Origin of the sequence: Raoultibacter massiliensis (assembly GCF_900199545.1) — a bacterium.
GTDB lineage: Bacteria > Actinomycetota > Coriobacteriia > Coriobacteriales > Eggerthellaceae > Raoultibacter > Raoultibacter massiliensis.
Genome location: NZ_LT962671.1, coordinates 623,352 through 681,022, shown reverse-complemented (window position 1 = coordinate 681,022; position 57,671 = coordinate 623,352). Strand labels below are relative to the sequence as shown.

Below are 57,671 nucleotides of genomic sequence, written 5' to 3'. Positions count from 1 at the left end.
GCCGAGCGGCACGCCCGTGAGGAACGAAGACCAACCGTCGGATATCTGCTCTTCGCTTACCACGGTGCCTTCGACTCCCTCGGGAATCTCAAGCGCTCCGCCAACCTGAGCATCGTCCCACGATGCAGCGATTTCCTCGCCGGTGATGGGCGTTACAACCTCTTCGGTAGCCGCCCCGGCCTCGAATACGGTAATGTCGAAATCACCCCACGGGATGAAGCCGATGATCATGATGACGAAGGTCAGTGCGAAAACGACGAGGGCGCCCTTCTGGCGACCGGTCAGAAGCTTCTCATTGGGGTTCGCTTCGGCATCGACAGCCTCCTGCTGAGCCTCGCCGAACTCCTCTTTCATGGTTTCCTGCTCCTGCAGGGACATGATGGTAGAACCCTTGTTCGCCTTCACCTTTTTAGCGTAACGCATGACGAACACGATCGAGATGGCAAGCGTGACGAGCCAGAGAACGATACCGAGAAGGATAATCGTGCCCTGGTTGATCGCGATTCCCGTGCCGGAGAGCGAGTCGACCGCAGCGCCGACAGCGAACGGGTTGACCGTTGAACCGAGCACGCCGCAGCCGGCACCGAGCAAAACGGTAGCCGCACCAACGACGCTATCGAAGCCCGCCGCAACCATAGTGGCGGCCAGCAGCAGGTAGAACGGCACCGTTTCTTCGCACATGCCGTAGGTCGTACCGCCGATGGAGAAGATGAACATAAGGATGGGAATCAGAATGAGTTCGTTGCCCTTGAGCTTTTTCACCAATGCGGCGATGCCGGCATCGAGAGCTCCGGTTTCGGTGACGATTCCCAAAAAGCCACCGAGGATCAAAACGAACAGACAAACGGGTAGAGCGTCGGTAAAGCCCTTGACGGGAGCAGTCGCGACATTCGCAATCGTCGCGCCTTCGACGCCTTCGACGCCTGCGAGCGACATGACTACCGTGATGATCGCAAGAACGATCAGAATGATAAGAAGAATGGAAAATGAGCTTATCGCTCGCTTTTTCCTACTCTTATCCTTTACTTTCTCGGCCATAGCCCCTCCTTTTTAGTAGGGATCGATGTTTACGGTGAACGAGAAATCGCAGGCGGACCGAGCCTATGGCTCTTACGATCCAGGCTCCGTCCGCCTGATAAAGCACCCCTTGTTGCTAAAAAACACTTACCTGGTAATAACGGTGCCCGTCTCGCCTTTGAGGCCCTTGGCGGCGCACTCGAGGGACGTGATGAGCGCGCGGCCCTCGGGATGGGCCCGGACGAACTCTATGCAGGCCTCGACCTTCGGCAGCATCGAGCCGGGCGCGAACTGGCCCTCCCCGATGTACTTCTCGGCCTCGGCGACCGTCATCGAGTCGATCTCTTTCTGCTCGGGCGTGTTGAAGTTGATCGCGACCTTCTCCACCGCCGTGAGGATGACGAGCATGTCGGCCCTGAAGTCGGCGGCGAGCTTGGCGCTGGAGCGGTCCTTGTCGATGACCGCGGGGACCCCCTCGTAGGAGTCGTTGCGCTCGATCACCGGCACGCCGCCGCCGCCCGTCGACACGACGATGTAGCCGTCGTCCATGAGGTCCCTGATGGCGTCGAACTCGACGATGCGCTGGGGCTTCGGGGAGGCGACGACCATGCGCCAGCCGCGCCCGGCGTCCTCCTTGTAGACCATGCCGGTCTCCGCGGCGCGGCGCCTCGCCTCCTCCTCGGTGAGGAAGGCGCCGACGGGCTTGGTGGGGTTGTCGAACGCCGGGTCGTCGGGGTAGACGACGGTCTGGGTCACGACGCAGGCCGTCGAGCGCATGATGCCGCGGCGCTTCATCTCGTTGAGGATGGCCTGGGAGAGCTGGTAGCCGATGTAGCCCTGGCTCATGGCGCCGCACTCGGGGAAGGGCATCTCGGGGGTCTTGCCGTCGTGGGCGCTCGCGTAGTCGAACGCGTTGTTGATCATGCCGACCTGGGGGCCGTTGCCGTGGGACACGACGACGTTGATGCCCTCGGCCACCATGTCCACGATGTGCTCGGCGGTGTTCTTGACGAGCTCGAGCTGCTCCTGCGGGGTGTCGCCGAGGGCGTTGCCGCCGAGCGCGATGACCACGCTCTTGCCCTCGCCTTTCTGATAAGCCATAACAGATCTCCTTTCGCTTTAGGAAAGGGTCGCGTACATGATGGCCTTGATGGAGTGCATGCGGTTCTCAGCCTCGTCGAAGACCTTGGACTGATGCGACTCGAACACGGCGTCCTCGACTTCCATCTCCTTCACGCCGAACTTCTCGGCAATGTCGGCACCGATGGTGGTCTTGGTGTCATGGAACGAAGGCAGGCAATGCATGAAGATCGCATCGGGAGCAGCGATGGACATGAGTTCGGTGGTTACGCGATACGGCTCGAGGAGCTTGATGCGCTTGGCCCACAGCTCGTCGGGTTCTCCCATGGATACCCAGATGTCGGTGTAGATGACATGGGCGTCTTTGCATGCTTCTTGCGCATCTTCGGTAAGCGTGACCGACCCGCCGGTTTCCTTGCAGATGTCCTTGCAGGTCTCGACAAGATCCTCATGCGGCATCTGCTCCTTCGGACCGCAGGCCACGAAGTGCAAACCGAGCTTGGAGCAAACGACCATGAGCGAGTTCGCAACGTTGTTCTGGGCATCGCCCATGAACACGAACTTGAGGCCCTTGATGCCCGTGGGGAAGTTCTCTTCCACCGTGAGCATGTCGGCGATCATCTGCGTGGGGTGGAAATCGGTGGTAAGGCCGTTCCACACCGGGACGCCCGCATTAGCCGCGAGGTCTTCGACGATCGACTGATCGTAACCGCGATACTCGATGCCATCGTACATGCGGCCGAGAACGCGCGCAGTATCCTCGATGGATTCCTTCTTGCCCATTTGCGAGCTGCCGGGATCGAGGTAGGTCACGCCCATGCCGAGGTCCATGCCGCCGACCTCGAATGCGCAGCGGGTGCGGGTAGATGTTTTCTCGAAGAGGAGAACGATGTTCTTGCCTTCGAGATAGCGATGGGGGGTGCCCGTCAATTTCAGGTTCTTGAACTCTTTGGACAGCTTGATAAGGTAGCGGATCTCGTCGGGCGTGAAATCCAGCAGCTTCAAGAAGTTACGTCCACTCAAACTAGTAGGCATTGCTCATTCCTTTCGATAGCGCATATACGGTTGCTGTGAAACAGGCGGTGCCAAGTTAAATCCGCCTCGCCTCGATCGGCCCCCGCCGCGAGGCTGGGGGCCGACTGGGTCGATCAATCAAGCAAGGATTAATCCTCGCGCCAGATGGGCATGCTCATGCAACGCGGGCCGCCACGGCCACGAGAAAGCTCGGCGGAGGGCATCTCCAAAACGTTGAGGCCTTTCTCCTTGAGCACGGCATTGGTAACGTCGTTGCGCTCGTAGACCACGATGGTGCCGGGAGCGATGCAGAGCGTGTTGGAGCCGTCGTTCCACTGCTCGCGCTCTGCCGCGATGCGATCGCCGCCGCCGCAGGGAATGAGCTCGACGGGGTTGCCGATGTACGCTTCGAGAATATCCTCGAGGGTATCGTGCATCTCTTTGACCTTGATGCCGCCGTTGTCGTCGGGCGTGATCTCGAACACGGTCAGCGGTCCGAGAATTCCGGGATGAACGGTGAACTTGTCGTAGTCGATCTGCGTGAATACCGTATCGAGGTGCATGAATGCACGGGAGTTCGGGATGTTGAACGCAAGAATGGTCTTGATCGGGGAATCCGATTCGAAGATGTTCTTGGCGATGGCATCGATCGCATCGGGCTCGGTACGCTGAGAAATGCCGATTGCGAGAACCTTATCGTTGATGTTGAGAATGTCGCCGCCTTCGATGTGGAAGGTGTTGTAACGGCTGTAGTACTCGGGCGTACCCTCGAAATCGGGATGATACTTGAAGATGTATTCGCCGTAGATGGTCTCGCGGTTGCGCGTGACCGAGTACATCCGGTTGATGGAGACGCCGTTGCCGATCATGGCGAACGGGTCGCGGGTGAAATAGAGGTTCGGCATGGGAGCGACGACCATCTTGGACGCTTCGCTCACCAGATCGACCAAAGAGTTGCTCTTATCGGTATGAAGCTCGGTAAGGTTGATGCCCTCCATGGTCTTCATGACGAGATCTTTGTTGTCCTTGTAGTTATCGTTGAGATAATCGAAGATTATCTTCTGATAGCGATCGGTGCGGATGCCAGCCTCTTCGATGAACTGCTTCAGGAACTGTTCACGCAATTCGGGCTTCTGATCGAGCACTTCCGCCATAAGGTCTTCGAGATAAACGACTTCAACGCCGTTGTCGCGAAGAATCTTGGCGAACGCGTCGTGCTCTTCCTGGGCGACCTTCAAAAACGGAATGTCGTCGAACAGAAGCTCTTCGAGCGTGTTTGGTGTCAGGTTGAGCAACTCTTTACCCGGTCGGTGGAGCAAGACTTTTTTCAAAGGCTTGATCTCACTTTTGACGTTTACACCAGCCATGGCAACCCTCCTTTTCTTTTATGCATTCTTTACGTTTACGACTTTCGGTTTTGCTTCATATTTCGAGCACAACCGCATGACACGGCCAAAATCTCATGGGTGAAAAGAAAAAGCAACAGGTAGTACCGAACTGAAATAAAGGATTGGCGAGCGGTCGTTTTTGAGCGGTGAACGGTTATTGACAAAACGGTTTCTTTTCAAAAAGCTTCGGTTTTTTACTCCACCGCAGTAAAGCGAAATAGTGACTGGAAAACACCTGGATCGGCGCTTTCCGTGTGAACGGCGCCTCTGGATTGCAGGGCTTTATGAATCTGAATGCATAAAGGGTGGCAAAGATGCAGAATGGCTGAAACGCCCTCGGTTTTCCAACGCGATCCCACCCGTTCGGCGCAGCCTTCGATCGTGCGCCGCCGCGTGTTGGGCTCCCCTTCGCCGTGTAAGCGCTCATGCCGAAAACAAGCGCTTCTCAGCCGGGACCACAAAGGGTGAAACCTGACATTTTCCCTTTTCAGGTATTGCATTGCGGCTATATCGACCTCGAAGAAGGCGGGAGTTTCGCACCTTGCAAAGAAAAAGCGGACCGACGGGAAAGCCGGTCCGCTGATGCTGACTGGTGCGCCCGGCAGGATTCGAACCTGCGACCTTCGGATTAGAAGTCCACTGCTCTATCCAGCTGAGCTACGAGCGCGTCGCGGCACTTGCGTGCGTAGGTATTATACCGCAACTCTTCTCATCCTGTTTGACGAAGAGAAAGGATGAGAAAGAGATTCTTTCTCACTTCCCCGCGCCCTCGTTTTCTCGTTATACAACATCACTGGTAAAAAAAATTTAAATGATATCATATGTTTGAACTTTATACCATCCTTTGAGGATATATCGTAAGCTGCAGCCAAATGGCGGAAGCCACCTCTAAACGCACATTTTCCCATCGCCCGCGCAGAGACGTTGCATACAGAGTTGCTTATATGCCTTTCCTCGCATATCGACCTTGCTGCATTCCCCGAAGCTCGAACAATCCATGCTCGGTACAGCATGCGTACCACACGCCACGGGGCATACGGGGAAAGCGCGCCTGGGCACCCTGCTCGGGATACATCCGAACCAGCATGATGCGCTCATCGGTTGCACAGGCCACAAACGCTATATGATGGCTCTTGGTCATGGGATGGTCCATGACTACGTAGTACTCGTCCTCGACTTCTTCGATTGCAAGGCCGTGCTCCCCTTCGGCCGCGCGAGCCTCAAGCGGCTTGAGGGATCGGCCGCAGCACGACGGTTCCGCCTCGGATGTGCTCGTAAGAACGTTTCCGCACGTAGGGCATCGGTAGAACCTCATTCGCTTCATGTTTCCTCCATCGGTGTCGTTCGGGTTCAGCTCCCCCGCCAAAATGCTCTGCACATCGACGTCGAGAACGGCTGCCAGGCCCCTCAGAAGCGATACGTCGGGAGACCCGCAGCCTCTCTCCCACTTCGATACCGCACGATCGCTCACATGAAGGCGATCGGCTACCTGCTTTTGCGTCATGCCGCGCTCTTGACGCAGCCTCTTGATAAGGATTCCTGTTTTCTCGTTATTCATCGCATGTACCTCCGAAGGGCATGGTATCCGCACCGTCCAGCCTGCACAACAAACGCTCCGTTGAGTTTCGAACCTTCGTCAAGACGGATCCGCTGCACGTTGCGCGCCGGACGCCATCGCGCTTCCACCGTCCGCCTCGATTCGACAGGCGCGGCGCCGTGCGACCCGAAACGGCCCGCACGGTCCGATAAAACCCGAGCGGGCGACGCTCTTTCCGTCCTTTCCCAGTATCGATGGAGGTCTCACGTAAGGAAAGCAACCGCTCGGCAACAAGAAAACCCTTGATGGCCCCGTTTGCTCACTCCTTTAGTATGATAAAGTGCACTGTTGCGTTTCCGCGGATGAATCCGGGGATTGTACGAAGGGAGCAGCCGTGTCATATCTCAAGGACCACACGCTATACTACAAAAAGACCTGCCCATTTTGCCAGAAAGTCCTGCGCTTCATGGATGAAAAAGGCATCACGCTCGATATGCGCGACACCACACAGCCCGGCATCCAAAACGACCTTGTATGCATCGGCGGCAAGAAGCAGGTCCCCTGCCTCGTGATAAACGGCAAGGCGATGTACGAATCCGACGACATTATCAAATACCTGGCAACCCAGGCGGATTGAACGCAAGCCCGCGCACAGCCGCACCTATGCATCGAACTTTAAAAGGCCCGCGCAAGCGGGTTTTTTCATGCACGCTCGAAGCCGACGCGGTAAAGCGGGCATTCGTGTTTTTCTGGGGTTCTCTGCACACCGCCAGCGAAAAAGCCCGTTGCATCGATATACTGCATAGGCGTCAAAACCATCCACATGACCCATTTCCATGATTCATGTAGCGCAAGATTCTTCCCACGCAAATAAGGTTCATCTCTTTGTTTGACGGGTGGATGGTGCTTTGCCGCGCCGGAAACCAGCAGCGAAACGAATGCTTGCGCATCCTCGCCGCCCTTCCGCCGCACATAATCGAACGTCGAATGAGGAGATATGCAGAAAACCCAGACCAACCCCGCGGCATTCAGCGAAATGCCGCTTTCGCCGTACATCATCAGGGCGATTGACGAAATAGGCTATGCCAAGCCCACGAACATACAGGCAAGCGCCATTCCCTTGCTGCTCGAAAGACGCGATCTTATCGGACGCAGCTGCACCGGGTCGGGCAAGACGGGAGCCTTCTCGATTCCCGCCATCGAGGGCGTCGACGGCACCTCGCACCATGCACAGGTGCTCGTCTTATCCCCCACCCGCGAACTCGCCCTGCAGATTCACTGCGAGATGAAGAAGTTCGCAAAGTACAAGGAAGGCGTATCGCTTGCCGTCGTGTACGGCGGCGCATCGATGCCCGACCAGATCAAGCAGCTGCGCCATGCGAACATCGTGATCGGCACCCCCGGGCGCCTCATGGATCATATGCGCCGCAAAACCCTCAAGCTCGATCATATCCAAACCGTCATCTTGGATGAGGCCGACGAGATGCTCAACATGGGCTTCATCGAAGATATCGAAACCATTTTGAACGCCACGCCCGCAGAGCGCCAGACCGTGCTGTTCTCGGCAACCATGTCCACATCGCTCCGCAAGATCTCCAACACCTTCCTCACCGATCCGCTGACCGTCGAGACGCTTTCCGGCAAGGAAAACCAAGCCGATATCGAGCAGACCTACTTCCGCGTTGCGCAGGGCAAGAAAAAGGACGTGCTCAGTCTTCTGATGCATGCCAACGGGCAGCGCTCCGTTGTATTCTGCAATACGAAATCGATGGTGGACGAACTGGCCGAGATGCTTCGCAAACAGGGCTTCAAAGCATCGGGGATACACGGCGACATGACGCAGGCGGCCCGTATGCAGGTCATGCAAGGATTCCGCAATGGCAGCGTACACGCCCTGATAGCCACCGACGTCGCCGCGCGCGGCATCGACGTTGACGACATCGACGTCGTCATCAACTACGATCTGCCGCAAAGCTTCGAATATTACGTCCACCGCATCGGACGCACGGGACGCGCCGGCAAGCGAGGCGTCTCGCAAACGCTGATCTGCAACGGCAAGCAGCAGGCGACGCTTCGCGGGCTTATGAAGTACACGGGCACTGCCATCGAAGAGCGCAAGCTGCCCACCGACAGCGAAATCATGGACAAGGCCGTAGCCCGCACCGTCCTCGAGATCGAATCGCACGCGAAGAACCGTCCGGGGAAAGCCGCCCGAAAGCTCGTGGAGGACCTTCTCGAAAACCCGCTGTTCGAAGGCTCGGAGAAGCAGGTCGCCGTCGCTTTGGCCGAAATGCTCATAGGCGGAGACGAGCAGTTCGACCGTTTGAAGGATATCGGGGCGTATGCGCAGAAGCCGAAACGCAAAGAGCCCGCTCGCACAAACCAGAGCGGCGCAGGGCGCAAACGCACGGGAGTCGCCCCCGACCGCGGCGGTTCGAAGGCCCGCGGCAAGCGAAAGCCCCCGAACCGCAACGGTCGCAACGACAAAGGCGGGCGCGGAAGCCGCAGCGACCAGGACGGCCGCAGCAGTCGCAGCGACCAATGCCGCCACGGTGGCCAGGAAGCCCCGAAACCAAAAAAGAAGAAGCAACGCAGCAGAGCGTACAAAGTAGCTTAAGAACCTCAGGGGCCGCAACGGCCCCTTTTTTGTCGGACGGCTTCGAGCCCATGGGCTCGAAGCAATGCGCCAGACGCCCGCTACGGCCTGCAGCCCTGCCGCTACGCCTCTCGGCCCCCAAATAAGAAAAGGCCAGGGTTTCGAAACCCTGGCCTGCGCTATTCATGGAGCGGGTGACGGGAATCGAACCCGCGTTGTCAGCTTGGAAGGCTGGAGTTCTACCATTGAACCACACCCGCATTGCATATGGCACCGTATCGCTGCCAAGCAACCTTTGGTATGATACACGAAATGCGACGTGTTGAAAAGAAGAATTACCGCAATTTCGTCTTTGGATTCTGCAGCAATTCATCCAGCTAACCGATCGCCCGCCGACAGACGATCGAAGCATCGCTTTAGCGTGCACCCTCGGCGCATGGCACGGCGCCCACCAGATCAGCGGTCTTTTCTCGAAACCAGAAGCAGGATGCCGCCGACCAGGTTGACGAATATCAGCGTGCATACGCCGAAGCCCGTCGTGTTGGCCTTCGTGCCCTTGTAAAGCCCCCAGCAGTGGACGGTCATGGGAATCATCCAGGCGAGCGGAATGATGGTCCACCCCACCGATACGGTGGAGACGAGGCAGAGGATGAACGCCACGAGCCTCAACGTTTGATCGGTGCTTCCCTCATACGAATAGGGCTGCTGATAAGGGGGCTGCCCATACGCGGGCGCTGTATACGCTGCACCTTGGCAGGCCTGCGATTGCGAAGGCTGAACCGGAGCGAAATCGTTGGTCCACTGCACCCCGTTCCAATACCTAAGCTTCGAAACGTCTCCCGATGGATCAGGGTACCAACCTGCTTGCTGTTCTGTCATGTCACTCCCATTGTTTGCGTGTCTTACTAGAGCATGCAATCTTATATAGCACAATCGATCGAGCACGGTCGGCCTCCCTGGCCGATTGACACGCTTCCGATACCAAAAATTCCGAAACTTCCGTATTCGGCGTTCGGATCATTCCTGCGTCGCGGCGATAACGACAGCAGCATCCTGGCCGAGAGCCATACAGGTAGGCACGAGCGTTGCCGCAAGAACCAGTGCGAACCCCGCAAACGAAACGACGAGCCCCTCCCCGAAGGTAAGACCGGCGAAAAAGGGCCATCCGTAAGCGTAGTTGACGATAGCGCCAGCTGCGATCGTCGCAACAGCACCCGTCAAAGTAGCGGTGACGGTATGGATGAACGCCTCGCAGACGGCAGCCGCCACAAGCGTTTCAGGCCGCGCTCCAACTGCGGAGAGGAGGGCGACATCGCGCGAGCGGGAACGCGACGACATGACCACGCTGACCGCCGCCCCGACTGCGCACAGCAAAACGGGGCCGCCGAGCATGAGCAAAGCCGCCGATGCATCGAGGCCGCTGGCGTCGGTTACGCCCTGGTCTTTCAGAAAAGCGACCCCGCCCGCAACGACGGAGAAAACGCCCGACACCAACCCGAACCCCACCATAACGGGTGTTTCAACCGAAGAACTTGCCGCAAGACCGAAGCGAGCGGCGCGGCGTGCCAGATACCACGCGATCCATCGCTTTTGGGGAACCAGCGACGTCCATGCACGCAACAGCGCCGAAAGCACGAGGGGCGCGACAGGCACCAGCGTCGCCACCACCAGCGGAGGCATGAATATCGACCAGGTAAAGGCCTCATCGACGCCCGATCCGATGAGAATGGAACCCATCCAGCACGTGCAGACGACCAAGCACGCGAATGCCGCCGCGCGCAGCCACGTCATCCCCATGCGCTTCGGCTCCGGTTCGCGCAGCACGGCCAAAGGAGGCGTTCTCCCCGCAGCGCGCGCACCCCTCAACCCGCCGCACAGAAACACACCCGCAACCACAAGCCACACCCGAGGCAGAAAAGACAGCTCGGCATAAGGCGTCAGCTGGGCGATTTCGTCTCGCGAACCGAACACGAGCGGGAACAAGGGCTCGAAGCTCAACGCAGCGAGCAGCGTACCGCACACGGCGCCTGCAATCGCCACCACGGCAAGCTGGACGAGCACCACCGCGCTCACCATACGGGGCTTCACGTTCGCCAGCTGCCACAAAGCGTAGGAGCGCCGCTGCGCCGAAACCGTCAGATTCGCCGCCGAAGCGAGCACCGCCACGGCCGCGACCAGCGAGAAAACGAGCATCATCGAGCCGGCATTCTGCAGGGCGGTGCGCGTTGGATCGGCGTACAACCCGGCCGTTGACTGCAGGAAGGCGATCCAGCCGCCTATGCAGCCGCACGCTATCGCCACGAAGAATGCGCCGACCCAAGTGGCGGCGTGATCGCGCAGATCGGAGAGCGCGAGCCGGATCATCTCGGCACCCCCATGGCTTCGAGAATCTCACGCGCACTCGAACGCCCCATTTCGCGCACAATCCGGCCGTCCCTCAGCACGAGGATGCGATCGGCCAACGAAGCGGCTTCGAGATCGTGGGTAACCATCACAACCGATCGGCTGGAATCGTCGCCGATCGTGCGCAGCATGCCGAGGACCTCGCGCCCGCTCTTCGAATCGAGCGCCCCGGTCGGCTCATCGGCAAACACCACATCCGATGACCCGACAAGCGCACGGGCGATGGCCACGCGCTGCTGTTCGCCGCCCGACATGTCCCCCGGGCGGTCCTTCTCTCGCCCGCCGAGGCCGACGCTTTCGAGCACCGCCCCTGTCTGCTCGCTCGTGACGGGGCGGCCCGCCAGCCGCGCGGGCAACGACACGTTCTCTTCCACGTTCAGCGAGGGGATGAGGTTGTACGATTGGAAGACGAACCCCACGTGATCCCTGCGGATCTTAGACAGTGCGCTGCGGTTCGCCTTGACGACCTGCCTGCCCATCAGCTCGATAGAGCCCTCATCCGCCGCTTCGAGCCCGGAAAGGCAGTACAGGAGCGTCGATTTTCCCGAACCGCTCGGCCCTACGATGCTCACCATCTCACCGAGTTCGATGCGCAGGCTGACGTCTCTCAGCACCTCTATCGACCGCCGAGCGCGGCCCTTCCCCGCACAAAACGATTTCCTCACGTTGCTGGCAATAATCGCGGAACCCATACGAACTCCCATCGTTGCGGCATCGGGCAGCAATGCCTTAGGCAAAGAGACCTCTGCTCTGCTTTCAGATTGTTTGTCTACGTCTATGATTTTTTCGAATACGATGCTGCAGCGATCGGGAAGAAAAACTCGATCGCGCTTACGGACGTGCGCCTATCCGTCTTCCCTCATCGAGGGAAACGCCCGCATCGCCACGCACAGCACGCCGCCGACCGGCCAAGCCAGCCAGAACCATCGCTGAGCATCGAACACGGGCACGAAGAGAAGCACCAAAGCGACGGCCGTCGCCACGCACATGACGACGACAACGATGCCGCGATCGCGCTTGGCTCGACGGGCGCGCGTCCGCAGTCCCGCATCATCCAAGGCGTCGATCTGCACATCATCTAACTCGGAAAGCGATCTTCGGTTGTATCTATCCAAGTTGCAACGTGATTTCAGCAAACATCCGCGCATGATGAAGAACACGCCCGCCGCAATGAACAAAAAGGGAATGGACCCCGCAAGCCATTGCGCCTCGTACAGCACCATAGTGAATGCGAGGCCGACCATGACCAGCCCGATGCCCGCGACGATCCCCGCCGTCCGAGCGGAACGCGCCTTGTTTTTCTGGTCGGCAGTGTAGAAGTCCTCCACGAAAGGATGCGCTTTGCGAAACCCGTTGCGCGCAGACCATGCGGGAAGAATGAGCGCAAACCCTACGGCGATGCCCGCAAGCATCAGCACGGTCGCATAACTCTGAGATGGATCGCCTGACGAGAATTCGGGACCCGACAAGAGCACTGCGAGCGAAAACCCTATGATGATCGCAACCACGCCAAGCGGAAACTTCCATGCAAAGGAGCGCATCGCCTGATCGTATCCCGTCACATCCTGGGAGACCGCGTGCACCGGCATGCGAGAGACCGCATCGGTCGGACGATCGGTCAAATCGCCCAAAACCAATTCGTCGAGCGTGCAACCGAACAGATCGCACAGCTTGAGCAGTTTGTCCATCTCGGGGTACGCACGCTCCGCCTCCCATTTCGATACCGATTGGCGGCTCACGCCAAGCAGCATGGCAAGCTGTTCTTGCGTCATGTTGCGCGTCGCACGCAGATGTTGCAGGTTATCGCGAAAGCTCATGGAACCATCCTTTTGTTTTCGTGTCGTCGGATTGGCCGACATCCCCATAGTGCCAGCGCGAAAGCCATTGCTCAACCAACTTTCGGCTTCTTTTTCGAGAATCTCATGACAACTTGCGGTATCCAAGGGCAGATCAGAGGCATGGGTTCTGAAAATACGACAAACGCGTTCGCGCAACCGGAAAAACCGCTGCGACCCCAAGCGCTAGCCCGAAAAACGGCGCCCCGCCGATCCGCACGCCGCAAAGGCTATCTGGCCGACAGGCGAATCGCCCCGGAAAAGATTTCGGGTCTGCCCATTATTGAAGATGGACAGACCCGAAATGGTCGGGACGACAGGATTCGAACCTGCGACATCCTGCTCCCAAAGCAGGCGCGCTACCAAACTGCGCCACGTCCCGACGCTAGAACAGCTTTTGCATTATATCAGAAGTTCAGAGCCGTGAAGCTATTTTTGCCTTAAGCTCACGAAGCGCGTTCCCGCGATGCGAGACCGCGTTCTTTTCATCCTGGCTCACCTCGGCAAGCGTAAGCGCTCCCTTGAATACGTCGGGGTAGAACAGCGGGTCGTAACCGAAGCCGCCATCGCCTTGAAGCCCGTATCCGATATGCCCCTCAACGGTGCCGCGCGCGACGGTTTCCGTGCCGTCCTCATCCACGAATACAAGTGCGCTGACGAAACGTCCCGTGCGTTTTTCAGGCGGCACATCGCCGAGCTCGCGCAAAAGCTTTTCGTTGTTCGCCGCATCATCGCCGTGTCCGCCGGCATACCGAGCCGAATGAACTCCGGGCGCTCCGCCAAGCGCGTCGACCTCGATCCCCGAATCATCCGCAAGCGCGGCACAGCCAGCCGCCTCGTAAGCCGCTCGGGCCTTGATGCGCGCGTTTCCTTCGAAGGTTTCGGCATCTTCTTCCGGATCCGATTCAACTCCCAACTCGGACAGCGTATAGAACTCCCACCCCTCGAAATCGAGAGCGGTTCTGATCTCTTCCACCTTGTGGGCGTTATTGCTTGCGATGACTACTTTTTTCATATCTGCTCCTAGCGCATGATGGTCGGCTGCAAAAGGCGCTGCCGACCGATTCAGACCTTCCGAAGATCATCGGCTCCCACGTGCAGCACCGAACCGAGCGGCATCCTCAACACGCGACCGCCGAATCGTTCGAATTCGCCTACGTCGGTGCCCGTCGTAAAGAATTCGAACGTCGCCTTATGGCCGGGCTCGGCGCGCTTCGCCCTTCGCGTGAGTATCTCGGCGACATCCTTTGCCGCCTCCTTCGCCGACGAAATGAGCAAGACCTCGCGGCCGACCACCCCGCCGATAAGGGCTTTCAGCAGCGGAAAGTGGGTGCATCCGAGCACCAGCGTATCGATCTCGCACCGCCTGAGCGGTTCGAGGTATTCTTTCGCTATCTCTTGAAATGCAGGTCTGATGTACACCTTCGATGCAAGCGAAGTGAAATCCTCGATCGGGCCTTCGGCCATGCGTATGCCCTGCTCCGCAATCTCGACGAACCGGGGAGTCGGAACGGAAAACACCGTAATGCCCGCATCGAGGTTGCGTATGGCACTCGCGTACGCCCCCGACTCGATCGTGCCTTTCGTGGCGATAACGCCCACATGCCTGTTCTTCGTCGCATGAACCGCCGCGCGCGCACCCGGCTCGACCACGCCGACTACGGGAACGTCGAATGACCTTTGGGCATGGGAGAGCCCCGCTGCGGTAGCCGTGTTGCATGCGATGACGACGATCTTGACCCCCCGCTCGATAAGCCACGCCCCGATCTGCTGCACGAAACCGTCAACCTCTTCAAGCGAACGCGGTCCGTACGGGCAGCGGGCGGTGTCGCCGAAATACACGATGCTCTCGTCGGGAAGCGCCTTGATGATTTCACGCGCAACGGTCAAGCCGCCGTATCCGGAATCGAAAACGCCGATGGGAGCATTGTCGAATCCATCGCCGGGACGACGATATCCGTCGCCCGATGCGGTAAACGAGGAGGTGGAAAAGGCGCATCCGCCCAAGGCGGCCGCTTGTGGGTTTTGATCGCTCATGATTGCTCAGTATAGCGCAGACATGATGACGCGATGCAAAACCGTTGCAGCGGCCATAGTATCTGCTAATCTGGAATCGACACGCTGTACGCGAGCTGATCCGCCTTGACCGTCAAGCGACGATCGAGTCGGGTATCCGCACGAGAAAGACGAGGAAAGCACATGAAGGTTCTGCTCATCAACGGCAGCCCCAACGAAAGACGCTGCACCTACACCGCCTTGGCCGAAGCGGCCCAGGCACTTGAAGCCGAGGGAATCGAAACCGAGATCGCATGGATCGGAAGGGATCCCCTGCGCGGCTGCATCGGATGCGGGGGATGCGGCAAGCGGGGCGATAGCCGCTGCATATTCGATGACGACGTGGTCAACCGCCTTCTCGAGAAGGCGGAGCGAGCCGACGGATACATTGTGGGATCGCCTGTTTTCTACGCAGGAGCCAACGGCGCCCTTCTCGCCGTCCTCGACCGCATGTTTTACGCCGGCAGCTCCCTCATGCAGTTCAAACCCGCCGCCGGAATCGCCTCGGCTCGCCGCGCGGGCACGACGCCGGCCATCGATCAGATCAACAAGTACTTCCAAATCAACAAGATGCCCGTCGTCTCGAGCACGTACTGGCCCATGGTACACGGGCAAAGCGTCGAGCAGGTGCGCCAAGACGAAGAGGGTCTGCAGACCATGCGGATGCTCGGCAAGAACATGGCCTGGATGTTGCGCTGCATCGAAGCTGATCGCGAAGCGGGCGGCGAACATCCCCGGATGGAGAAGAAAATCGCGACGAACTTCATTCGTCCGAACGCCTAAACGAACCGATCGATCAAACCCATGGCGAAGCCGCACGACCAAAAAACAAACGCGATGCGCGTACTCGATGCAGCCGGCATCGAGTACGTCTCACGCATGTTCGAGTGCCCCGAAGCGCTCAGCGGCATCGAAGTCGCCCGCCTACTCGACCTCGAACCCGAGCGCGTCTTCAAAACGCTTGTCACTGAAGGACGATCGGGAGAGCACTACGTATTCATGATCCCCGTTGCCGAAGAGCTCGACCTGAAGAAAGCGGCTACCGCCGTTAAAGAGAAATCAATCGCGATGATCAAATCCAAAGAGCTTCTTCCCCTCACAGGATACGTCCATGGCGGCTGCTCCCCCATTGGCATGAAGAAGGCTTTCACGACCGTCGCGGACGAAACCGCCATCCTGTTCGATAGAATCGTGTTTTCAGGCGGCCGAATCGGCACGCAAATCGAAGCGTCGATCGACGACCTTTCCCGCGTGCTGGCCGTTTCGACCGCCGACCTGACCGTCTAGGCAAGCCGTATCGCAACAGAGCGCGCGGCGCCAAGCAGCGAAGCCTTGCCAAGCCCTACCAGTGAACGATGACGGTCTCCCCCACAGGCAGAATGCCGTACAGTTCCTGCGCCTTGGCGCTCGGCAGATTGACGCACCCATGGCTTCCGTAGCCATCGCGGTACATAGTGCCGCCAAAACCGGGCTGCCACCACGCATCATGCAAACCGATAACGTTGCCGACAAAAGGCATCCAGTACTGAACGACCGTCTTCTTCGGTTCCTTTCTGCCGCTCTCGTACGTATTGAGCGTCGTCGGACCCGTCTTCGTCGTAACGTAGTACACGCCTGTCGGCGTAGCCATTTCAGCGTTGGGCTTGCCGGTGATAATGGCAGTCTCCCAGATCACATTGCCCGCATCGTCGTAGTAGCGCGCATACTGCTCTGAAAGATCAACGTCAACGTAGCCCGCCCAATCGCGCTCGCCTGCGCCTGCATACAGATCGGCGCTCTGCAAAACGGGGATCTCAACCGTCCCCGTCTGCCCGCTTTCAAGACCTTCCTTGACAATGGTCAAAAGCGTATCGCGGTCAGCCGACCAACCGTAGGTTCCACCGGCAACCGTCACCTCTTTTCCATCGGCGCGCGTGAACGTGCGCTCCGTGCCGATCGTGTTGAATCCCGCAGCGAGCTCGTCAACCCAGGCGACCATGAGGTTCTCATCGAACGACGGGTTGAGATCTTCGTCGAACACGATCCAGCTCGATATCCTGTCAGGGCCGACGATGGCAGCTTCCGCCGAACCGGCCGCAAGCGTGAAATCGGCAACGAGCAGCTCGTTCGCCGCATCGCACGAAGCGGCGAGCATCGGGTCGTCCGAAAGCACGGGCGGTTTGAGCAGCTCTCCGCTCGCCACCGTTGCCTTGCGCTCCATCGTCGAGGCCGCCTTCCCCGCAACCTCAGCCACAGCTTCAGGATCGAGAGCGGTGCCGGGAACCTCGGGGGCTACCTGGAATTTCCGAGAGGCCTCGTCGTATGCGACGGTCGCATCGCCGGGCTGCGTTGCGGTTTCGTTGAATGAATCGACTTGCTCCTTCACGGATTCAAGCAAAGTCGCCTTGTCGTAACTTGCGGCGAGAACGCTGTCCAGATCATGATGTTCCTGCATCTCAAGGGGCCACATCCACATGCGGGGCCCTTCGAGCGCCTGGGCTACAATGGCCTCGCTGTCAAGGGTTAACCCGATTTCTTCGGAATCGAGCTTGAATGAAAGCCCCTGCCCCTCGACGGATAGCCCATAATCCTCCAACGCCGCCTGAAGAACCTCTTCCGCTTCCGCCGAGGTCTTCAGCGATACGTCGTATTCTCCGATCACGGTATCGGGGAAGAACCGATCGGAAAAATAGAAGCACCCGGCAGCGTATGCGAGCACCGCCAACCCCAGAAGGGATCCGAGAACGATCCCGAAAACCTTGAGAGCCTTCCGCCCGCGCTTTTTTCGGGGAGCGGCGCTTGGAAAATCGGAAGGCTGGGCGGACTGACCATCGACTTGGACGGTATCTTGGACCTGCGTATCTGCGGCATGCCTTCCCTGTGAAACCTTGGCATCCGCCTTCGTGTCATTTTTCATAAGACCTTACTCGTTCGACGTAAAGCAACCGAAGAGTATTGTAGCAGCACGAACACCATATGGGACGCAGTGCTGCAATGTTGCAATATTTTGTTGGTAAACGCTAAATGCACATGTGCGCCCGCTTTGCGCGTTACTCGCCTGCCGCCTTCGATTTGCTCGAAGCGAGCCATACCACAACGAGATCGATCACGCCCTTGGCAACGAGAAGCAACCCGAGCACTAAAACGAACGTTACGGTCGTATCGAACGGGTTCACGATAATCACCACGCCACCGAGCGCGATGGCGATGCTGACGATGAGCGTCCCGAGCCACGAGCCACCGCCAAAGGGCCGCAGTTCGACGGATCTCACCGCGTTCAATACGCCGCTCATAACAAGCACGATGCCCAAAATGAGCGAGAAGAAGCCGGCGACCGCTTCGGGAAAGACAAATACGACAAGCGCCAAGACCACCATCAAGATCCCCGTTGCCAGAGCGCCCCGGTACCCATCGCGCTCAGAGCGATGCCGCGCGTAGGAAATCAGGGATACAATGCCTGTGATGGCGAGATAGGCGGCGAACAGATACACGACCGTCACGGTGGTCGCCTGCGGCCACATCGTCAAAAAAAGCCCGAGAAGAACCGACAAGACGGCCTGCATGACAATGCTCGAAGATACCGCCTTTACGAAACGCCTCATACCGCTTCCTTCCGATGGATTCCCGTCAGTGCAGCGGGACGCCCACATGCCCAGCCGCCGTGATGAAAGCATACCATGTGCAAGTCAGGGGGGTTGATTTGTTGGAATCCCGTAAGGGCTACGTTGTCGTATCGGAACGCTTGCCCCGTACATCAAAACCAAGCGCGAACGAACAGATGCGGTTTTCAGGATGCGATTCGAAATACCGATACAATGCGCGTACAAGAAGATAAGCGACGCCCGCTCCCGCCGCCCCCGCAAGAACGCCCGCAATCACATCGGATGGATAATGAACCATCAGATAACTGCGGGAAAGACCCATGAGGGCAACCGGGATGAAGCACAGCCATCGCGCTTTGCTTCGCAAGCACAGGAACAATCCCGTCATAGCCGCCATCGTAGCCGTCGTATGGCCCGATGGGAACGAGAAACTCGTCTCGATCGGAGAGCCGACGAACGTCCACCACCCATAGATGGCGCCCGCCTCATCGGCGAAGGGACGCGGCCGCGCAATGAGATCCTTAAGCACAAGGTTCGTAATGACCGCTCCGCACAGAACAGCCAGAAACATGCACAACCCGGCCTTTCGCGTATTCTTGAACAGCATGAGTACAGCCGAAACCAGAAACAGGCCGATCCCCTTTTCGGCGAACAGGCTCACCAGCATGAAAAAGGGCGTGAAGAACCATCCGGCAGCTTCCGCCAAACCGTGAAGACCCGCGAAAATCGCAAGATCGAACCCGGCCAGCGTCGCATTCAACCATCCTGCCACCATCGTCAACTCCATGAAAACCACCCTTCGTAGCATCTGAACATCCATACGGACCGATTACCGCTCCCGCCGCTTCAGCGCACGCATCGCGATCGCCGTCTTCGCAACCAGCAATGCGAAGAGGATCGCCGTCGCATAAGGCTGGCGCGCCGCTGCAAACAGCAGCACGGCGAACACGTGCACGCCGAAGGAAATCGTTCGGACCGCTTTCGCCGTGCGCGGCGAAGCGCCGAAAGCACGCGTAACGGCTTCCGCCGTGCCCGCGAGAGGCAGAAGCACAAGCGGTACGAAATACGTCAGAACCACCGGCTCGCCCAATGCCGCATAGTATTCCGGCAGCGGCGCCGCCCTGATAAAACCCGGTTCCGGAATTCCATAGAGCGGCAGAAAGACAAGTGCCAGCACCGCAATGTCAAGCGCAGCGAACGCCGCAGCGATCCGGCTGTCCGAAGCCGTGCGGTTCTCCTGTTCAGCTGCGCCCAATACCTCGCTTCCCGAAAGAAGCTCGTCGATCGAAACATCGAAGAGCACCGCGATGTCTTTAAGCGAATCAAGATTCGGATAGCCGCCCCCCGTCTCCCACTTCGATACGGCGGTCCTTGACACGTGCAACCGCTCGGCAAGCTGTTGCTGCGTCATGCCACGATCCGATCTCAATTGGGCGAGCGTCTCGTTGAATTCTTTGCGTTTTTCCATTCGCCCATTATGCATGGGCGCACGATTCTGGCAAGACACGATTCGTGTCGCCGAACCAACCTGCGCTTCGACGCGCATTTTGGCCAAAACCTTCAAGCACCGCCAAAAGATCGTGCCACACCTCTTCAGACCGCGAAAAGCGAACGCGGCTGTTCCGATGATCGATCCGGCATTGGCAAAGAGGTGCTCGATAAACGGTATGCAAGAGAAAGAAAAGCCTCCCGATCTGAGATTCTGCCAGATCGGGAGGCCTGCATTGTTGGTGGAGCCGAGGGGGAAGCAGTCGAACTCGACGCCTCCCCCTTTAACAAAAGGGGATTCGTCGGTCCAATACTCATCCAGCGAGAACCAGTCCCGCCACGTGATTTCCTGCTTGTCGTCCTCGGAGAACCACATGCTCACGACGAGCTTGTCGTCGTACAGGTAGACCTTGTCCACGAAATACTCGAAGACTTGGTCTCGAATCTCCGGGTCGTTCACGTCAGCATGCAGGAACTTGTCGAAGTACGCCTGGATGCTGTGCCTGTCCTCGCACAGCGACACGCGGACGTTTTCCGTCCCTATGGCATCGTCCAGGGCGCTCTTCTGCTCTTCGAGCTGCGCGAGACGTTCCGTCACCGTATCGCTGAGAACGCCCTTCTCGATGACCTTCACGAGGTTCGCGAGGCTTTTCTCCACTTCCCTGCGCTTCGCCTCCAGCGCCTCGAGATACGCGGTGTCGTTGTGGCTCTTCTCGTAATACTCCGCCGCGTCCAGGGCGAGCGCCGTCACGTTCTCCTCGTCGTCGACGATGTTGTGCAGGGCGAACAGCACCATGTCCTCTAGGTCTTGCTTGCGGGCCTTGTGCAGGTGGCACTCCTTCCTGCGCTGGGCGGAGCAATAGTAGTAGTAATACGTCCGTCCCGTCGCGCTCGTACCTGACACGCCCTGCATGGTGCTCCCGCACTCACCGCAATAGAGCTTGCCCGTGAGCCAATAGCGCGGAGCCTCGGCGTCGTCCATGCCGTGCGCCCGCTGGGAACCCTTGCGCTTGTTCTCGGCGAACCGCCTTTGCGCGTGCTCGAAAGTCGCCTCGTCGACGAGGACGGGCATTCCGCCGGCGACCACGATGTCGCCGTGGTGGTACTCGCCGATGTAGGCGCGGTTCTTGAGCATCTTGTTCAGCATGTTCACGCTGAACTTCGCGTTCCTCGGCGTGCGCAGGCCCTGCGCGTTCATCTCCTCGGCAATGGTCTTCAGCGGCTTGCCCGACGCGTATTCCTTAAACGCCCACTGCACGAACGGCGCCGTGTTCGGGTCGGGGATGTACTTCTTCGTGGACCTGTCCACGTCATAGCCGAACAGCTTGTGGCCGTTGTACAGGGCGTGCTGTGCGTTGTAGTCCATGCCGCGCTGGATGTTCTGCGACAGCTGGCGGCTGTAATACTCCGCCATGGCCTCCATCAGCCCCTCGATGAGGACGCCTTCGGGTCCCTCCGTCGGGATATGCTCGGCGAGCAGGTGAATCTCGCATCCCGCGTCGCGGATTTTCTTCTTCGCCATCGCCAGAACGTACTTGTCGCGCCCCAGACGGTCGGTCTTCCACATGATGAGGGTATGGGGACGGATTTTTGCGACTTCCGACAGCATCTGCTGGAACCCCGGTCGTGCGTCCGTGGTGCCGGATATTGCCGCGTCCTCATACTCCTGCACGATTTTGAAGCCGTGCGCATCCGCCCATTCGTGGGCAAGGTCGCGCTGCTGGTCGATGCTCGCCTCGTTTTGCGAGTGCGACGAGAAGCGATAGTACGCTATCGCAAGGTTGTTGTCGTTCGGCGCGAATTTCTTCTTACGTGCCATAGGTTTACCACCCCCTGTCTTTTCTGCTTATAGGCTTTCACCTTAGTTCCTCCTATATGATGAATTACGTAAATGCGCATTTAATTATAAAGCCCGCCGCCCAAAAGAGCGACGGGCTTCGCATGCTTGCTATTATTGCGGACCAATCAATCTGTTCGTGCCGGTCAGCGCTCCGACCTCGTCCTTATCTTCAATCGAGAGAACCGCGTCATTCCAAACACGCAATACGTTCTGGTCGAAAATATATTGAATTGAACGCATAACGCGAGACGGTTCATACATCGACTTATCTAAAACAACTTGTGGAACCGTGGCAAGGTCCCACTTCTTGTTCGCATTGCGGGAAAGAATCGGAAGTCTTTCTTCTTTAGCCAAAGACGAATAACGCGTAAGCATAGAGACACCACCTGTCAGCTGCGGTGGAAACGGGGATGTTTCGAGCAACGACTCCATATTATTGAAAACCAGCTTGCCAGTCATATCCATGGCAAAGTATGGGGTTACCTTTCCGTCAAATGGATTCAGGTATACGTGATTGAACCAATCTATATCCACGATGCAACCATGAACTGTACCCGTTCCGCCGATTGCGCTTACCTCGTCAGAAATCATAGAAAGGGCTTTCCGATACGGGGCAAACGCACAGCGTACTTTTCGGACGTACTCGGGAAGATTATCGAAGTAGTAGTCGATATCGTAGTCGAGCTTATGCCGCCTGCCACCCTCCAGAAGGCACAACCCGCTTGCACTTTCCAGCACGAACATATAGACCCCACCATGCTTCAGAGCATATAAAGCACCGGGATATTTCATGCTCTGTATCATGATGCCTTGACAGCGATTAAACTCAACATACTGCTCACGTGTAATCAGGTGAATGCCGTCAGGAAAATCCTTAAACGGGTCGTATTTATGAACATCAATCGTAAAGCTGTTAAGACGCCAAGGCTTAGGTCGGTAACCGACCTGATTGTCGGAAAAAACAGCAGTACCATCACGTTGCAGCAAGAACCTGTTCTGATGGGTGTGACCGCTTACATAAATCCACTTAGGGTTGTATTGGGCATCAGACCAGTCTGCCATCTGCGTATGGGTTAGCACGATTACCCGAAGGTTTTCCGCACTCGCCAGAACCTTCTCATACACCGCTCGAAAACGCTTTGACCTCGCGATGTCTTCTTCTGTCGAAACTGCTGCACGATATAATCCCATCTCAGCGTTAAAGACCGGATTTAATCCAGAAAATCCTATTCCGCCAAGTACGAGGAACGTTGAGTTGGCGCATACTTCGGCAAGCTCCTCATCGCTTGCGTTAAGAATCGTCTCCTCATCCAATATCTCGCTACGAAGCCCCTTGTAAACAATGAGCAGTTCATTTTCCAGCAGCGTTGCTTGAGACATCGCTTGTCGATAATTGGCAACGATTTCATCAATCGGTCGCGCAGGTTTAAGCCCTATCGGGTCGCCATCCCATAACTCGTGGTTTCCCAGAACAGAAATAATCTTTCCTTGCCAGCCATCGAACGAACCGAGCTGCTTGTAAAAAAGCGCTTCTAACTCAACGCTATCCGCCACATCGCCGCCAATAAGCAAGATGCCATGAGTGCTCGGCACAGACGCTAAGAGTTCCGCAATCTTTTCATTAATGCGACGCTGTATTTCAGGCAAAGACAGCTTTAGGATATCGAAAGGCCGTTTTACGAGCTGATGCTCAAGATGGATGTCGGTTATATAGTAAATAACATCGACAGAGCCATCAGCGACAGATAAATCATAGGCATGCGCTTCCTCTGTGCCCGAAACTATCTGCGTGTCTTTATCAGTAGAAACAGGCGTTTCAAGAGCAATTGGCTCATACTTTATGAAGGTGTCTGACCGAAACTCCTTTTCCAGTTTCTTGCGAATGTCTTCAGGAAACCTTTCGATGGGAATAGAAGGGTCCATCCGCAAAGCATCACGACAAAGTTTTGTCGTCAACAAAGATGCGGGGATAGCCAAAATCGCCCGCGGATTAGACTTGAGTGCATAATTCACCAGTTTTTTATCGAGTTGGGGTACGTATCGCAAATTCATGGGGTCCCGCTCAACCATTTCAAAGCAAAGGTCGCGAGAAACAAATTCAGCAGGCGCGTACTGCAAGCTCTCAGGGTAAAGCCGAGCGGATAAGGCGACAAGCTCTTCCGACATACACTTTTTGGGAACAAACGACAATACCGAGCAATAGCTACGGTAGGCACTCCGAGTCGAACGCGAACCATCCGGCCAAAGAAGCTCTCTGACCGGAAAAGGAGCCTCAATAGCCACCTTGGCAAGCTCTTTTGTTATCAAGCGTTTCGGAACAAATTCAAGTGCATACCCATTCGCCTTCACAGCCGCCTCGCAAAGAGCCTTTCCCTCTTTTCCGCGCAAGTAGCATTTAGGCACAAACGAAAGAGCCAGTCCTCCATTGCGTACAGCTGCCAGACATATCTCATAGCCCTTATCTCCGAGCAATATCCGCTCAGGAACCTCTCTCAAAGCACTGCCGTTGCTTTGCACAGCTGCCAGGCATATAGCTATATCCCGATATTGTTCGGGCACATACTCCAAATTCAAGCCGTTCTTGCTCACCGCAATCTCACACACTTCGCGCGTAAGATACTTTTTCGCAATAACTTTGAGAATCGTATATGCGGGATTGTTGACGCTGAAGCCGTTAACGGCTTCATCAACCATCTCCTTCGTCTGTGCTCGCTTTCCAAGCTCTTTCAAATGGAGATACCAGTAAAACGGGTTGTCCTTACCCATTACCTCTGATTTTCTCTCCAAGCGCTCTATCAATCCCGATGAACGAACAGCAAGGCCATCTTCCATGTCTTGTCACCCCCTCTCTTAATCTTTTCGAACGTGCTCCTGCACCCACTCGTGGATGATTGCGGCAATCGTTGTCTCGCGCTCCGCAGCCATCATCTTGAGCGCCTTCTTATCGCTCACGGTGAGCGACAGCGAGAGCGTCGTGCGCTTCTCGTCCGCCGTCGTATCGGCGACAACGGCCTTCTCTATCTTCTTCTGCTCGGCCTCGCGGTCGGCAGCGTATTTCTCGAACATGTTCGCCATGGCGGCTCGACCTCCTTTAATCATTTACATATTTGTACAATTATACATCATCGAGACGCATTTGTCCAGATGGACAACACCTCTGACCTGCGGTTATTCCTTCGGGAACCCCGCAGCCTCGCGCACCGTGTCCACCAGAGCAAGAAAAAAGCGACGGGCTTTGTCGGCTTACTCCTGCGCGCCCTTCTTCAGGTTGCAATCGCGACAGAGCATCTGGCAGTTATCCGGCGTTGTGTGCCCGCCGCGGCTCCACGGCTTGATATGGTCGCCGTGCATCTGCTCGAACTCGAACTCCTCGCCGCAGATGGCGCACTTGTGACCCTGACGCTCGTATGCCGCACGCTTCGTACGCTGCTCGAACGCGCGGATGGACAGCGCCTTCTCGTTGCCCGTCAGCAGGTACTCATAGACGCCGGACTTCTTCTGTACGTCCTCGTCCGCCATCAGCGCGCTCACGCGCTCCTCAAGCGCCTTCGGGTCGAGGTCGCGGCGCTCGTGATGCTCGTTATAGAACAAGCCCCACGGGAGACCCTTCATCTCCTTGCGGTACTTCGGGAACACGGCCTTCACCCAGTCGATGACCGAGCAGAAGTAGTTCCAAAGCATCACTGCGCTCGGGTCGTGCTGATGCTCCGCCATATAGCCCTCGATGGACTTTCCCTCGGCTGAAGCGGCCCAAGAGATGGCCGTCTCCAAGAACTCCTGACGGATGGCCGTGCCTTTCAAGTAGTCATTGGCTCCGATATCCTTCGTCGGACCCTTCGTCTTCGAGAAAAAGCGCTTGGCGTCGGACACCCACGAACCCGCATACACCGCGTTGCGCAGCTCTTGGTCGGTAAGCTGCTCGCCCGCGATGTTGATGATGCGGAACCACTCCAGCTTCTCGGAATCCGTTCCCTCGCAGACGTACACGAACAGCTCGTAGTCGAGAATCTGCGCCTGCTGGTCACCCGGCAGGTTATAAAAATACCTGTCATCCACGGAGAACAACCCGTCAACGTACTCGCACAGCGAAATCGTGCGCTGCTGGCCGTCCAGAACCTCGTACCTCGGCTCGTTCGGGTCGTCCTCGTACTGCTCGCCTCGGTCAACCCAGTACATGACGTTCAGGGGCAGGCCCTTCATCACGGTACGGATGACCTCATCGCGCTGCTTGTCCTTGTAGACGAACTCGCGCTGGTACTTCGGACGGATGTCCAGCTGCTCGTCGTAGCCGACAACGCCCTCCTCGGCGTCGTTGAAATATCCTTCGGTGACCTCGCGAACGGTCACCTTGCGCTCTTCGATATGCATTACTGCTGTACCTCCTTCGGCTGTTCAGGATGCTTGTTACGAATAGCAATACGGTCATATAAACGACGTAACTGATGCTCAGATGTACGTATATAAAAAGCATTACCGCCTTGCTGATAAACATCATTCGATTTAGCTACTGATTTAATCGGCGTAGCGATTTCCAGACTACAACCAATAATCTCGAACTGGTCAGGACTGTACTTATCCAAGAACGTAATCGGCACACCCATAACGCCGTCGTAATCAAACGGAATATCCGCAACCTTCGACACCTCGATAGCGTCGTAATTGTCATACGTCGGGTACTCATCCTCATGTCCCGCATACTTCTTGACCAGAATCAGCTCTTCGTGGCGCTTCTTGATGTCGAGGTTCGTGAACCAACGCGTCAAACCGTTGACTTTCTTCGTCATACCCTCTGGAGTAAAGAATTCACAAGGCGACTCACAGCCAAGCCACACTACGTCATCCTTCAGAAGCGGAAAAATCTCCTTATACGTAATTGCGTTCTTATTACCAACAATCACAAACTTCTTCTCATGCTCCATCAGGACGGCCACATACTCTCGAAACAGCGAGAACGGCGGATTCGTGACCACGATGTCCGCCTCATCGAGCAGCGCCAAACACTCCTCGGAGCGAAAGTCGCCGTCGCCTTCCAGCTCGACAAGCTCGTTCTCGCCAAGCTCAAACAGGTTACGGACGTCTTCCATATCCACGCCGCCGTCCCCGGTCGTGTCGTGCACCGTTGTGACGACCGCCTTATAGGGCTTCGCCTTGCCGTCACGGTACTCGGCAACGGCCGACCCCTCATAACACGTCGCAATCAGCTTCTTCAATCCGAGACGGGTGAAGTTCAACACGAAAAACTTGAAGAAGTTGCTTTCGAACGGGTCGTCGCAGTTGCAGAGCACTGTCGTATCCTTAAAATGCTTACGATAATGACGGAGTTCCTTCTCGATGTCCGTCAACTGGGTGTAGAACTCATCGTTCTTCGCACGCTTTGCAGCGCCTAAATTACTGTTATTACCTGCCATTTCATGTCTCCTCTCGTCAGTTGACGGAGGAGCCACGAAAAAAAGCGGCAACCGAAGACACCTATCCCATGGATAGTCGCCTTCGTTCACCGCTCGTCACATGTGTGCGATTTCAGACGCTGTGCCCGTCCCAGACCGACCCGTCACAGTCGGTAGGTTCCTAAGGTCTTATAGGCTTGCCGCTCATGCCTTAACAGGGCTTATACTCGTGAACTCCGTCATTCAATTTTTACTTAATTCATCAATTGCTTATTCCTTCGGGAACCCCGCAGCCTCGCGCACCGTGCCCACCAGAGAAAGAGTCGCCTTCGCAGCCTTGCCGCGTCGGTCGAACTCGACCACGGACTTGCCGGCGGCTCCCGCCTGAACGAACGCCTCGGACTGGGGCAGCGTGGCCACCGTCTGGTCGCCCGCCAGACCCTCGAACCACTCCATGAAGTCGCGGGACGCCTTGAAGCGGTTCCACCCGTTCATCACGTAGACAATCTTCGCGCGACTGTTCTTGAACACCGCCTTGCGCATGCGCATCAGCGGCTCGATGTCCCTCGACGTGGTCCTGGTCGGGATGACCACCACGTCCGCCTCCTTCAGCCAGTCCGCCAGCCCCTCCTGCAAGGCCCCCGGCGTGTCCACCACGGCGACCTGCGCACCGTCCGCCTCATGCGTCTTGTGCAGCGTGCCGCCCTGCGTGTCCAAGTCGTAGAAGCTCACGGGGATGCCGGAGCGCTCGAAGGAGAAGGCAATCTCGTCGGCACACAGGGACTTGCCAACGCCGCCCTTCTGATTGCATACCAGAATCGTCTTCATATCCTCACCTTGCTATATATTTAATCAATTACGCATTTCCATATTTAATTATACGAGCCGACAAACGCGTGTTCAACTGCCACTTTCTGGGCTTTGTCTGGGCTTTTGCTGGTCTCCAAACGGGCTTCACGCCCTCGCTTCGCTCCGTCCGCTCCACCGCGTTTTCCGAATCCGGCTCATAAATGAGCGGACGACGAAAACCCCGATTTTCCGCCCCTTGCGTGTACGTCCATCAACAGCCCTTCTGAAGGTCTCTTCGTAGCCCGCGAGCGGGAACTTGAAAAGGGAGCAGCCTGACGCTGCTCCCTCATCTTCTCGGCTACTCGTCGAACTGCGTGTCCTTGTCCGCCGACCTCGGCGTCCTCACGGGCGCACGCTGCTCGGCCTCCTTGACACGGCGCTGCATGCGCTCGTGCTTCAGACGCCTCTCGCGCTCGTCCTCGTCGGACAGCGCCTTCTCCGCCGCCTTGAGGCGCTTCTCGGCACCCCACATGCTCTTGCGGAACTCGTAGACGCGCCTCTCCGCCTCCTCGCGCTGCCTGCGGCGCTCCTCCGCGAGCGCCTCCTGAATCAACATGCGCAGCATCATGGCGGTCATGTCGGCCATCATGCGGGACACGGGGTCACGGGCGTCGCGCCCCGCCTTGGCGAACACGTGCATGCCGGCCAGAAGCCCCGGGCACGGGTATTGCAGGGTGTCGCGTGCCTCCTTGGAGGCATGGAACTCGCGCCTTGCGGCGTCCACGTCCTCGCGCAGCTTCGCCAGCTGCTCGTCCGGGTGGTTGTGCGCCTCGACAATCTGCTGATAGCGCTCGTCCATGAAGGGCTTGCCCTTATCGCGTGAGCGGTGGATGTGCGCCCTCTGAAGGTCGGACGCCATCTCCGACACGTACGCCCGGTCGAGGTCGTACACGTCGAGAACGGAATCCGCAAAGGACTGTTCTGCCGGTTCGGCCGTCTCGGGCACGTCGGGAAGGACTTCCGGCGCCGGGGCGTCCTGCTGCGGTACCTCAAGCCCGCGCTGCTTCGCCTCGAAGTACGCCTCGATGCCCTCGCGGGTCAGGTCGTCGGCGAGGTTGGAGGCACGGCGCTTGCGGGTGCGGCGCTTCGGTCCCCACTCGTCCACAGCCTTGTAGGACCATCCCGTCGTGACCTCGCCGGTCTTCCTGTCGGTCTTCGCGGTCTCCTTCAGCGTCACGCCGCTCAGCCCGAGATTGCGCCTGAACTCGTCCAGCGTGCCGGAGCGGTCGCGGGCACCCGCCACCCTGTCGCCGAGCCTTCTGTCGAAAGAACCGGGCTGGAACGTCTCGCGCTTCTGCTCCCAGAGGGATATCTCCCTGTCCGCTCCCAGCACCTGAAAGCCGCACGCACGGCTCAGCTCGTCATTGACCGCCTTCACACGCGGAGCGTAGAGGCTCGTGTCCCCCTTGTTGATGACCTGACCGGTACGGGCGTCGTGGTTCGCAATGGTCGCGTGCGCATGCACGCAGCCTCCCTCGCCGTCCACGTGCATGGTGACCCAGCACATGGAGTCGGGGGCAAGCTCGTGGCACAGCGTGTACGCGTACTCCATGCCACGCTGGATGTCGTCGGCCTTGCTTGGGTCAAGCTCGTCGGTCGCCCATGAGATGCGCAGCTCGTAGCCCTCGTTGACCGCGTTCGGGTGGCGATGCCTCTGCCCCTCGCAGTAGACAATGAAGTCCCCTCTCGAGGCGGCGTCACCCATCTGCGCGGCGATGCGGTCCGTGCCGTTTTCCAGATGAGCGCGTCTGCACTTTCCCTCGCCGAACTCGGTGTACGACATGCGCCCGCGCACGTTCGGAAGCGACTGCACATGCGTCGTTGACATCAGACATCACCTCCCGTCTCCACGTACGCCTGCAAATCCGCACGCAGTCCATCGACTTGCGCCCGGAGCTTGTCCACCGAATCGCGGAAATCGCGGAACGCTTCCGCCTCGTCCTTCGTCCTCATTTCCTCACGCGCCGCGTCGAGCATTCCCATGCCGCTCAAGCGCCGGTTGCGCGCGCGTGCAATCTGATTCATGTTGACGCCGATGCGGTTCAGCTCGACACGGACGCGGTCCAGGGCCGGGACGTCCAGAACCACCTCGCGGCTGGGCGGCGCGTACCGACTCGCGTACAGCGCGCCGCGAAGAAAATTGGAACGCGAGCGCGTCCCGCGCTGCTCGTCCAGCAGGGAAAGCTCCGCGTCGCTCATACGCACCTGAACCACCTTGTCACGGCGGTCTTTCACGTACTTCTGGCGCGTCGCCTTCCCGCTTCTTTTTTCATACGTTTCCGCCATGCGGAACACCTCCTTTGCTGCTATCCGAAACGCCCGCCTGCGGCGGACAATCCGAAATGCCGTTTTCGGCTAATCTCGCAACGTCTCTGCGCAAAGGGGAAAAGAGCAAGCATTGACTTCGTACGTACAAATTGCGATTCTCGCAATTTGCCCTACTCCGTCAGCTTGCGAGGGGGCGGCTGCGCCGTCCCCTTCGAACCCCCGCCTTTTGTCCACCGAGCCTCGCCCGTCCATGTCGGACACGGGAACGACTTCCCCTGTCCGACATGGAACCCGAATCCCTCGGTGGAACCCGGCACGGCTACCCTTGGTAGGCCGCGCCGGAAAAACCGCCGTGCGCTTCCGACGACTCTCCAGCTTCTGCGGTAGGAACATGACCGGAATCCGCAGCGCCAGCGGCGCGCGCATCCGGCGTTCCGTGTCCGGTGCCCGGCTTCAGTCCCTTGACGAAGTCAAGGACCTCTTCCGCCGAACCCATGTCCTTCACTTCAGGGAAAACCGTCACGAGCGCGTCGGCGTAAGCCTTCGTCCTCGCGGCGCAGCTTCTTCGCCTGAGCCTCTAACGCACGTGCCTTCTCGGCCACGTCATCAAACCTCTTCGTCGCCATAATCTATTCCTCCTTAATCGTCGTCTTCTGTATCCGTCGCAAGACCAAGCTGCTCCCTCACCGCCGCGTAACCGGCACCGAGGTCTGCGGGAGTCGTGCCATGGGCGGTGCAGTAATCGAGGACGACCGTGCGGAAAATCCCGCGACGTCTGCCCAAGAAGTAGACCAATCCGCCCGCGCCACCATAGCCATCTCGCGTGCGGTAGACCGTCAAGCCGGGGCACCACTTCTCGCAGCTCGTCTTGAGGACGGACCCGCTCGCATCCTTGCTCTGCGTCCATTCGCCGTCGGAGCACGCAAGCTCGACGATTCGGGCCATGAACGCCTTACGGCTCATCTGCATCCGCATACCCTTGTGCTCCGCGGCCAGCCATTCGTCGTAGCGCATGGACAGGTACTCATTCGGCACGAAATCGGCCCTAATCGAATCCTTGACGTCCTCCCAGAACTCAGCCACCGTGTCATTGCCGAGAACCCATTCGCGCTTCAGCTGCGCGGCCTCCTCAGGCTCGGGCAGCTCGTAATACCGGTCCCACTTCACCAGCGCCTGATAGGCCAGGTATTCGCAGAACTCGGGGGACACGACCCACTCGGAACGGATGGTCTTGTCGTCGGCCTTGCCGACGAACTGCCCCGTGAACGGGACGTAGATGTTGCGGGCCAGCCAAGCGTCCCCCTTGTCGCGGGTCTTCGGGATGTCGTTGGCGGCGCAGACAATCAGCGCGTGGGGCGTGTAGTCGAACATGCCCTTGTTCTTGCGCTCCACGCCTATCGCGTCATGCGAGATGATTGACTTCAGGCGCGAGTTGTCCTTCAGGTACGCACCCGAATCGGAGTCCTCGCACGTGATGAGGGAGACCCCCACGATGTTCGACACGCCGAACCGTCCGCCATCCCCGCCGCCGGCAAGCAGCGCGAGGCTTGAGGTCATGCACCCGTCGTAGCCGACGAGCGACTTGAGGCAATCGAGGAAGGTGCTCTTCCCGTTGTGACCCGTCTGGTTGTAGAAGGTCACCATGACGCGCCAGTTGTGGTAACTGCGCAGGGACGCCCCCGCCACCTTGACGAGCAGGTCGCGCCCGCCGTCGTAGGGGACATAGGAGTCCAGCAGCTGCCAGAAGTCAATCTTCGAGCCATCCGGCATCGTGTGCTCGGGGACGGGCGGCTCCTTGTCGGGGAGGCGCGTGGCGCTCTTCCTGAGCGCAACGACCCCGGGGGAGAACTCGCGCAGGACGCGCTCCTCGTAATCCCAGATTCCGTTGGCCATGAAGACCAGAGACGGGTTATCGCACTCGCACACGCGGTTCTCCCGACGCGATGCCATGTCGTGCAGCTTCTGGACGAAGTTCTTCTTCCAGTTGCCGTTCACAGCGCCCACGACCTCCTGACACCACAGGTCAATCTGCCCGTCGCCAATCTCGCGGTAAATCCCCTCGTCGGGGTCGTACATAGCGAGCACGCCCTCCGAGGTCGGCTTGTCCACGGTCTCCTTGACGCAGACCATGCGGATGACCTCCTGCGAGAACACCAGCTCGGCGGCCTGCACGGGGTCGATGCTCTTGAGTCTCGGCCAGCGAAAGCCCCTGCCGTAAATCTTGCCCGCCTCCGGATTGGATGGCGGCTCGGACAGGTTGACCCACGCCACAAGGGCGTTCGTCACCTTGACCACGACGTCCGAGAGAGCGGACAGGCCATCGCCCGCGCAGTCGCGCAACACATAGCTCACCACATCGCTGAGCGCCTTGTGATAGTTCTCCCCGCCGTACAGGTAGTCAGGGTTGTACGCCTCGCCCTGATTCCCCTCGTCATACGCACGCCCCCTCTTCATCTCATCTTTTGTCTGCGGGTCAGATACTTGAAAAATGGGCGGTAATGAGCTAAAATATTTATAGTTAGACGGAGCGGTTCCCTTTGCTGTGGCGGCGGGGGAACTGCTCTTTTCTTTATCAGCCATAAACTCACCTCCTTAATTCGTCAGCTCGACGTGCTTCACGTTCGCGTTCTTCCACGCCTCGACGTCGTCAATCTTGTAGCGAACCGCGTTTCCGACCTTGTAGTAGCTCGGACCCTTGCCCTGATAGCGCCAGGTGCAGAGCGTCCCCGCGCTCAAACCGAGAAACGCCGCCACCTCGCGCGTCGTCATGTAAGAGGGCTTTACCTCTTTTACCTGCTTCTTTCCTTTAGCCATAACCAGCCACCTCCATGTTCAAAGTCCTTTTCGCGAAACAAAAAAGCTCCCGTGGAAACCAAAGAGGGACAGAGGCGCAAAGCCTTGTCTATCTCGGTTTCCACGGGAGCTTCGTGTTCGTTGTTTCGCCCGTGACGCACGGCCTATTCGACCGAGCGCTCGGCTCCTATTCCCGATAGCAACCCCGCATCAAGGACGGGACGGGTGCTGAGCCATTCATCTATATGCATTCCATTGTACACCATTGAGACAATTGAAGCAATATCAATTTTCCCGTAGCCGCAGTTCAGAGCCTATTTCCGCTCATAAACGAACGGAAAGGCTCGAAAAAGCAACCCGCCGCACCACCCGGAAAACAACGACTGCGACAAGAGGTACACGTGAGGGCTGACCACATGTATGACCACATCAAAATGGCATCTGGTCAGCTCTTGAAAATGAAATCCCCTCTTTTATCAAGGGATTTTTTTCGTTCTGACCAGATGACCAGATGACCAGATGAAATCCGACAAACTTTATTTCTTTACGCGTATTCAATAGCCTTTTCAATTTTTATAAATAAGTCCTAAATGATGTGGTCATCTGGTCAGGAATTGCAAAAAGCCTGATGGCGACAGGGGATTTAGCTGACCAGATGGTGACCACATCATTTTTTCTTCTGGTCATGTGGTCAGCATGTGGTCAGGCAAAACGCTCATAAACGAGGGAACGGGTGATTCTTCTGTCCTAAGCAGGTGCGCATTTCGGACGCTTCGCGTCCTCAATGCAGGCTAGTTACGCCTCGGGCTGCGCCCTCGGCTCGCCTCATCGCATGTTGGGTACACGGAAAAGCATGAGAACCATCCAATACGGTTTCGCATGCCTCATGCGTACCTTCTCGAAGGCAACGGAGGCGCGAAGCGCCGTAGTTGCCGGCCAGACGGAGGGGCGTATGTCATGCCAAGCCCATGCCGCACCCCTTCTGTACGTCCACCCACATCCGACTGCCGCCCGCAGGGCGGCCACCCTTGCATCGAGCGGATGCGAGATGCACATGTGCGCTCGAATATCCCTCAGACCGCTTCAGAGGCGTTTTAAGGCACGAAAAAAGCCCGAGTGGTACACGAGTACCCCAACGGGCTTAAAACGTCTTAAAACGCAAATTACGGCGTTTCGTGGCAACAAAAACGGAAAGGGGACGCCATCAGGCGTCCCCCAACCTATACACAAGCGCAAACTCATTCTTGTAAAAGAAGAGTTCGACGCTTCCTCTTTTGGTGGAGGCGCGGAGGATCGAACTCCGGTCCATACTAAATCATCCATGAGGCCCTACAAGCTTAGTCAACGAAAAAGATTCGGAGCCGCTCTGCTCGTTGACGGACTAAACGGTTCCTAGCCGGTTCGATCTTAGCTTGGACCATACCGACCACGTGTCCAAGAGCGTTCCCCTTAGATGATGCCGAACCGAGGGTCGGGGAAACCCCAAGGCCGACAGCCAGGCGCTATTAAGCAGCCATGGCGAGCGCCGGAGCGCTCTGAGTTTTGGTTTTGCCAATTAAATTGACTGTACCCCTGTTTAACGTGGCGAGGAGACCACGACTTGCTCCTCATTTCAAACTTACCATGTCGAAACCAGTCGCCCCCAAAAGTATGCGCCGCCCAAGCGGCCGAACTGCAGCGATGCTGCATGGGTCGATGGCCCCACCTTTTCAAAGTGCATCCGCAGGGTGCTGTAGCCAGCCGGTGCCTGCGAGGACGTTCTATCCTAGCACTCGTTCGCTACTTCTTCAAGACGCTCTTGAAATCGAAGGCCGATTTGATATCGTCGAACGCCCCTTTGAGCTCTGCCGCCACCGCAACGCCGTCCTTGTAGATGGAGTTGATGTCGCTCGTGGCCTGGGCGACGCCTTCCTTCGTGATGCCGAGATCGAATTCGTTTTCATCGTCTTCCTCGGCTTCCTCGTCTTCGACGTAGAAGTATTCGACTTCGTTACCGTCTTCATCGAGCAGGGTGAATCCTATTTCGTTGCCGTCTTCGTCGAGCAGATAGCTCTCGATGTCATCTTCATCGATTTCAAGTTCGACTTCGATGTACTCCTCGTCGTCTTCCTCGGCTTCCCCTTCGAACTCTTCGAGGTCAACGATCTCGAAGCCGGTGTTCGGAGCACCCGCGCCATCGATGTCGGCTTCGTCGTTCTCGAAATCCTTATACACTTCTTCGAGGGTCTCCTCATCGGCATCGACGCCCAAGGCGGCGTCCTCGAATTCGTCTTCTATTTCAAGGTCGGACTCGTCTTCGGCAGCGATGCCTTCCGTTTCCACGCCGTCTTCCAGCACCTCGAGCTCTTCGTCCAAATTCATTGCTGCTCCTATTCTTGTCGCACAACGCGACGCTCGGTCTACCGGCTGCGTTCTTTGAGCGCACGCTCGATTTCGCGACGCGAATCTCGCGCCGCCATGCTTGCCCGCTTGTCGAAAAGCTTCTTGCCGCGCGCAATGGCAATCTCAACTTTCACGAGCGCGTTTTTCGCAAAGTACATCTTGAGGGGCACGATTGCCATGCCCTTCTCTTTGACCGCTTCCTGCAGTTGCCTGATCTCCTTTTTGTGGAGCAGGAGCTTGCGCTTGCGATCAGAGTCGACGTTGTTGATGTTGCCGTTGACGAAGGGCGCGATGTGCAGGTTATGAAGCCACGCCTCGCCGTTTCGGATAGTAACGAACGCATCGGTGAGCTGACAGTTGTTGTCGCGCAGCGAGCGCACCTCCGTACCTTTGAGTTCGATGCCCGCCTCGAAGCGATCGAGCACTTCGTACTCGTGGAACGCCCGCTTGTTCTTGGCGATTATCTTCTCCTCATGCTTCATTCGGCAGATTCCGTTCCGCTTCCCTGCTCATCTACGGTACCCGCATCTTCGGACTCGACCGAACCGATCGCACCCGCCATACCCGGCACGAACGAAACGGATTCGTCGAGATCGAGCACGAATCGCACGATGAGCTTCACGGTCGCCTCAAGATCGGAAAGCGAGATGACCTCGGTGGGCGTATGCATATAGCGCAGAGCAACCGAAATCAGCCCCGTCGCTTTTCCGCCCCGCGATATCTGGATGGCGCGGGCGTCGGTGCCCGTAACGCCGGGTTCGGCTTCGATCTGGTACGGTATGCCCTCGGCTTCGGCTGCGGCGACCAACCGGTCGAATACGATGGGGTTGATGTTGGGCCCGCGCGCGATGACGGGACCCTGGCCACATGCGATGTTTCCGTGTTTCGCCTTGTCGATGCCTGGATAATCGGTTGCATGAGTGACATCGAACGCCAGACCGACATCGGGGTGCACACCGTAAGCGGAGGTCTCTCCCCCACGCACGCCGATCTCCTCCTGCACGGTTGCCGCCGCCACGAAATCACCGCTCGCACGGCCCGCTTTCGCAAGCTCTTCGAGTACGCGCGCGGCAACCCACACGCCGGCCTTGTCGTCGAAGGCCCGCGAAACGGCCATGCCCTTGCCGAAACGCTCGAAACCGACGCCGTAGGTGATCGAATCGCCCACGCGCACGCGTTTCTTCACGGCTTTCGCAGGAAGACCGAGATCGATGACCAGTTTGTCGAGAGGTGTAACGTTCTTGCGATCGTCGGGCGTGATGAGGTGGATGGGCTTGCGCCCCACAACGCCTCGCAGCGTTTCGCCTTCGGCGTGCACGTCCACGCGCATGCCGGGAAGAATCGCCGCATCGACGCCGCCGATGGCAGCCACGCTCAAATAACCCTCGTCGCTGATATAGGTGACCATGAGGCCGACTTCATCCATATGGGCGGCGAGCATGACGGACGGACCTTCGCCGGTCCCCCTCAGCGTCGCGTGAACCGACCCGAGCACATTCGTCTCGATCTCGTCGGCCGAATCGGCAAGGCGTTCGCGCACGATGGCGGCAACGGCCTCTTCCGAGCCGGTCGGCGAGGGGGTCTCAAGCATGCGCTTGAGAAACCTCACATCTTTCTTCTTCATATCAGATACTCCTTATACATGCGATCCCCACGGACGCTGCGCGCAATCCGCGCAGGCGACCAGCTGGAAACGGGCGCTTATGCGTTTCGGGCACATTATACCGTTTCGCGACAGTTCCCCCAACGGCGTTTGCCGAGCAGGCAGGCAAGCGTTGCCTTGCGCACATAAACGTGCGGCAAGGAAAGCCGCGCACAGCCCGCCTTGCGCGGCCTACTCCTTCACCACGATACCGAGCTTACGTGCCACCGATGCCGCCTGGTAGGGGTCCATGATGCATCCGGAAAGCTCGCGCATGGTATCGGACACAAGGAATCCCGCGATATCGTTGTCGGACAGATCGACCCCGCGCAAGCTCGTCTTGAAGAAGTCGACGTTCGTCAGCCGCGATTGCGAGAACTCAACGCGCTTCAGTTCGGCTTCCGCTATCGAGGCTTGGGAGAAGTCGCACCCCTCGAAACTGCAGGCATCGAAGCCCCCTCGCGTGAAACTCGCGTACTGGAACGTCGAATCCGTCACCGTTGCATGCTTGAACACCGTTTCGGAGAAGTCGGCACCGACGAAGCGGCACGAGGAAAACGAGCAACGCAGGAAATACGCCGACGAGATGTCCGCATTCGAAAAATCGCACTGCTCGAACGCAACGTCTTCGAAGGTGGCATTCGATAGATCGGAAGCGAGAAACGCACAGCGGAGCAGGTGCGAAGAAAAAAGCTCGAGCCGCGACAGATCGACGCCCTCGCATGTCTGCCCTTCGACGACCAGCGAGTATACGGGGCGTTCGGCGGCACGATCGTCGATGGTCGCCTCGATCAGATCAGGGACGCTCGAAAGGTTCGCGGATATACGGGGCGCATCGGGCACAGGGGTCACTTCCTCAAACGGAGTATCGAAATCGCAGCTTTTCATAGTACCCCATAGCCGCTCGGCACGCGCCGACGAATCGCCCGCAACGTGAACCCGCTTGGCAAAGCCGATACCCGAGCCCAACCGAGGGCTGCTACGCAAATGCGCCCGCGCGGACAGGTCGCGCGGGCGCATTCCGTAACGGATGAGATAAGGTCGCTACACCATGAGTTTGGCAACCGCCTGGGCGTATTCAACCGGATCGTCGATCGGCATGCCCTCGACGAGCAGCGCCTGATTGTACAGGATGTCGGTGTAAAGCTTCACCTTGTCGCCATCGCCTGCATCCTGAGCCGCCTTGAGCGTTTCGAAGATCGGATGCTCGGCGTTGACCTCGAGCACGCGTTCCGATTTGACGTCATCGGCCCCGGGCGACGACGACAGCACGCGCTCCATTTCGAGGGAGATCGGACCCTCGGCCGTCAGCGCAACCGGAGAATCGCTCAGGCGCGTGGACACGGCCACTTTCGTCACCTTGTCGCCGAGCGCCTCCTTCATCGCATCGAAGAGGCTCTCGTTTTCCTTCTCGACAGCCTCTGCGGCCTCCTTTTCCTCTTCGGTCTCAAGACCGAGATTGCCGCCCGCTACGTTCTTAAGCGGATACGCCGTCAGAGAATCAGGATCATCGTCGTCGGGCACGGCAAAATCGGCCATTGCGGTCATGCAGAACTCGTCGACGTCTTCGGTGCACAAGAGCACGTCGTAGCCCTTACCCAGAACGGTTGAGACGATGGGCATCTTCGCCAGACGGTCAATCGAATCGCCCGCCGCATAGAAGATCGCTTCCTGCCCCTCGCCCATGAGCTTCGCGTATTCGTCGAGCGTAATCATCTTCTCCTGTTTCGCGGAGTAGAACAGCAGCAGATCGGCAAGCTCGTCTTTCTTCATGCCGTAACTCGAATAGATGCCGTACTTGATGCCGCGTCCGAAATTCTCGAAGAACTTCTCGTATCCCTCGCGATCGGTGTCGCGCATATCGGCAAGATCGGACTTGATCTTCTTCTCGATGCGCTTCGCGATGGCGCGCAGCTGGCTGTTGTGCTGCAGCGTCTCGCGCGAGATGTTGAGCGTAAGATCCTGACTGTCCACCACGCCGCGCACGAAGTTGAAGTAGTCGGGAACGAGCTCTTCGCATTTTTCCATGATGAGCACGTTCGAGCTGTAGAGGGCAAGGCCCTTTTTGTAATCTTTGCTGTACAGATCGAACGGCACGCGTCCTGGAACGAACAGCAGCGCATCATAGGAGAACGAGCCTTCTGCATGGATCGAGACCGTGCGAACCGGATCGGAGAAATCATGGAAATCCGATTTGTAGAACTCGTTGTATTCTTCCTGGCTGACTTCCGATTTCGGGCGCTTCCAGATGGGAATCATCGAGTTGATGGTTTCAAGCTCCTCGTAATGCTCGTATTCGGGCTTGTAATCATCTCCCGCATCCTCGGGCTTGGGCAGTTCGCGGGTTTTCTCCACCTCCATCTGCACGGGATAGCGCACATAGTTGCTGTAGCGTTTGATGAGGCTCTTGAGTTTGTATTCGCTCAGGTAGCCATCGTAGTTTTCCTCGTCGGTATCCTCTTTGAGCACGAGAACCACATCGGTGCCGTGGCTTTCACGCTCGGCTTCCTTGATGGTGTAGCCTTCGACGCCATCGCTCTCCCACGAATACGCCTCGTCGGAACCGTAGGCGCGCGAAATGACCTTGACCTTGCTAGCCACCATGAAACCCGAGTAGAAGCCCACGCCGAACTGGCCGATGATATCGATGTCCTCGCCCTGGGTTTCGGAGTTTTCCGATTTGAACTCAAGGCTGTCGGAATGGGCGATCGTACCGAGGTTGCGATCGAGCTCGTCTTTGGTCATGCCGATGCCGTTGTCGGAGACGGTGATCGTGCGGGCCGCCTTGTCGAACGAAACGAGAATAGCCAGATCATCCTTGGAGATCTTGATCTCCGAATCGGTCAGGCTCCTGAAGTAGAGCTTATCGACCGCATCCGATGCGTTCGAAATGAGCTCGCGAAGGAATATCTCCTTGTTCGTGTAGATCGAATTGATCATGAGGTCGAGCAGCTTCTTGCTCTCAGTCTTGAACTTGCGCATACCGATTACCTTCCTTACGGATACTATTCACAACTATGAGCGGCATTTTTAGCAGTCTCAATGTTCGAGTGCCAACAAGAGATTTTAGTAGCACGAAAAAGATTGTCAAGACCGCGAGGCACTCTCTTCGATAAGGATGCCGAAACCGAAACCCGCAAAGGATCCGACTGCAACAGCCCGCGGCAATCCCAAAACCGCCGCTACGTGCGGGCGGCAAGCCATCGCATGGCTGCAGTCGCCGCAAGGGCGGCGCCCTGCGAAAGCACGCTTTCGTCGAACACGATACGGGGGCTATGGACCGGATGCGCGAAACCCTCCTCGGCCGAACCGGATCCCAGCACGAAGTAACATGTGGGAACCTCGTGCGATATCACGCTCATGTCGTCGGAGCCGGCAATCGGTTTTTCGAGCAGACTGACCTCGGCAACACCCTCCTCCTCTACGTAGCCGATCAGTTCTTCGGTCAGAGCGGGATCGTTGCATACGCTCGGAACTCCGCGGAGAAACCGCACCGTCGCCCTTCCCCCGAATCCCTCCGCCATGCTTTCGCACAGCTCGGATATGCGCTCTTTCATGCGGGATCGCGTGCTCTCCGATACCGTGCGCAGCGTGCCCAGCATGCAAACGGCGTCGGGAATGACGTTCGCAGCAGCGCCTCCGTGAATCGAACCGAACGTCAAAACGCACTGCTCGGTCGGATCGGTCTCTCGCGCAACGAGGTTCTCCAACGCAAGGAACACATGGGCGGCGATGTTGATGGGGTCTATGCCGTGCTGAGGCTGCGATCCATGGCAGCCTTTTCCGATGATCTGGATGTCGATATCGTCAACCGACGAAAACGCCGTGCCGAGCCGCGTGTAAACCCGACCCCGGGCATAGTCGACCGTCATCAGATGGAGGGCGGCAGCGGCTCCCACTGCGGGATTTTCCAAAACGCCTGCCGCTACCATCGCGCCGCTTCCCGTCGTCTCGTCGGGAGCAGTGCCTTCCTCATCGGGCTGGAAGACGAGCTTCACGCAGCCGCCAAGATCCGCCTCGTGATTCTTCAGCATCTGCGCGGCTCCCAAAAGCATTGCAGCATGGGCGTCGTGCCCGCACGCATGCATCCTGCCGTTGGTTGCAGCGAAAGGAACATCGGCCTCTTCCTTGAGGGGAAGCGCGTCCATATCGGCGCGCAACAGAAAACACGGGCCGGATGTATCGCCGACGAGGGCGACCAATCCGCTCGGAACGATCTCTTCGGGTTCGTACCCCATGTCGCGCAGTCGCTTCGCAACGTAAGCCGTCGTTTCGGGCAGATCGAATCCCAGCTCCGGGTGCTCGTGGAGCCAGCGGCGGTCAGCAACGATGTCTTCGCGAAGCGCTTCGGCTTCGCTGCGCAGATTCAGATGATTCATTTGCGCCACTTCCCTCGCGTTCATCGGTCACGACCTATTCTCGATCATGAACCCCGCAGGACGCAAGTTACAGGTCGGGTACAATAAGACAGGATCGAGAAAGGAATCCCATGTCCCGAAGCGAAGACCATAGCACGACGCGCCCGACCATCTTCGTCGACGCCGACGCCTGCCCGGTAACCGCGGAGGCGATCGCCGCCGCCCGCAAGCATTCGCTGCGTGCGGTTATTGCGGGAAACTCGACGCAGAACCTCACTCGCCACATTCGCCGCGCCGACCCGCGTGAGGAAACCGGCGGGTTCTGGGTCGATACGCTGCCCGTCGCCGTCGGTTCCGATTCCGCCGATTTCGCAATCGTCGAAGAACTTTCGCCGGGCGATATCGTGGTCACGCAGGATATCGGCCTTGCCGCCATGGCCCTCGGCCGAAAAGCGAAAGCCATCGGCGTCCGCGGAAGGGTCTTTTCGCTTGCAACCATCGATATGGATATGGAAATTCGCCACCAAGAAAAGAAAGTGCGCCGACAGGGAGGCAGGACAAAAGGACCGGCGACGTTCACCGAAGACGATCGCGCGATGTTCGCAGCCAACCTCGATCGGCTGATACGCGGGCAGATGGAATCCTAGCCAGCGCGACGCAGACAGCAGGATCGCCGCCCGTCAAGCCTTCGGCTGCTTTACGAACCCCTCTATGTTATTGAAAGCCTCCCCGAACGCGCTCGGCGCAATCACGAGACCGCCCTTCTCCTTCACGCTCTCGTAGATCAGATTCATGGTTCTCAGCTGCATCGCCTTATCATTTTGATCGTACACGGCGGCAGCTTCGACGAACATCTCTGAGATGTCTTTTTCTATCTCGGCCAGCAAAAGGCGCGCATTGCGCTCCCGCTCGGCCTGAGCCTCCTTCGACATGGCGTCCTGAAGCTCCTTCGGGATGGCGATATCCCTGATCTCAACCGATACCACCGTAATGCCCCACGTGCGTGTTTTCGCATCGAGGATTTCCTTGATTTCGTTGTCGAGCTGCTCGCGCCGTGTCGCCACCTCGGCAAGGTTGATGCGCCCGATTGCATCGCGCAGGGCGGTTTGCGCGGCCCACCAAATGGCCGAGGAGTAATCCTCGACCTCGACGCAGGCGTCTTTGGGATTCCAGACCAGCCAAAACAGCACCGCATCGATGTCAAGTGGAACGAGGTCGGCAGTAAGCGCCTCTTCCGCTGTGAACGGGGTGGTGATGATTCGCTGGTCGACATGGGCGGCGGCATGCTCCACGATCGGAATGAGCAGATAGAGTCCGGGGCCCGCGATGCGGTTGAACTTCCCGAGTCGCAGCACCACGACTCGTTCCCACTGCGGAGCGATGCGAATGCTCGATGCCAAGATGAACCCCACGACGATGGCCACAATGATGGCTGGCACCGACAAATTCCCCCAGAACGCAACGAGGACCGCCGCAAGCCCGATTAAGAAAATGGTCAGCGAGAACAAATACACCCCGTTGCGCGAAGTCTTCTTCCCCTTCGGCGCACTGCCTTTCATTGCAGAGCTTCGGGAGGCCCCCATCCCGTCTTCTCGCCTTCCGTTCCTATTGCGCATAGCTCACCCCTCCTGAGTTGCACGGGTACTGCTTCTGAATCAGATCCCTTTCGGACCTTCAAGCTTAACGATTTCGCTTCTCACGAGATCGATGATATCTTCAGGCTCCATTCCCTTGCCGAGGGCGTTCTCAACGAAATCGGCTGCAAGTGCTTCCATCTCCCCGTCATCGGGACAGTACTCAATCGAAGCAACATCAGAGACGAACGTCCCCTTTCCCCGCTTCGTGAAGATAAAGCCGTCTCGCTCAAGATCCTGGTACACCTTGTTGATGGTGTTGTAGTTGACGCCGAGGCGAACGGACAGATCGCGCACTGAAGGCAACCGTTCGTCAGTTTTATACTTCCCCGATGTAATGAGGTACACGATTCTCTTGCGAATCTGAATCCAGATGGGCACGACGCTGCGCTCGTCCACCTGGAACGTCCCCATCGCATCGCTTGCGACTTCCCTATCGATCGCCTCATCAATCATAAACACCATAGTATCATTAAACGAACTGGCATCATGTCATCTCTCATCATCCCCAAAAAGCAACCGCACTCATATCTACGGCGCTGTACCTTACGGCTGCAAGCAACAAGGCGTACCGCAGGCAAAGGCCCCCAACCGATACGCATCCAGCCCCGATCGCAAGCACGAACGGATCGGCCCCCCGAAGGTGCGCCGCCTCGAGCACCACAGGAGCGGCCATGCCAACCGCAACAACGCCAAGCCAGAGCAAACCAGCCTGCTCGCCGAACAAGAGCGCATAGGCGGAATCGGCCGCCTGGGAAGAAGAGCCGAAGGACAGCCACAGAAACGCACAGAGCGAAACCACTTCGACGGCTATCAGCGCAAGATCCATCCGCGCGCAATCCGCCATGCCCTCGAGAACGTCCTCGTGATCCCGAATGACGAACCCAAAGATCATCAGCAACGCCATGCCGGTAGAAAGCGCAGACGCAACGAACAGAACAGGGACGACGGGAGTGTGGAGAAACGGAACCGTCGGAAACGTCGAAAGGTATATGCCGGAGTACAGGATGACGCAACAAGCTGCCAACGTGGCAAGCCCGTGCAAAACAGCCTCCGCCACTCTCGAAACCGTGGTTTCGACCATGCCCCCCACCAACAACGCCGCAACCGAACATGCGCAAAACACCGCAATCGCCCACGAACCGATCGTCAGCAGGCTCGCCGAAGGCGTGAAAAACACCTGAAACGCCCTCTCCGGGGACCCCAGATCAGCCAGTAGGAAAACCGCACCCAAAACAACGACCGCCGGACCCAGTATGAGGCCCCCGTCGGTCACTGCGCCTATTCTCGCCAAACGCTCGCTATCGGAAAACCTCAAAGCGATATCGACGACGGCGCCGATAAGAAACGCACCGCCTCCCATCCCGGCGAGAAAGAGATACCATGCGATGAACGAATTGACCACGGCGCGACTCCACGAGCCGCTAAACGGCAAGCTCTAAAAGATAGGAGCGGTCGGACTCGAGAAAATCCTGCGTCAACTGCGCAACGCCCCGATAGAACGGCGTATGGGCCCGCTTTAGCACGTCGGCGCAAAGATCGGGCGCCCACGCAAGAAGATGATTGCTTAAAAACTCCTGCTGCTTTGCCAGGCAACGCCGCACTTCGCGTTCGTCGCCAGAGCGCAAAGCGTCGATCGCCTTCTGGCACATGTGCGCCATGAACGCGAACTCGAAAGCGATATGATCTTCGGGGAGCCTCAGATCCTTCGCCGCGGAGACGCCCTCTTCCCGGTAGCACCCAAGCACCTCGTCACGCGGCTCCTGCATGAGAATGTGCAGATCGCTCATGTATACCGATTCGTACGGAGCGACCGGCGACGGGCTCATACCGAGGAATATCCTTGCGTATTCGGAAGCCAGATCAACCCGCACGGCTTCCAGATCGGCTACAGCCAGCGAATCGATGAACGCCCCGAGCTCGCCTTCGAACTCGATCGGATCGCGCTTGAGGCCTTCGAGGAATTCCCCGCTCATCTCGTTGAGATACGCCGCCGACAAAAATTCGAAAACCGCTTTCCGCATGGCCGTATCGTCAAGAAGCTCGGCGCTCTCCTGCATTGCATATCGCATAATCGTTCTCCTCGTTCATTGATTCTCCGATCGGGTTTCGGCGGACGCGACGAATACCGACGGAACCGTATAGCCTTCCATCCGCCTGCCGCCTTTCTTAACGGCAAGCGCTTCCATGCTCTCGATGCTTCCGAAATGCAAAGCCTTCGTAGGGCAGGTATTCACGCAACGGGGTGCCTCGTCTCGCTTTCTCCCCAGGCTCAAGCACGCATCGCACTTGTCCATGACCTTCTTGTCTCCATAACGCGGAACGTCGAAGGGGCACGCCAGCGCACAGCTGCGGCATCCGATGCATTTCCGCTTGTCGACGACCACCAAACCGTCCTCGTTGCGTTTCGACAAAGCACCGACCGGGCAAACGCCTACGCAGGCGGGCTGCTCGCAATGCATGCACGAAAGCGACGTGAACAACCGCTTCACTCGGGGGAACACGCCCGTGCATTCCTCGTGCACCGTTCGGCGCATGAAGGTACCCGCCTTCATCCCGTGCCATTGCTGGCAGGAAACCTCGCAGGCGTAGCATTTTATGCATCGTGTCGAATCGACGAAAAACCCGTACTGGCTCACAATAATCCCGCCCCGCATCCATCGAACCGCTTCGACGGCACCTCGTCTAACCCCCTGAGCCGCCGTCGAGCGGTTTCGAGCAAACGATGTTCGTTGCATACATGATATCGCAGCCCGATGGCTAAAACACACGCAGGTCTCTCAACCTCGCGCAAAACAGCCTATGCGTAGGCAACGTACACGGAAGGAACGGTGCTTCCTTCGAGCCGGCTTCCGCCCTTCTTTGCGGCAAGCGCCGCCATGTCTTCCAGTTTGCCGAAGTGCAGGGCCTTGGTCGGACAGGTGTTCACGCAACGGGGCGCCTCATCGACCTCGCGGCTAAGCGACAAACAGCCATCGCACTTGTCCATGACGACTCCGCCGCCCTCGAGTTCGATGAACTCGGGAACGTCGAAGGGACACGCGGTCGCGCACGATTTGTCTCCCGTGCATTTGGCCTTGTCGACAACCACGAGACCGTCTTCCTCCCGTTTGGCGATCGCTCCCTGCGGGCAGGAGGCAACACAAAGAGGGCTTTCGCAGTGCATGCACGAAAGAGACATGAACGTACGCTTCACATCAGGAAACGTTCCGATGCACTCCTCCTGAACCTCCCTGCGGTGGACGGTGCCGGCTTTGATCCCATGCCATTGCTGGCAGGCGACTTCGCAGGCATAGCACTTGATGCAACGTGTCGTATCGACGAAGAATCCGTATTGTTCAGCCATCGTCTACCCCTCCCACTTGCTGATCTTAACCAAAGTCTGCTTGGCCATCGCGGAATGGAATGGATCGAAGTTGGTCATTGTCGCATCATAAAGGGCGTTGACCTCGCTGCCACCGTCAAGGCATCCATATCCAGGCTCATCGAGCTCTTGACAATCCTGCCACCAACCGCGTTTACCCATGATCACTTCGGGGGATACTCCCTCGAAGTACTCCACAACCATCTTGATCCATCCGTGCGGAGACTCGATCTTCATCCACTCGCCATCCTCGATGCCGTATTTCTTCGCAGTGGCTGGATTGATCTTCGCCCATGGTTTACGGTTCCGTTCTCGCATATAGGGCAAATTGGAGAAATAGCTGTGGACGCTCATGCGATGCGCATGCACATCGGAGAAGATCAGCGGGTATTCCGCTGCCAAATCCGGCGTTTCCGCTAAACCCTCGGGCGGGCCTTGGTATTCGGGCAGATACCCCAATTCGCCATCATCGCGATTGTTCGGTTTTCCCCCAAGAATCTCGTTGTAGCATTGGACTTTCCCATTTGGAAGCATGCTGAAGATCTGATCGTAGTTCTGATATGACGGCTCGGTAGGCGTCGCGCCATCGGTGCGCTCCACGAAAACATAGCCTTTTTCGCGCAGCTCCTCAAGGCTGATCCCTGTCGGCTCAAGCTGCTCTCGCAATGCCTGGTCAAAATCGCCATTCCAGAAATCCTCGCCGAATCCCATTTCAACCGCAAGATCACAGTAGAAGCGCCAGTCAGACCTTGATTCCCCTAACGGTTCCGCAAGCTTCTGTTCGATTCCGATGAAGGTGCCTTCGGGCATATTGCGCCCATCGATCTGGCAGCTGTCTTCGAACCTTGTGCACGCGGGAAGAACGTAGTCGGCGTAATCGCATGAGGGGTTCCAGAACGTATCCATCACGAAATAGAAATCAAGCTTCTTGAGGGCTTCGGCAATTTTCTGCGGCTGCCGAGTTTGAGAAAGCGGATTGGTAGCATGCGCGAACACGCTTTTCAAGGGATAGGGTTCCTCGGTCAAGACGCTCATGAGCGCACGGTACGTTGCAGACGAGGGCTCCCTGAACAAGCCGAGCGAAGACCATGTTTCAGGATCTTGATACCACCGAGGAAACTCGGGCGCAACCAATCTCGACCTACTTGGAGCCCATCCATTTTCGGTGTCCTCTTCATAAACAGGCAGCTTCTCGGGAAGAGTCGGAATCCAGTTCAACGACTCGATATCGATCAGAGGCGGGCCCACAAGAAGAGGGGCTCCGCCCCCACCAGGAACATCCAAGTTACCCGTAATAGCCTCGATAAGGTTTATGCAGATGCACAGCCAACTTCCATCATTCGCTTGATCCCCAGCACCGTTTCCATACTGAATGCCCATGGGCTTCGCAGTGCCCATCATTCGGGCGATCTTCTCAATTTGCTCTTCAGAAATACCCGTAATAGGAGAAGCCCACGAAGGAGGAAATTGCTTTACATGCTCGGCAAACTCTTCAAACCCATTGCACCAATTCTCGCAAAAATCATGATCGTACAGATCCTCGGTTACCAAAACGTTTAGCACGGCGAGAGCCAACGCCAAATCGGTCCCCGGACGAATCGGAACCCATTCGGCAGCATGCGATGCGAGAGGATCGAGCATTGGCCGGATATCGATGAATTCCAAGCCGTTCTCCATTGCGTCAAGCCGTTCTACGGGACGAGCATCCATAATATTGTTCACCGCGGAATTCTCACCGTTAACACCCCAACTGACCAAGAGCTTCGTCTTGTCCATTTGAAGCGGAGTAGTCGTCGTCGCTTTACCGATCGAAACGTGCTGGCTCGACATGATCTGCATCACGCAGATTGCACTGTGCAGATAGTTCGGACTACCGTATACATTCAAAAACCGTCTGCCCATTTGACCAACGAATTTGCATTCCTGAGGCGAGAGCGCAGCATACGATTCTGGACCGTATTTCTCACGGTTCTCAAGCAATTTCGATGCTATCGCCCCTAAGGCCTCCTCCCATGAACAGCGCTCAAACTTCCCTTCGCCCTTTTCGCCGGTTCGCTTCATCGGATACTCAAGACGGGCGGGATTGTAAAGCGTCTGCATCGCAGCGTTACCTTTAGCGCAGAGTGTCTTGCTGCCGTAGCCCCAATTATTGCCGGCCTCCGGATTCCCTTCAACATGAACCCATTTGCCGTCCTTCATGTAGTTCCTCGTGGCGCAAAACGTCTTGGCGGGACCGCACATATAGCACCACGAATGCTTGACTTCCAAAGAGTCAATATCGACAACCTCTGATTGAACTTGTCCTTCTTCTTGCTCCTCCATTGCCTTCGGTGCGCATCCGGTCGATAGCGCCAACGCCCCCAAAGCTGCAGCGGCGCCAAGAAATTTGCGCCTTGTCAGACCATGCTCCATGCCTCCTCCTCACACTCCTTGAAATAATTTGTGGAGACGAGCCACAATCCGGGCAAAAAGCGCCTCGAACCCATAGCTCAACCCCCTGAGCAGATTCGGCCGAATCATTGGTTTCATAGTATCATAGTCAACTATGTCACTCAATCAATTAAATTATTCTTTCTTGCGTATATAGCGCGAGAGGCGTTCTTTTCCCTGTTCGATCTGGGAAAATTCGAAAGCGCAGACAGCCAGAGCCCGGGCGCAAAATCGTTTTCGAAAAGCGGCGCGCCGGCTTTCAACAAGAAGCGTCATGAAGGGGAAAGCTCGCGCAATCGCTGCTCGAGCGAGCTTGCGCAATCGTCGGACAGCAGCCGGATCTTCTCTTCGCGCGTCAATCGCTTGAAACGATACTCCGCACTCATCGCGTCGTGCTTCGATGCGAACTCCGCGTTCGCGACGAGCGTAACCGGCAACCGCGATCGGGTGTACTTCGCTCCCCTGCCCGCATTATGGGCCGCAACGCGCCGTTCCACATCGACGGCATACCCGGTATACAGGGTTCCATCCGCGCATTCGAGCACGTACATGTAGTGACGCCCCGTCATCCTCTGCCCCCGGCGATCAATCGGATCCAGCTCCCGAATCCGTTCGCGGCTCGGGTAAATCGGATTCCATGAGCCTTCCGTAATACGATCCCCTCGTATACAGCGCAGCCGCAGGATTGTGCGCCAAAACGCGATCCTTCACCACCAGATAGGTAACCGGTGCTTCGGAGTGCTTGATGAACAGCGTATCATGCCCCACGCAAAGGCCGACGATAACGTTCAAATCGGTACCCGCCTCGTTGAGGATGCGCGCCTGGACGATCGGATTGCAGGTTGGTTCGAAGCAACCGGGATGCACCTTCGCATCGTTTGGAATACCCGCCTTTTCCTTGTCCATCCTTCCGACCTTGCACGCCACGGCGCATACATCGTCGAACCCCTTCGCCCGAAGAATCTTCGCGAACGCCTGCGTCTCGTCGAGCAGCCCCGTGCAGGTGGCAACCCCTATCCTGCGAGCCCCGATGCGACGGGCGAACACTATGACCTCCTCAACGCGCGTCAACCTTCCGTAGTAGAGGCCCTCGACCTCTGCAGCCGCCCGAAAGATGCGCATCGTTTCGGGATCGTCGCGGTACAGCGATGCAGCTTCGGCAAACGTTTCATCGGAAGTGCGCGTCGTCATGCAGAACTCCGGAAACGGCCTCTCTGCGCCATCGGGGTCGCATGCCGAGACCGCACAGTTTGCGCAGCTTCGAACGTCCCTTTGCCCCTGTCCCATTCCAGCCTCCTCTCGACAACACCGATACTAGCACAGCATGGCCGAAAAGAAGCCGCCGAACGCTACCGTGAAGCAGACATTTCGCTCACCCGCTCCACCATCGCCTCGAACGGCAGCGCGGGCGCATACAGGTATCCCTGAAAATACGAGCAACCGAGCGCCACGAGGCGATCGCGCTGCTCCTCGGTCTCGACGTATTCCGCGAGGACGGTAAAGCCGAGCTGCTCCGACAAGCGCGTGATCGAAGACACGATCTCGGCGTACCGTTGGTTTTCCATCACACCTTTCGCAATCGTCCCATCGAGCTTCACGATCGAAAAGACGCTCGTTTCCAGATACTGAAACGAGGTTCGTCCCATCGAAAAATCATCGATGGCAAGCGGGATTCCCGCATCGGCGATGCGCTTGAGCAGATCAGACGCCCCCTCATCCCATCTGAGAGCCTCACGCTCCGTCGCTTCGACGACAACGCGGCCCGCACTCAGCCCGCGCGCCCGCACCGCCGCAATGAGGAAGTCGACGGACGCTTCGTCTTGCAACATGCGAGCCGTCGCGTTCACGCTTATCGAAAAACCAGCGGGCATCGCCTGCTTCGCCGCACGCGATTCGACGACAGCGGCATCGTCGAGCGCCCGATCGAACACAGCCCGTTCGAGATCAGGGAGCAATCCCGCCTCCTGTGCAAGCTCTATGGTAAGCGGGGGGTAAATCGCACCGTACACTGGGTGCTCGAAGCGAAGCAGCGCTTCGGCGCCGATCGGTCGGCCGTCTACGTCGAACTGAGGCTGATAGTGCAGGCGAAGCGTTCGATCCTCGACTGCAAGGCGTATGTCTTCGGCAAGAGAGCGGGCTACAGCCCCCAGGGCTCCCGGAGCCGCAGTGAGATTCACTTCGCGCTGCGCCTTCTCGGCATCTTCGAACAGCTTCAACAGGCTTCGGTACTCGATGCAGTCGCGCTCGTTGGCAAGCCGCTCGTAACGACGCAGGAACGGAAGGTAGATGACTGCACCGACGATGAGATTCACCAGCTGCAATGCAGCCCCCGCGACAGACCCCGTCGCCACATACCCGCCGACGATCGGCGGGGTCGTCCACGAAACGTCGACGACAGTCGGCGGCACGATCCCGATGGCCATAGCTCCGTAAGCGATGATCATGTTTACCAACGGAACGATGATGAAAGGGATGAACAGCGCGGGGTTCCACACAACCGGCAACCCGAACATCATTATCTCGCTGATATTGAACACCATGGGCACGGTTGCAAACGCCGAGAGCCGCCGAACGTTGCGCCTTTTCCCGAACAGAAGGATGGCTGCGAGCAGCGAGAGCAGCGCCCCGGCACCACCGATTGAAGCGAACACGTCGAAGAAGGTCTTGGTCACGATTTGCACCGGTTCGGCCCCGGCTGCCATCGCAGCGGCGTTCGCGGCGGTCCCCGGCACGAAGATGCTCTGGGCGACGCCATCGAGCATATTGCCGCCGTGAATGCCGAAGAACCACATGACGTTGTTCATGAGCAGATAGAGAAGGCCGCTTGCACAAGTGGGCTCCGCCAGAGGAAAAAGCGCGCTGATTCCAAGGAAGAACAACTCCTCGACGCTATCGGCACCGAAGCACCGCGTGAGCGCCGTTGCCGCAACGGCGAAGACCGCGATCACCGTCGCGATGGGGACGAGACCCGCCACCGCCTGGTTAAAAACGCCATCGATGCTATCTCCCCGCAGGCGCTTTTTCTTCCCGAAGCGAACCAGCCGGCAATACAGCATCGAAGAGAGCAGCCCGCACACGATGGCTATGAACAGAGAGCGCGTGCTCAGCACCGTCTGATCGAACCCCTCCCCACCGAAGCCGACGAACATGAGGTACGCGGCAAGAGCGGCAAACGGGGCTCCCTGCGTGAAGAACGACCCGTGTTTATCGGCGTACGAATCCGCATACCTCAAAGATACCGCTACCGAGACGTAAAGAGAGAAGATGCCCATGGTTGCCGCGTACGCCGTGTTGAACATGCCCCGCAGCCACGGCGTGGCATCGAGGAACTCTCGATAGGGCTCGATCGGCACGTTCAGGAAAACGAGGCAGAACGATCCGACGAGCAGCACCGGGATCGTCAGAATGAGCCCCTGCCGTATGGCCTGAAACGCCATGACGTCTTCCAAGCGTGCAAACCACGCATCGATCCTGTCGAACATTCCCGGCCCAACTCCCTCTTCGAAGAGATGCGAAAACCCATCGGTCCATTGTACCCTTAACCGATGGGTTTCACGATGCGTCTTGGTCATATACGACCGCGACGATCAATCGAGCTTCGCGCATCGCAGCACCCCGCTTCGCGCAGCCGCCGAAGCGCTTGGAGCAATCCGACTGCTCGGCGCGCCAAGCTCCGCCGAACGGCGTTGCGGGAACCTACAGCCTGCGAAAGCGCGCGTATCGCTCTTCGAGCATCTGGGAGACGGGCACTCTATCGAGCTCTTCGAGCGCTCGAACGACGTAGCCGCGCACGAAAGCGGCGGCAACCTCGGGGTTTTCGTGCGCCGGACCCTCGCCTTCCGGAAGCACGTCGTCAACGATGCCCATATCGTAGACCTCGCGGGCGCTCATCTTCATGACGGCAGCCGCCTCGGGAGCTCGCGATCGGTCCTTCCACAGGATCGAGGCAAAGCCCTCGGGAGAGAGCACCGAGTACACCGCATGCTCCTGCATGGCCACCCGGTCGGCGAGCGCAAGCGCGAGCGCGCCTCCGCTGCCGCCTTCACCGACGAGCACGCTCACGATGGGAACGCGCAGCCCCGCCATCGCGATCAAGTTGTCGGCAATGGCGTTGCCAGCGCCGCGCTGCTCGGCTTCGGTTCCGCAAAACGCCCCTTGCGTATCGACGATGCACACGACCGGTCGGCCGAATTTCTCTGCCTGCTTCATCAGGCGCAGGCTTTTGCGGTACCCCTCGGGCTGAGGGCATCCGAAATTGCGCGCAAGCCGCTCCTTGAGATCGGCCCCTTTCTCCTGCACGATCACCGTTACCGGATGAGAGCCTATCCAGCCGATGCCCGCCACGACCGCCCCGTCATCGGCAAACGAACGATCGCCGTGCAGCTCTATGAACCCGTCGACGAATTCCCGAACGTAGGCCATGGCGGTCGGCCGCCTGGTATTGCGAGCAAGCTGCACGCTTTCCCAAGCATCGTTGGACGCGTCGACGCGCGCCGCATCGCCGCGTTTCCGCGCCCGGTCGGCCAGGCCGACACCGCGCTTCTCATCCGATTCGGAGGAACCGTCGGCCTCGTCGTCGAGCAATATGCCGTCTTCGGCGTAGAACCCGCCCCTCAAAAGAGCTTCCAAACGTCTTTCGGAAGCGCGCTGCTTCTTCGATTTGCCGAACAGCGACGGACGCGCCTGCTTCGGCTTCGTCGTCATGAACCGCTGCGATGCAACGGAAAAAGCCCGCTTGAGCTGAGGGAACATGCCGTACGTGACAGTGTTGTACGTACCGCCCTCCCCCGATAGGTTCTCGCTGACCGCCGCATAGCTCAGCGATACGCCGTCTTCGAGCATGCAATGCTTCGAAGTCGCTTCATGGATTGCCATGATATGGGCGAGCTTCTCGCGCAGCTCCTCGCGTGGCACTATCGCGTCGATAAGGCCGTGTTCCAAGGCGAATTCGGCGCTCTGGAACCCTTCGGGCAACTCCTGCTTGATCGTATCGCGGATAACGCGCTGGCCCGCGAACCCTATGAGAGCATGCGGTTCCGCCAGTATGATGTCGCCTTGCATGGCAAACGACGCGGTCACACCGCCCGTTGTCGGATCGGTAAGCACCGATACGTACAGAAGGCCCGCTTGCGCATGGGCGGAAAGCGCACACGACACCTTCGCCATCTGCATGAGGGAAACCAAACCCTCCTGCATGCGGGCTCCACCCGATGCGGTAAAGATGACGAGCGGCAGGTGCTCTTCGGTTGCGCGCTCGACCGTTCGGGCGATCTTCTCTCCCACGACCGATCCCATCGAGCCCATGAAGAACCGCGAGTCCATGATCGCGAGCGCAAAGCGCATGCCCGCGATGGTTCCCGCGCCGCATCGAACCGCTTCGTCAAGTCCCGTCTCTTCGCACGTCGTCTCGATCTTATCGAGATATCCGGGAAACCCGAGCGGGTCAGCCTGCGGCAAACCGCGATCCCACTCCACGAAGCTGCCCGCATCGAGCAGATCGCAGATGCGCTCGGACGAGGACATGCGGTACATGCCGCCGCAACCGGGGCACCGGAAGTGGCCTGCGGCAAGCGTTGCCACATCGAACATGAGCCCGCAGCTCGGGCACTTGCGCCATGCCGCCTCGCGAACGACGGGGGTACCTTGGCAAACGAGCCAGCCGCTCTGGGGAGTCGACGAAGCGATGGCGCGAAACACCTTCACGCCTTTCGCCTCGGACAGCCCGCAAAAATGGCGGTCGCAGCCAAGATCCTCGTCAAGGGCCAGCACCGCCTGGGCCCCACACGATTCGCATGCGGTCAGAAGCGCGTAGCTGTTCGAGAATACCGCTTCGGAAAACTCCTCGGATACCTTAACGGCCCCTGCGGCAATGCGCACGTATGCCGCCTGGCGATCGCACTCGGCGTAGATCGCGTACGCATCGATACCCGCATCCGAACAGGCGCGAATCGTTCGCTTCGCATCTTCGCCGTAGCCCGCAACGAGCACGCGGGGCTTTGCGATGCCTTCGGCGGCGCCCTTCGCGCACCTTCCATCGAGTTCGCGCGCAATGGTTTCCAGGCTGTACGCGATCTCAACCGAACCGAGCGCTCCGACGTTCGTGCCGTTGGCGGCAAGCAGCTCTTCGGTCGAAACGCCTTGAACCCATTCGGGCTTGGTTCCCTGATGAGGGATCGTGATGTAGTTCTGACGTTTCCGTCTTCCCACGGTTTACTCCTTTTTACGCCGCACTCGGCGCCGTATCGAGCACATATTTCTGCGTGGCGCTCGCGCAGAGCGCACCGCCCACGCTCGCCTCGACTTCCGCAACGCACATGCGCGACGATGATTTAACGATGCGCGCGTCAAGGCGGACGGTGTCGCCGGGAAGCACCTGACGGCGGAACTTCGCCTTGTCGATTCCCGTCAAAAACCCGACCGACCCCTCGGCCCCCCGCTCAACCAGCACGCAAAACGATGCGGCTTGAGCGAGCGCTTCCATGATGATAACGCCCGGCAAAACGGGGTGGTTGGGAAAATGCCCTTTGAAAAGAGGCAGGTCCTCGGTCACTTCGAGCTCGGCTGTAATCGATTCACCCGGGGAGCACGACAAAACGCGCGACACCCAGACGAATGGATCGCGATGAGGCAGCACCGATTCGATGACGGCCTTGCCGCACGGATAAGAGATATCGTCCATTGCGAGTTTTCCTTTCCTTTTCGGATTCGGCCTAGCCGCGGTACGGCGAAATCGCGAGAACGCCGTTATGCCCGCCGAATCCAAGCGAGTTCGACAAAGCGACCTTTTGCGGATAATCGCGAAGGGGCTCGGTCAGCACGCGCACCGGGCAATCGGGATCGGCCTCGGCAAAACCCGTCGTAGCCGGGACAACGCCTTCGGAAACCGAGCGTGCGCATACGATGGCCTCGACGGCTCCCGCGCCTCCGAGCATATGGCCCGTCACGCCCTTCACCGACACGACAGGAACGCTGCAGCCCTCGCCGCAAAGCCCTCTCAGCGCGACCGACTCGGCCTTGTCGTTAGCGGGCGTCGATGTGCCGTGCGCATTCAGATGCCCGATGTCTTCGGGCTTGAACCCGCCCTCGTCAAGAGCCATGCGCATCGCGCGCATGAGTCCGTCTCCGTCGGGCTCCGGCGCCGTCATGTGGTAGGCGTCCCCCGTCGTCCCGTAGCCCGTGATCTCGGCGAGAACGTTCGCGTTGCGGGCAAGCGCATGCTCGAGCGATTCGAGTACGATCGCTCCGGCGCCTTCGCCGGCGACGAACCCGCTCCTGCGAATATCGAACGGCATGGACGCCTGCGCAGGATCGGCCGACTTGGTCAATGCGCCGAGGTTTCCGAATCCGGCCAGGGAAACCGGGGTAACACTCTCTTCAGCGCCGCCGGCCAGCGCGGCGTCAAGATAGCCGTGCTTGATGCTGCGATACGCCGTTCCGATGCAATGGGTGCCGGTTGCGCATGCGGTCACCACGTTGGTGCATTCGCCTTTGAAGCCGAAGCGGATCGAAAGGGTACCCGCCGCCATGTTCGAGATAACCGTCGGGATGAACAGGGGGATGACGCGCTTCGGCCCCTTGGTGTTGAGCGTGACGCTTGCCTGCTCGAACGCCTCGAGTCCGCCGATGCCCGATCCGAACACGCATCCGATGCGCGTCGCGTCTTCGGATTCCATGCTGAGGCCCGCTTCGGACATCGCCTCATCGGAAGCGATGATCGCATACTGCACGAATCGGGCAAGGCGATGCGCTTCCTTCTTCGTAAGGCCGAGCTCGATCGGATCGTAGTCGGGTATCTCCCCGGCGATCTTCACCTCGAAGGGATCGCTGTCGAATCGCGTGATGGGGCCGATGCAGCATCGTTTTCCCATAACGGCATCCCACAGCGCCTTCGCTCCAACGCCAGCTGGGGAGATCGCTCCCGTACCCGTAACAACGACGCGATGGCTCCCATCGGGTTTGCGCGTATCTGCGCCATCGATAATGGTCATAAGGACATACCTCCGTCAACTCCGATAACCTGTCCCGTGATGTATCCCGCTTGCTCGCTTGCCAGAAAAGCGACCAGCGAGGCAACGTCGTCGGGCGAGCCGAACCGCTTCGCCGCAATGCGATCGAGAATCGCGGCCTGCTGCTTTTCGGAAAGCGCATCGGTCATATCGGTCTCGATGAATCCGGGGGCCACGACGTTCACCGTGATGTTTCGCCCCGCAAGCTCCTTTGCAAGAGACTTCGCAAGCCCCACAAGCCCGGCCTTCGATGCCGCGTAGTTCGCCTGGCCGGGGTTTCCGGCAAGGCCGACGACGCTTCCCATGCATATCATCCTGCCAAAGCGCTGCTTCATCATGTAGCCCGTCGCTGCTTTGCAGCAGTTGAACGCCCCTTTGAGATTTACAGAGATCACTGCATCGAAGTCGTCTTCCTTCATGCGGGCGGCAAGGCCGTCGCGCGTGATCCCTGCGTTGTTCACAAGCACGTCGAGTCGGCCGAACGCTTCTTGGGCGGCATCGACGAGGCATTTCGCCTCATCGGCGGATGCGACGTTTGCCTTGACGGCTATCGCGGACACCCCGTAGGCATCGCGCAAAAACGCAGCGGTGTCCTGCGCTGCGCCGGCGCTCGACTCCGAGGCATGATTCATGCATACGTCCATTCCCGACCGGGCGAGCGCGCAGGCGATCGCACGCCCGATCCCCCGGCTTGAGCCCGTCACCACTGCAGCTCGTCGTATTC

General features: G+C 58.2%; 49 protein-coding genes, 3 tRNA genes and 1 other RNA gene (2 of these 53 cut by a window edge). 5 read left to right on the top strand and 48 right to left on the bottom strand.

Features of this window, described 5'->3' with window-relative positions:
• The 6 genes from C1719_RS07060 to C1719_RS07035 all read right to left on the bottom strand — a co-directional run.
• Positions 1-1,038 carry the 5' portion of a YfcC family protein gene (locus tag C1719_RS07060; RefSeq protein ID WP_102374458.1) on the bottom strand. It extends 561 nt beyond the left edge of the window, so only the first 1,038 of its 1,599 coding nucleotides appear in the window; it begins with the start codon at positions 1,036-1,038; the stop codon falls past the left edge of the window.
• Positions 1,039-1,164: 126 nt separating this feature from the next.
• Entirely contained in the window at positions 1,165-2,118 is a 954-nt protein-coding gene (arcC, locus tag C1719_RS07055; RefSeq protein ID WP_102374457.1) for a carbamate kinase, read from the bottom strand.
• Positions 2,119-2,136: 18 nt separating this feature from the next.
• Positions 2,137-3,132 (bottom strand): ornithine carbamoyltransferase, encoded by a 996-nt coding sequence (gene argF / locus C1719_RS07050; RefSeq protein ID WP_102374456.1) that lies wholly within the window; start codon positions 3,130-3,132, stop codon positions 2,137-2,139.
• Positions 3,133-3,260: 128 nt separating this feature from the next.
• Positions 3,261-4,478, bottom strand: coding sequence for an arginine deiminase (gene arcA / locus C1719_RS07045; RefSeq protein ID WP_102374455.1), 1,218 nt, complete (start codon positions 4,476-4,478; stop codon positions 3,261-3,263).
• Between the two features lie 611 nt (positions 4,479-5,089).
• Positions 5,090-5,166 (bottom strand) — tRNA-Arg (locus C1719_RS07040).
• A 273-nt stretch (positions 5,167-5,439) separates the two neighbouring features.
• On the bottom strand, positions 5,440-6,057 hold the full coding sequence (locus tag C1719_RS07035; protein ID WP_102374454.1) for a helix-turn-helix domain-containing protein: 618 nt from the start codon (positions 6,055-6,057) through the stop codon (positions 5,440-5,442).
• Between the two features lie 373 nt (positions 6,058-6,430).
• On the opposite strand from C1719_RS07035, the gene C1719_RS07030 reads away from it, so the two are divergent.
• Positions 6,431-6,673: a glutaredoxin family protein gene (locus C1719_RS07030; RefSeq protein ID WP_102374453.1), complete on the top strand. Its 243-nt coding sequence runs from the start codon at positions 6,431-6,433 to the stop codon at positions 6,671-6,673.
• A 360-nt stretch (positions 6,674-7,033) separates the two neighbouring features.
• On the top strand, positions 7,034-8,653 hold the full coding sequence (locus C1719_RS07025; protein WP_102374452.1) for a DEAD/DEAH box helicase: 1,620 nt from the start codon (positions 7,034-7,036) through the stop codon (positions 8,651-8,653).
• Between the two features lie 165 nt (positions 8,654-8,818).
• Here C1719_RS07025 and C1719_RS07020 read toward each other — a convergent pair.
• The 8 genes from C1719_RS07020 to murI all read right to left on the bottom strand — a co-directional run bounded on the left by C1719_RS07020 (position 8,819) and on the right by murI (position 14,907).
• Positions 8,819-8,892 (bottom strand) — tRNA-Gly (locus tag C1719_RS07020).
• A 196-nt stretch (positions 8,893-9,088) separates the two neighbouring features.
• Positions 9,089-9,511: a DUF2510 domain-containing protein gene (locus C1719_RS15880; RefSeq protein ID WP_219717836.1), complete on the bottom strand. Its 423-nt coding sequence runs from the start codon at positions 9,509-9,511 to the stop codon at positions 9,089-9,091.
• 138 nt (positions 9,512-9,649) lie between these two features.
• A complete protein-coding gene (locus C1719_RS07005) occupies positions 9,650-10,996 on the bottom strand; it encodes an FtsX-like permease family protein (protein WP_102374451.1) in 1,347 nt (448 codons plus the stop codon).
• The gene (locus tag C1719_RS07000) at positions 10,993-11,727 is read right to left on the bottom strand and encodes an ABC transporter ATP-binding protein (protein ID WP_102374450.1); all 735 of its coding nucleotides are present in this window, start codon (positions 11,725-11,727) and stop codon (positions 10,993-10,995) included. Before C1719_RS07000 ends, C1719_RS07005 begins: the two co-directional genes overlap by 4 nt.
• A 153-nt stretch (positions 11,728-11,880) precedes the next feature.
• Positions 11,881-12,852, bottom strand: coding sequence for a helix-turn-helix transcriptional regulator (locus C1719_RS06995; protein WP_102374449.1), 972 nt, complete (start codon positions 12,850-12,852; stop codon positions 11,881-11,883).
• 323 nt (positions 12,853-13,175) lie between these two features.
• Positions 13,176-13,252: transfer RNA gene (locus C1719_RS06990), tRNA-Pro, on the bottom strand.
• Positions 13,253-13,285: 33 nt separating this feature from the next.
• A complete protein-coding gene (gene rdgB, locus C1719_RS06985) occupies positions 13,286-13,885 on the bottom strand; it encodes an RdgB/HAM1 family non-canonical purine NTP pyrophosphatase (RefSeq protein WP_102374448.1) in 600 nt (199 codons plus the stop codon).
• Between the two features lie 50 nt (positions 13,886-13,935).
• Positions 13,936-14,907, bottom strand: coding sequence for a glutamate racemase (murI, locus tag C1719_RS06980; protein WP_102374447.1), 972 nt, complete (start codon positions 14,905-14,907; stop codon positions 13,936-13,938).
• A gap of 162 nt (positions 14,908-15,069) precedes the next feature.
• On the opposite strand from murI, the gene C1719_RS06975 reads away from it, so the two are divergent.
• Both C1719_RS06975 and ybaK read left to right on the top strand, forming a co-directional pair.
• Positions 15,070-15,708, top strand: a complete 639-nt coding sequence (locus C1719_RS06975; RefSeq protein ID WP_102374446.1) for a flavodoxin family protein — start codon at positions 15,070-15,072, stop codon at positions 15,706-15,708.
• 21 nt (positions 15,709-15,729) lie between these two features.
• Positions 15,730-16,212: a Cys-tRNA(Pro) deacylase gene (gene ybaK / locus C1719_RS06970; RefSeq protein ID WP_102374445.1), complete on the top strand. Its 483-nt coding sequence runs from the start codon at positions 15,730-15,732 to the stop codon at positions 16,210-16,212.
• 55 nt (positions 16,213-16,267) lie between these two features.
• On the opposite strand, the gene C1719_RS06965 is transcribed toward ybaK, so the two are convergent.
• The 20 genes from C1719_RS06965 to C1719_RS06865 all read right to left on the bottom strand — a co-directional run bounded on the left by C1719_RS06965 (position 16,268) and on the right by C1719_RS06865 (position 41,534).
• Positions 16,268-17,821, bottom strand: coding sequence for a L,D-transpeptidase family protein (locus tag C1719_RS06965; protein WP_102374444.1), 1,554 nt, complete (start codon positions 17,819-17,821; stop codon positions 16,268-16,270).
• Positions 17,822-17,954: 133 nt separating this feature from the next.
• Complete coding sequence (locus C1719_RS06960; protein ID WP_180963515.1) at positions 17,955-18,506, bottom strand: HdeD family acid-resistance protein; 552 nt, start codon at positions 18,504-18,506, stop codon at positions 17,955-17,957.
• 118 nt (positions 18,507-18,624) lie between these two features.
• The gene (locus C1719_RS06955; RefSeq protein ID WP_180963514.1) at positions 18,625-19,293 is read right to left on the bottom strand and encodes a phosphatase PAP2 family protein; all 669 of its coding nucleotides are present in this window, start codon (positions 19,291-19,293) and stop codon (positions 18,625-18,627) included.
• Positions 19,294-19,335: 42 nt separating this feature from the next.
• Positions 19,336-21,813, bottom strand: a complete 2,478-nt coding sequence (locus tag C1719_RS06950) for a recombinase family protein (protein WP_102374441.1) — start codon at positions 21,811-21,813, stop codon at positions 19,336-19,338.
• A gap of 132 nt (positions 21,814-21,945) precedes the next feature.
• On the bottom strand, positions 21,946-24,666 hold the full coding sequence (locus C1719_RS06945) for a DUF4116 domain-containing protein (RefSeq protein WP_102374440.1): 2,721 nt from the start codon (positions 24,664-24,666) through the stop codon (positions 21,946-21,948).
• 18 nt (positions 24,667-24,684) lie between these two features.
• Positions 24,685-24,909, bottom strand: coding sequence for a hypothetical protein (locus C1719_RS06940; RefSeq protein ID WP_102374439.1), 225 nt, complete (start codon positions 24,907-24,909; stop codon positions 24,685-24,687).
• 168 nt (positions 24,910-25,077) lie between these two features.
• Entirely contained in the window at positions 25,078-26,202 is a 1,125-nt protein-coding gene (locus C1719_RS06935; RefSeq protein ID WP_102374438.1) for a GmrSD restriction endonuclease domain-containing protein, read from the bottom strand.
• Positions 26,202-27,242 (bottom strand): adenine-specific methyltransferase EcoRI family protein, encoded by a 1,041-nt coding sequence (locus tag C1719_RS06930; protein ID WP_102374437.1) that lies wholly within the window; start codon positions 27,240-27,242, stop codon positions 26,202-26,204. The genes C1719_RS06935 and C1719_RS06930 overlap by 1 nt, the downstream gene beginning before the upstream one ends.
• Before the next feature lie 249 nt (positions 27,243-27,491).
• Positions 27,492-28,049, bottom strand: coding sequence for a ParA family protein (locus C1719_RS06925; RefSeq protein ID WP_102374436.1), 558 nt, complete (start codon positions 28,047-28,049; stop codon positions 27,492-27,494).
• Between the two features lie 319 nt (positions 28,050-28,368).
• Complete coding sequence (locus C1719_RS06920) at positions 28,369-29,898, bottom strand: relaxase/mobilization nuclease domain-containing protein (protein WP_102374435.1); 1,530 nt, start codon at positions 29,896-29,898, stop codon at positions 28,369-28,371.
• A complete protein-coding gene (gene mobC, locus C1719_RS06915) occupies positions 29,898-30,356 on the bottom strand; it encodes a plasmid mobilization relaxosome protein MobC (protein WP_102374434.1) in 459 nt (152 codons plus the stop codon). Before mobC ends, C1719_RS06920 begins: the two co-directional genes overlap by 1 nt.
• 621 nt (positions 30,357-30,977) lie before the next feature.
• The gene (locus tag C1719_RS06905; RefSeq protein ID WP_180963513.1) at positions 30,978-32,792 is read right to left on the bottom strand and encodes a phage/plasmid primase, P4 family; all 1,815 of its coding nucleotides are present in this window, start codon (positions 32,790-32,792) and stop codon (positions 30,978-30,980) included.
• Positions 32,793-32,930: 138 nt separating this feature from the next.
• Positions 32,931-33,152 carry a helix-turn-helix transcriptional regulator gene (locus C1719_RS06900; protein ID WP_039689461.1) on the bottom strand — a complete coding sequence of 74 codons (222 nt, stop codon included), beginning with the start codon at positions 33,150-33,152 and terminating at the stop codon, positions 32,931-32,933.
• A 1,254-nt stretch (positions 33,153-34,406) separates the two neighbouring features.
• Positions 34,407-34,775: a transfer-messenger RNA gene (ssrA, locus tag C1719_RS06895) on the bottom strand.
• Positions 34,776-34,910: 135 nt separating this feature from the next.
• Positions 34,911-35,492 (bottom strand): hypothetical protein, encoded by a 582-nt coding sequence (locus C1719_RS06890; protein ID WP_102374432.1) that lies wholly within the window; start codon positions 35,490-35,492, stop codon positions 34,911-34,913.
• Positions 35,493-35,530: 38 nt separating this feature from the next.
• Positions 35,531-35,995 (bottom strand): SsrA-binding protein SmpB, encoded by a 465-nt coding sequence (gene smpB, locus C1719_RS06885; protein WP_102374431.1) that lies wholly within the window; start codon positions 35,993-35,995, stop codon positions 35,531-35,533.
• Positions 35,992-37,137, bottom strand: a complete 1,146-nt coding sequence (locus C1719_RS06880; RefSeq protein WP_102374430.1) for a M42 family metallopeptidase — start codon at positions 37,135-37,137, stop codon at positions 35,992-35,994. The genes smpB and C1719_RS06880 overlap by 4 nt, the downstream gene beginning before the upstream one ends.
• Positions 37,138-37,347: 210 nt before the next feature.
• A complete protein-coding gene (locus C1719_RS06875) occupies positions 37,348-38,043 on the bottom strand; it encodes a pentapeptide repeat-containing protein (RefSeq protein ID WP_180963512.1) in 696 nt (231 codons plus the stop codon).
• Positions 38,044-38,199: 156 nt separating this feature from the next.
• Positions 38,200-40,137, bottom strand: coding sequence for a molecular chaperone HtpG (gene htpG / locus C1719_RS06870; protein ID WP_102374428.1), 1,938 nt, complete (start codon positions 40,135-40,137; stop codon positions 38,200-38,202).
• Positions 40,138-40,337: 200 nt separating this feature from the next.
• The gene (locus C1719_RS06865) at positions 40,338-41,534 is read right to left on the bottom strand and encodes a M20 metallopeptidase family protein (protein WP_102375966.1); all 1,197 of its coding nucleotides are present in this window, start codon (positions 41,532-41,534) and stop codon (positions 40,338-40,340) included.
• A gap of 110 nt (positions 41,535-41,644) precedes the next feature.
• On the opposite strand from C1719_RS06865, the gene C1719_RS06860 reads away from it, so the two are divergent.
• Complete coding sequence (locus tag C1719_RS06860; RefSeq protein WP_102374427.1) at positions 41,645-42,160, top strand: YaiI/YqxD family protein; 516 nt, start codon at positions 41,645-41,647, stop codon at positions 42,158-42,160.
• Between the two features lie 33 nt (positions 42,161-42,193).
• Here C1719_RS06860 and C1719_RS06855 read toward each other — a convergent pair whose 3' ends face one another.
• The 14 genes from C1719_RS06855 to fabG all read right to left on the bottom strand — a co-directional run.
• The gene (locus tag C1719_RS06855) at positions 42,194-43,129 is read right to left on the bottom strand and encodes a slipin family protein (protein ID WP_102374426.1); all 936 of its coding nucleotides are present in this window, start codon (positions 43,127-43,129) and stop codon (positions 42,194-42,196) included.
• 39 nt (positions 43,130-43,168) lie between these two features.
• Entirely contained in the window at positions 43,169-43,612 is a 444-nt protein-coding gene (locus tag C1719_RS06850) for a GntR family transcriptional regulator (RefSeq protein WP_245874409.1), read from the bottom strand.
• Positions 43,613-43,649: 37 nt separating this feature from the next.
• Positions 43,650-44,552 carry an NrfD/PsrC family molybdoenzyme membrane anchor subunit gene (gene nrfD, locus C1719_RS06845; RefSeq protein WP_102374425.1) on the bottom strand — a complete coding sequence of 301 codons (903 nt, stop codon included), beginning with the start codon at positions 44,550-44,552 and terminating at the stop codon, positions 43,650-43,652.
• Between the two features lie 19 nt (positions 44,553-44,571).
• Positions 44,572-45,219, bottom strand: a complete 648-nt coding sequence (locus C1719_RS06840) for a TorD/DmsD family molecular chaperone (RefSeq protein ID WP_102374424.1) — start codon at positions 45,217-45,219, stop codon at positions 44,572-44,574.
• Positions 45,220-45,234: 15 nt separating this feature from the next.
• On the bottom strand, positions 45,235-45,684 hold the full coding sequence (locus C1719_RS06835) for a 4Fe-4S dicluster domain-containing protein (protein WP_245874407.1): 450 nt from the start codon (positions 45,682-45,684) through the stop codon (positions 45,235-45,237).
• A 263-nt stretch (positions 45,685-45,947) separates the two neighbouring features.
• A complete protein-coding gene (locus C1719_RS06830; protein ID WP_102374422.1) occupies positions 45,948-46,493 on the bottom strand; it encodes a 4Fe-4S dicluster domain-containing protein in 546 nt (181 codons plus the stop codon).
• Positions 46,494-46,496: 3 nt separating this feature from the next.
• Positions 46,497-48,923 carry a molybdopterin-containing oxidoreductase family protein gene (locus C1719_RS06825; RefSeq protein WP_146007863.1) on the bottom strand — a complete coding sequence of 809 codons (2,427 nt, stop codon included), beginning with the start codon at positions 48,921-48,923 and terminating at the stop codon, positions 46,497-46,499.
• A gap of 290 nt (positions 48,924-49,213) precedes the next feature.
• On the bottom strand, positions 49,214-49,510 hold the full coding sequence (locus tag C1719_RS06820; protein ID WP_102374421.1) for a GIY-YIG nuclease family protein: 297 nt from the start codon (positions 49,508-49,510) through the stop codon (positions 49,214-49,216).
• A 16-nt stretch (positions 49,511-49,526) separates the two neighbouring features.
• Complete coding sequence (locus C1719_RS06815; protein WP_102374420.1) at positions 49,527-50,228, bottom strand: DUF1847 domain-containing protein; 702 nt, start codon at positions 50,226-50,228, stop codon at positions 49,527-49,529.
• Positions 50,229-50,290: 62 nt separating this feature from the next.
• Positions 50,291-52,423: a PTS sugar transporter subunit IIC/EAL domain-containing protein gene (locus tag C1719_RS06810; protein ID WP_180963511.1), complete on the bottom strand. Its 2,133-nt coding sequence runs from the start codon at positions 52,421-52,423 to the stop codon at positions 50,291-50,293.
• 214 nt (positions 52,424-52,637) lie between these two features.
• Positions 52,638-55,148, bottom strand: a complete 2,511-nt coding sequence (gene accD, locus C1719_RS06805) for an acetyl-CoA carboxylase, carboxyltransferase subunit beta (RefSeq protein WP_102374418.1) — start codon at positions 55,146-55,148, stop codon at positions 52,638-52,640.
• A 13-nt stretch (positions 55,149-55,161) separates the two neighbouring features.
• On the bottom strand, positions 55,162-55,620 hold the full coding sequence (gene fabZ, locus C1719_RS06800) for a 3-hydroxyacyl-ACP dehydratase FabZ (RefSeq protein ID WP_102374417.1): 459 nt from the start codon (positions 55,618-55,620) through the stop codon (positions 55,162-55,164).
• 31 nt (positions 55,621-55,651) lie between these two features.
• Positions 55,652-56,929: a beta-ketoacyl-ACP synthase II gene (gene fabF, locus C1719_RS06795; protein WP_102374416.1), complete on the bottom strand. Its 1,278-nt coding sequence runs from the start codon at positions 56,927-56,929 to the stop codon at positions 55,652-55,654.
• On the bottom strand, positions 56,926-57,671 hold the 3' portion of the coding sequence (gene fabG, locus C1719_RS06790) for a 3-oxoacyl-[acyl-carrier-protein] reductase (protein ID WP_102374415.1). Its footprint extends 40 nt past the window's final position; 746 of the gene's 786 nt are visible here — the last part of the coding sequence; the start codon falls outside the window, past its right edge — the gene reads right to left on this strand; its stop codon occupies positions 56,926-56,928. The genes fabF and fabG overlap by 4 nt, the downstream gene beginning before the upstream one ends.

Bases quoted from the DNA above. Each gene is read 5' to 3' on its own strand.
- C1719_RS06810 (WP_180963511.1), bottom strand. From the start codon at position 52,423: ATGTTCGACAGGATCGATGCGTGGTTTGCACGCTTGGAAGACGTCATG.
- C1719_RS06950 (WP_102374441.1), bottom strand. From the start codon at position 21,813: ATGGCACGTAAGAAGAAATTCGCGCCGAACGACAACAACCTTGCGATA.
- argF (WP_102374456.1), bottom strand. From the start codon at position 3,132: ATGCCTACTAGTTTGAGTGGACGTAACTTCTTGAAGCTGCTGGATTTC.
- arcC (WP_102374457.1), bottom strand. From the start codon at position 2,118: ATGGCTTATCAGAAAGGCGAGGGCAAGAGCGTGGTCATCGCGCTCGGC.
- C1719_RS07000 (WP_102374450.1), bottom strand. From the start codon at position 11,727: ATGGGTTCCGCGATTATTGCCAGCAACGTGAGGAAATCGTTTTGTGCG.
- C1719_RS06960 (WP_180963515.1), bottom strand. From the start codon at position 18,506: ATGAGGCGTTTCGTAAAGGCGGTATCTTCGAGCATTGTCATGCAGGCC.
- C1719_RS06825 (WP_146007863.1), bottom strand. From the start codon at position 48,923: ATGGAGCATGGTCTGACAAGGCGCAAATTTCTTGGCGCCGCTGCAGCT.
- htpG (WP_102374428.1), bottom strand. From the start codon at position 40,137: ATGCGCAAGTTCAAGACTGAGAGCAAGAAGCTGCTCGACCTCATGATC.
- C1719_RS06935 (WP_102374438.1), bottom strand. From the start codon at position 26,202: ATGCATATCGAAGAGCGCAAGGTGACCGTTCGCGAGGTCACCGAAGGA.
- C1719_RS06855 (WP_102374426.1), bottom strand. From the start codon at position 43,129: ATGCGCAATAGGAACGGAAGGCGAGAAGACGGGATGGGGGCCTCCCGA.
- C1719_RS06940 (WP_102374439.1), bottom strand. From the start codon at position 24,909: ATGGCGAACATGTTCGAGAAATACGCTGCCGACCGCGAGGCCGAGCAG.
- C1719_RS06875 (WP_180963512.1), bottom strand. From the start codon at position 38,043: ATGAAAAGCTGCGATTTCGATACTCCGTTTGAGGAAGTGACCCCTGTG.
- C1719_RS06945 (WP_102374440.1), bottom strand. From the start codon at position 24,666: ATGGAAGATGGCCTTGCTGTTCGTTCATCGGGATTGATAGAGCGCTTG.
- C1719_RS06890 (WP_102374432.1), bottom strand. From the start codon at position 35,492: ATGAATTTGGACGAAGAGCTCGAGGTGCTGGAAGACGGCGTGGAAACG.
- C1719_RS06860 (WP_102374427.1), top strand. From the start codon at position 41,645: ATGTCCCGAAGCGAAGACCATAGCACGACGCGCCCGACCATCTTCGTC.
- rdgB (WP_102374448.1), bottom strand. From the start codon at position 13,885: ATGAAAAAAGTAGTCATCGCAAGCAATAACGCCCACAAGGTGGAAGAG.
- ybaK (WP_102374445.1), top strand. From the start codon at position 15,730: ATGGCGAAGCCGCACGACCAAAAAACAAACGCGATGCGCGTACTCGAT.
- mobC (WP_102374434.1), bottom strand. From the start codon at position 30,356: ATGGCGGAAACGTATGAAAAAAGAAGCGGGAAGGCGACGCGCCAGAAG.
- C1719_RS06840 (WP_102374424.1), bottom strand. From the start codon at position 45,219: ATGCGATATGCAATGCAGGAGAGCGCCGAGCTTCTTGACGATACGGCC.
- smpB (WP_102374431.1), bottom strand. From the start codon at position 35,995: ATGAAGCATGAGGAGAAGATAATCGCCAAGAACAAGCGGGCGTTCCAC.
- murI (WP_102374447.1), bottom strand. From the start codon at position 14,907: ATGAGCGATCAAAACCCACAAGCGGCCGCCTTGGGCGGATGCGCCTTT.
- C1719_RS07025 (WP_102374452.1), top strand. From the start codon at position 7,034: ATGCAGAAAACCCAGACCAACCCCGCGGCATTCAGCGAAATGCCGCTT.
- C1719_RS06880 (WP_102374430.1), bottom strand. From the start codon at position 37,137: ATGAAGAAGAAAGATGTGAGGTTTCTCAAGCGCATGCTTGAGACCCCC.
- fabF (WP_102374416.1), bottom strand. From the start codon at position 56,929: ATGACCATTATCGATGGCGCAGATACGCGCAAACCCGATGGGAGCCAT.
- C1719_RS06955 (WP_180963514.1), bottom strand. From the start codon at position 19,293: ATGGAGTTGACGATGGTGGCAGGATGGTTGAATGCGACGCTGGCCGGG.
- C1719_RS06900 (WP_039689461.1), bottom strand. From the start codon at position 33,152: ATGGCTAAAGGAAAGAAGCAGGTAAAAGAGGTAAAGCCCTCTTACATG.
- C1719_RS06925 (WP_102374436.1), bottom strand. From the start codon at position 28,049: ATGAAGACGATTCTGGTATGCAATCAGAAGGGCGGCGTTGGCAAGTCC.
- C1719_RS06905 (WP_180963513.1), bottom strand. From the start codon at position 32,792: ATGAAGAGGGGGCGTGCGTATGACGAGGGGAATCAGGGCGAGGCGTAC.
- fabZ (WP_102374417.1), bottom strand. From the start codon at position 55,620: ATGGACGATATCTCTTATCCGTGCGGCAAGGCCGTCATCGAATCGGTG.
- C1719_RS15880 (WP_219717836.1), bottom strand. From the start codon at position 9,511: ATGACAGAACAGCAAGCAGGTTGGTACCCTGATCCATCGGGAGACGTT.
- C1719_RS07005 (WP_102374451.1), bottom strand. From the start codon at position 10,996: ATGATCCGGCTCGCGCTCTCCGATCTGCGCGATCACGCCGCCACTTGG.
- C1719_RS06865 (WP_102375966.1), bottom strand. From the start codon at position 41,534: ATGAATCATCTGAATCTGCGCAGCGAAGCCGAAGCGCTTCGCGAAGAC.
- arcA (WP_102374455.1), bottom strand. From the start codon at position 4,478: ATGGCTGGTGTAAACGTCAAAAGTGAGATCAAGCCTTTGAAAAAAGTC.
- C1719_RS06995 (WP_102374449.1), bottom strand. From the start codon at position 12,852: ATGAGCTTTCGCGATAACCTGCAACATCTGCGTGCGACGCGCAACATG.
- C1719_RS06975 (WP_102374446.1), top strand. From the start codon at position 15,070: ATGAAGGTTCTGCTCATCAACGGCAGCCCCAACGAAAGACGCTGCACC.
- C1719_RS06815 (WP_102374420.1), bottom strand. From the start codon at position 50,228: ATGGGACAGGGGCAAAGGGACGTTCGAAGCTGCGCAAACTGTGCGGTC.
- C1719_RS06930 (WP_102374437.1), bottom strand. From the start codon at position 27,242: ATGGCAGGTAATAACAGTAATTTAGGCGCTGCAAAGCGTGCGAAGAAC.
- C1719_RS06920 (WP_102374435.1), bottom strand. From the start codon at position 29,898: ATGTCAACGACGCATGTGCAGTCGCTTCCGAACGTGCGCGGGCGCATG.
- C1719_RS07035 (WP_102374454.1), bottom strand. From the start codon at position 6,057: ATGAATAACGAGAAAACAGGAATCCTTATCAAGAGGCTGCGTCAAGAG.
- C1719_RS06820 (WP_102374421.1), bottom strand. From the start codon at position 49,510: ATGACGGGGCGTCACTACATGTACGTGCTCGAATGCGCGGATGGAACC.
- C1719_RS06830 (WP_102374422.1), bottom strand. From the start codon at position 46,493: ATGGCTGAACAATACGGATTCTTCGTCGATACGACACGTTGCATCAAG.
- C1719_RS06835 (WP_245874407.1), bottom strand. From the start codon at position 45,684: ATGCGCCGAACGGTGCACGAGGAATGCACGGGCGTGTTCCCCCGAGTG.
- C1719_RS06850 (WP_245874409.1), bottom strand. From the start codon at position 43,612: ATGGTGTTTATGATTGATGAGGCGATCGATAGGGAAGTCGCAAGCGAT.
- C1719_RS06965 (WP_102374444.1), bottom strand. From the start codon at position 17,821: ATGAAAAATGACACGAAGGCGGATGCCAAGGTTTCACAGGGAAGGCAT.